The sequence below is a fragment of the Xanthomonas floridensis genome (assembly GCF_001642575.1).
In the GTDB taxonomy this organism is placed as follows: domain Bacteria; phylum Pseudomonadota; class Gammaproteobacteria; order Xanthomonadales; family Xanthomonadaceae; genus Xanthomonas; species Xanthomonas floridensis.
The window spans coordinates 1-57,508 of record NZ_LXNG01000009.1; the positions used below are offsets into that span (position 1 = coordinate 1).

At 66.1% G+C, this 57,508-nt stretch carries 45 protein-coding genes and 7 pseudogenes (1 of these 52 cut by a window edge); 31 read left to right on the forward strand and 21 right to left on the reverse strand.

What is annotated here, in order from left to right:
• The 6 genes and pseudogenes from A7D17_RS05675 to A7D17_RS05700 all read left to right on the forward strand — a co-directional run.
• Positions 1-233, forward strand: a 233-nt coding sequence (locus tag A7D17_RS05675; RefSeq protein ID WP_153041903.1) for an IS3 family transposase, incomplete at its 5' end; no start/stop codon positions are given.
• 209 nt (positions 234-442) lie between these two features.
• Positions 443-619, forward strand: a pseudogene (locus A7D17_RS05680) (SymE family type I addiction module toxin); the annotation flags it as partial.
• Between the two features lie 5 nt (positions 620-624).
• Positions 625-928, forward strand: a pseudogene (locus A7D17_RS05685) (hypothetical protein); the annotation flags it as partial.
• 43 nt (positions 929-971) lie between these two features.
• Positions 972-1,604 (forward strand): imm11 family protein, encoded by a 633-nt coding sequence (locus A7D17_RS05690; protein ID WP_064508301.1) that lies wholly within the window; start codon positions 972-974, stop codon positions 1,602-1,604.
• Between the two features lie 319 nt (positions 1,605-1,923).
• Positions 1,924-5,662: pseudogene (locus tag A7D17_RS05695) on the forward strand (coiled-coil domain-containing protein).
• Positions 5,663-5,704: 42 nt separating this feature from the next.
• On the forward strand, positions 5,705-6,355 hold the full coding sequence (locus tag A7D17_RS05700; protein ID WP_239692146.1) for a hypothetical protein: 651 nt from the start codon (positions 5,705-5,707) through the stop codon (positions 6,353-6,355).
• 66 nt (positions 6,356-6,421) lie between these two features.
• On the opposite strand, the gene mfd is transcribed toward A7D17_RS05700, so the two are convergent.
• The 3 genes from mfd to A7D17_RS05715 form a co-directional block, all read right to left on the reverse strand.
• Positions 6,422-9,889, reverse strand: coding sequence for a transcription-repair coupling factor (mfd, locus tag A7D17_RS05705; RefSeq protein WP_064508215.1), 3,468 nt, complete (start codon positions 9,887-9,889; stop codon positions 6,422-6,424).
• Positions 9,890-10,550: 661 nt separating this feature from the next.
• Positions 10,551-11,093, reverse strand: a complete 543-nt coding sequence (locus A7D17_RS05710) for a GNAT family N-acetyltransferase (protein ID WP_029219309.1) — start codon at positions 11,091-11,093, stop codon at positions 10,551-10,553.
• Between the two features lie 379 nt (positions 11,094-11,472).
• Complete coding sequence (locus tag A7D17_RS05715) at positions 11,473-12,381, reverse strand: 23S rRNA (adenine(2030)-N(6))-methyltransferase RlmJ (RefSeq protein WP_064508216.1); 909 nt, start codon at positions 12,379-12,381, stop codon at positions 11,473-11,475.
• A 164-nt stretch (positions 12,382-12,545) separates the two neighbouring features.
• On the opposite strand from A7D17_RS05715, the gene creB reads away from it, so the two are divergent.
• On the forward strand, positions 12,546-13,259 hold the full coding sequence (creB, locus tag A7D17_RS05720; protein ID WP_193395318.1) for a two-component system response regulator CreB: 714 nt from the start codon (positions 12,546-12,548) through the stop codon (positions 13,257-13,259).
• A gap of 49 nt (positions 13,260-13,308) precedes the next feature.
• Positions 13,309-14,757: a two-component system sensor histidine kinase CreC gene (creC, locus tag A7D17_RS05725; RefSeq protein WP_064508217.1), complete on the forward strand. Its 1,449-nt coding sequence runs from the start codon at positions 13,309-13,311 to the stop codon at positions 14,755-14,757.
• 120 nt (positions 14,758-14,877) lie between these two features.
• Here the strand turns inward: creC and A7D17_RS05730 are convergent, their stop codons facing one another.
• On the reverse strand, positions 14,878-15,690 hold the full coding sequence (locus A7D17_RS05730; protein WP_064508218.1) for a C1 family peptidase: 813 nt from the start codon (positions 15,688-15,690) through the stop codon (positions 14,878-14,880).
• A gap of 437 nt (positions 15,691-16,127) precedes the next feature.
• On the opposite strand from A7D17_RS05730, the gene creD reads away from it, so the two are divergent.
• The 7 genes from creD (at position 16,128) to A7D17_RS05765 (ending at position 22,739) form a co-directional block, all read left to right on the forward strand.
• Positions 16,128-17,447: a cell envelope integrity protein CreD gene (gene creD, locus A7D17_RS05735; protein WP_064508219.1), complete on the forward strand. Its 1,320-nt coding sequence runs from the start codon at positions 16,128-16,130 to the stop codon at positions 17,445-17,447.
• Positions 17,448-17,454: 7 nt separating this feature from the next.
• Positions 17,455-17,874: a hypothetical protein gene (locus A7D17_RS05740; RefSeq protein WP_064508220.1), complete on the forward strand. Its 420-nt coding sequence runs from the start codon at positions 17,455-17,457 to the stop codon at positions 17,872-17,874.
• A 42-nt stretch (positions 17,875-17,916) separates the two neighbouring features.
• Positions 17,917-18,528, forward strand: a complete 612-nt coding sequence (locus tag A7D17_RS05745; protein WP_064508304.1) for a GNAT family N-acetyltransferase — start codon at positions 17,917-17,919, stop codon at positions 18,526-18,528.
• A gap of 83 nt (positions 18,529-18,611) precedes the next feature.
• Complete coding sequence (locus A7D17_RS05750; protein ID WP_064508221.1) at positions 18,612-19,508, forward strand: carbon-nitrogen hydrolase family protein; 897 nt, start codon at positions 18,612-18,614, stop codon at positions 19,506-19,508.
• A gap of 146 nt (positions 19,509-19,654) precedes the next feature.
• On the forward strand, positions 19,655-20,746 hold the full coding sequence (locus tag A7D17_RS05755) for a DUF3616 domain-containing protein (protein WP_064508222.1): 1,092 nt from the start codon (positions 19,655-19,657) through the stop codon (positions 20,744-20,746).
• Between the two features lie 69 nt (positions 20,747-20,815).
• Positions 20,816-22,219, forward strand: a complete 1,404-nt coding sequence (gene gltX, locus A7D17_RS05760) for a glutamate--tRNA ligase (RefSeq protein WP_064508223.1) — start codon at positions 20,816-20,818, stop codon at positions 22,217-22,219.
• 13 nt (positions 22,220-22,232) lie between these two features.
• Entirely contained in the window at positions 22,233-22,739 is a 507-nt protein-coding gene (locus A7D17_RS05765; protein ID WP_064508224.1) for a transcriptional repressor, read from the forward strand.
• A 360-nt stretch (positions 22,740-23,099) separates the two neighbouring features.
• On the opposite strand, the gene A7D17_RS05770 is transcribed toward A7D17_RS05765, so the two are convergent.
• Positions 23,100-23,741: a TetR/AcrR family transcriptional regulator C-terminal domain-containing protein gene (locus A7D17_RS05770; RefSeq protein ID WP_193395319.1), complete on the reverse strand. Its 642-nt coding sequence runs from the start codon at positions 23,739-23,741 to the stop codon at positions 23,100-23,102.
• Positions 23,742-23,846: 105 nt separating this feature from the next.
• On the opposite strand from A7D17_RS05770, the gene A7D17_RS05775 reads away from it, so the two are divergent.
• The 5 genes and pseudogenes from A7D17_RS05775 to A7D17_RS05795 form a co-directional block, all read left to right on the forward strand.
• Positions 23,847-25,070: an efflux RND transporter periplasmic adaptor subunit gene (locus A7D17_RS05775; protein WP_064508225.1), complete on the forward strand. Its 1,224-nt coding sequence runs from the start codon at positions 23,847-23,849 to the stop codon at positions 25,068-25,070.
• 16 nt (positions 25,071-25,086) lie between these two features.
• Complete coding sequence (locus A7D17_RS05780) at positions 25,087-28,230, forward strand: efflux RND transporter permease subunit (protein WP_064508226.1); 3,144 nt, start codon at positions 25,087-25,089, stop codon at positions 28,228-28,230.
• 1 nt (position 28,231) lies between these two features.
• A complete protein-coding gene (locus A7D17_RS05785; protein ID WP_064508227.1) occupies positions 28,232-29,719 on the forward strand; it encodes an efflux transporter outer membrane subunit in 1,488 nt (495 codons plus the stop codon).
• Positions 29,712-30,398, forward strand: a complete 687-nt coding sequence (locus A7D17_RS05790; RefSeq protein WP_064508228.1) for a TetR/AcrR family transcriptional regulator — start codon at positions 29,712-29,714, stop codon at positions 30,396-30,398. Before A7D17_RS05785 ends, A7D17_RS05790 begins: the two co-directional genes overlap by 8 nt.
• 211 nt (positions 30,399-30,609) lie before the next feature.
• Positions 30,610-30,831 (forward strand): annotated as a pseudogene (locus A7D17_RS05795) (aldo/keto reductase); the annotation flags it as partial.
• A gap of 84 nt (positions 30,832-30,915) precedes the next feature.
• Here A7D17_RS05795 and A7D17_RS05800 read toward each other — a convergent pair.
• A complete protein-coding gene (locus A7D17_RS05800) occupies positions 30,916-31,815 on the reverse strand; it encodes a LysR family transcriptional regulator (RefSeq protein WP_064508306.1) in 900 nt (299 codons plus the stop codon).
• 343 nt (positions 31,816-32,158) lie between these two features.
• On the opposite strand from A7D17_RS05800, the gene A7D17_RS05805 reads away from it, so the two are divergent.
• The gene (locus A7D17_RS05805) at positions 32,159-32,647 is read left to right on the forward strand and encodes a (R)-mandelonitrile lyase (RefSeq protein WP_064508230.1); all 489 of its coding nucleotides are present in this window, start codon (positions 32,159-32,161) and stop codon (positions 32,645-32,647) included.
• A gap of 151 nt (positions 32,648-32,798) precedes the next feature.
• On the opposite strand, the gene A7D17_RS05810 is transcribed toward A7D17_RS05805, so the two are convergent.
• Entirely contained in the window at positions 32,799-33,707 is a 909-nt protein-coding gene (locus tag A7D17_RS05810) for an AraC family transcriptional regulator (RefSeq protein WP_064508231.1), read from the reverse strand.
• Between the two features lie 213 nt (positions 33,708-33,920).
• Here A7D17_RS05810 and A7D17_RS05815 point away from each other — a divergent pair, with 213 nt between their 5' ends.
• Positions 33,921-34,124 (forward strand): hypothetical protein, encoded by a 204-nt coding sequence (locus A7D17_RS05815; RefSeq protein WP_064508232.1) that lies wholly within the window; start codon positions 33,921-33,923, stop codon positions 34,122-34,124.
• Positions 34,125-34,414: 290 nt separating this feature from the next.
• On the opposite strand, the pseudogene A7D17_RS25215 reads toward A7D17_RS05815, so the two are convergent.
• A pseudogene (locus tag A7D17_RS25215) lies at positions 34,415-34,516 on the reverse strand (LysR family transcriptional regulator); the annotation flags it as partial.
• On the opposite strand from A7D17_RS25215, the pseudogene A7D17_RS05820 reads away from it, so the two are divergent.
• Positions 34,506-35,028, forward strand: a pseudogene (locus A7D17_RS05820) (MFS transporter); the annotation flags it as partial. The pseudogenes A7D17_RS25215 and A7D17_RS05820 sit on opposite strands and share 11 nt — an antisense overlap.
• 370 nt (positions 35,029-35,398) lie before the next feature.
• Here A7D17_RS05820 and A7D17_RS24800 read toward each other — a convergent pair.
• The 6 genes and pseudogenes from A7D17_RS24800 to A7D17_RS05845 all read right to left on the reverse strand — a co-directional run bounded on the left by A7D17_RS24800 (position 35,399) and on the right by A7D17_RS05845 (position 44,764).
• Positions 35,399-35,593 (reverse strand): proprotein convertase P-domain-containing protein, encoded by a 195-nt coding sequence (locus tag A7D17_RS24800; protein WP_239692147.1) that lies wholly within the window; start codon positions 35,591-35,593, stop codon positions 35,399-35,401.
• A gap of 70 nt (positions 35,594-35,663) precedes the next feature.
• Positions 35,664-36,367, reverse strand: a pseudogene (locus A7D17_RS25220) (S8 family serine peptidase); the annotation flags it as partial.
• A gap of 184 nt (positions 36,368-36,551) precedes the next feature.
• Complete coding sequence (locus A7D17_RS05830) at positions 36,552-37,181, reverse strand: hypothetical protein (protein WP_064508234.1); 630 nt, start codon at positions 37,179-37,181, stop codon at positions 36,552-36,554.
• 1 nt (position 37,182) lies between these two features.
• The gene (locus A7D17_RS05835) at positions 37,183-38,997 is read right to left on the reverse strand and encodes a S8 family peptidase (protein ID WP_064508235.1); all 1,815 of its coding nucleotides are present in this window, start codon (positions 38,995-38,997) and stop codon (positions 37,183-37,185) included.
• Between the two features lie 843 nt (positions 38,998-39,840).
• Positions 39,841-42,222 (reverse strand): TonB-dependent receptor, encoded by a 2,382-nt coding sequence (locus A7D17_RS05840; RefSeq protein WP_064508236.1) that lies wholly within the window; start codon positions 42,220-42,222, stop codon positions 39,841-39,843.
• A gap of 475 nt (positions 42,223-42,697) precedes the next feature.
• Positions 42,698-44,764 (reverse strand): TonB-dependent receptor, encoded by a 2,067-nt coding sequence (locus A7D17_RS05845; RefSeq protein WP_064508237.1) that lies wholly within the window; start codon positions 44,762-44,764, stop codon positions 42,698-42,700.
• Positions 44,765-44,924: 160 nt separating this feature from the next.
• On the opposite strand from A7D17_RS05845, the gene A7D17_RS05850 reads away from it, so the two are divergent.
• Positions 44,925-45,341: a MerC domain-containing protein gene (locus A7D17_RS05850; RefSeq protein WP_064508238.1), complete on the forward strand. Its 417-nt coding sequence runs from the start codon at positions 44,925-44,927 to the stop codon at positions 45,339-45,341.
• Positions 45,342-45,619: 278 nt separating this feature from the next.
• Entirely contained in the window at positions 45,620-45,802 is a 183-nt protein-coding gene (locus tag A7D17_RS05855) for a 30S ribosomal protein THX (protein ID WP_003487537.1), read from the forward strand.
• A 263-nt stretch (positions 45,803-46,065) separates the two neighbouring features.
• Here A7D17_RS05855 and A7D17_RS05860 read toward each other — a convergent pair whose 3' ends face one another.
• From A7D17_RS05860 to A7D17_RS05875, 4 genes are read right to left on the reverse strand one after another with little or no spacing between them, the layout of a single operon-like run.
• Positions 46,066-47,403: a chloride channel protein gene (locus A7D17_RS05860; protein ID WP_064508239.1), complete on the reverse strand. Its 1,338-nt coding sequence runs from the start codon at positions 47,401-47,403 to the stop codon at positions 46,066-46,068.
• A 45-nt stretch (positions 47,404-47,448) separates the two neighbouring features.
• Positions 47,449-48,756, reverse strand: a complete 1,308-nt coding sequence (locus A7D17_RS05865) for an alkaline phosphatase family protein (RefSeq protein WP_064508240.1) — start codon at positions 48,754-48,756, stop codon at positions 47,449-47,451.
• Positions 48,757-48,793: 37 nt separating this feature from the next.
• Entirely contained in the window at positions 48,794-49,339 is a 546-nt protein-coding gene (locus tag A7D17_RS05870; protein WP_064508241.1) for a methylated-DNA--[protein]-cysteine S-methyltransferase, read from the reverse strand.
• Positions 49,336-50,799 (reverse strand): AlkA N-terminal domain-containing protein, encoded by a 1,464-nt coding sequence (locus tag A7D17_RS05875; RefSeq protein WP_064508242.1) that lies wholly within the window; start codon positions 50,797-50,799, stop codon positions 49,336-49,338. The genes A7D17_RS05870 and A7D17_RS05875 overlap by 4 nt, the downstream gene beginning before the upstream one ends.
• Positions 50,800-50,925: 126 nt before the next feature.
• On the opposite strand from A7D17_RS05875, the gene A7D17_RS05880 reads away from it, so the two are divergent.
• The 6 genes from A7D17_RS05880 (at position 50,926) to ubiM (ending at position 56,199) form a co-directional block, all read left to right on the forward strand.
• Positions 50,926-51,903, forward strand: a complete 978-nt coding sequence (locus tag A7D17_RS05880) for a hypothetical protein (RefSeq protein WP_064508307.1) — start codon at positions 50,926-50,928, stop codon at positions 51,901-51,903.
• A gap of 90 nt (positions 51,904-51,993) precedes the next feature.
• The gene (locus A7D17_RS05885; protein ID WP_064508243.1) at positions 51,994-53,178 is read left to right on the forward strand and encodes a COG3904 family protein; all 1,185 of its coding nucleotides are present in this window, start codon (positions 51,994-51,996) and stop codon (positions 53,176-53,178) included.
• Positions 53,179-53,253: 75 nt separating this feature from the next.
• Positions 53,254-53,508 (forward strand): hypothetical protein, encoded by a 255-nt coding sequence (locus A7D17_RS05890; protein WP_029219334.1) that lies wholly within the window; start codon positions 53,254-53,256, stop codon positions 53,506-53,508.
• A gap of 350 nt (positions 53,509-53,858) precedes the next feature.
• Positions 53,859-54,434 (forward strand): DUF4019 domain-containing protein, encoded by a 576-nt coding sequence (locus A7D17_RS05895; protein WP_064508244.1) that lies wholly within the window; start codon positions 53,859-53,861, stop codon positions 54,432-54,434.
• A gap of 25 nt (positions 54,435-54,459) precedes the next feature.
• The gene (locus A7D17_RS05900; RefSeq protein WP_064508245.1) at positions 54,460-54,861 is read left to right on the forward strand and encodes an MAPEG family protein; all 402 of its coding nucleotides are present in this window, start codon (positions 54,460-54,462) and stop codon (positions 54,859-54,861) included.
• Between the two features lie 159 nt (positions 54,862-55,020).
• Complete coding sequence (gene ubiM / locus A7D17_RS05905; protein WP_064508246.1) at positions 55,021-56,199, forward strand: 5-demethoxyubiquinol-8 5-hydroxylase UbiM; 1,179 nt, start codon at positions 55,021-55,023, stop codon at positions 56,197-56,199.
• Positions 56,200-56,352: 153 nt separating this feature from the next.
• Here the strand turns inward: ubiM and A7D17_RS05910 are convergent, their stop codons facing one another.
• The 3 genes from A7D17_RS05910 to A7D17_RS05920 form a co-directional block, all read right to left on the reverse strand.
• Complete coding sequence (locus tag A7D17_RS05910) at positions 56,353-56,673, reverse strand: hypothetical protein (protein ID WP_064508247.1); 321 nt, start codon at positions 56,671-56,673, stop codon at positions 56,353-56,355.
• A complete protein-coding gene (locus A7D17_RS05915) occupies positions 56,670-56,912 on the reverse strand; it encodes an RNA-binding S4 domain-containing protein (RefSeq protein WP_064508248.1) in 243 nt (80 codons plus the stop codon). The genes A7D17_RS05910 and A7D17_RS05915 overlap by 4 nt, the downstream gene beginning before the upstream one ends.
• 151 nt (positions 56,913-57,063) lie before the next feature.
• Positions 57,064-57,508, reverse strand: partial view of a hypothetical protein gene (locus A7D17_RS05920; RefSeq protein ID WP_064508249.1) — the 3' portion only. Its footprint extends 203 nt past the window's final position; the window shows 445 of its 648 coding nt (coding positions 204-648); the start codon falls outside the window, past its right edge; it ends in the stop codon at positions 57,064-57,066.

The window sequence follows — 57,508 nt, forward strand, 5'->3', positions numbered from 1 at the left end:
TGTGCAGCATGAGTCGGCGTGGCAACTGCCACGACAACGCACCCGTGGAGAGCTTCTTCGGCCTGCTCAAACGCGAGCGGATCAGGCGGCGGATCTACCCGACCAGGGACGCCGCACGCGCCGAGGTATTCGACTACATCGAGATGTTCTACAACCCAAAACGCCGCCACGGTTCAACTGGCGACCTGTCGCCTGTAGAGTTCGAACGGCGCTACGCGCAACGAGGGTCTTGAGTGTCTACGGAACCCTGGGCGTATCAACCGGTGGGTTTTTTGTGCCTGCTTTTTTGCAGGTGCATCCGACGCTATGCCTGCGTCGGGAGGGCGGCTAATACAACACCCTTCGGGGAAATACGCCCGCCGACTGTTCGCGGTTTCTAACCTCCCGACATCCCGTCGCCACCCGGCGGCGGGACGATGTCCGTGAAGGAGGCTTTGTCATGCGTCCGCCACAACAGTGCACCGTTGGCTATGGCTACTATGCCGCCAGCGAGCAACTTGTGCCGACGTTGCACCTGCGCGGCCGCTGGCTGGAGCAACTGGGGTTTGTCGTTGGCAGCAAGCTGGATCTCCGCTTGCGCGACGGCGAGTTGGTGGTGAGCTTGGCCCGTAAGGACTGAGCAGCGTGTTGCACCACATCACCATCCACATGATTCTGCCGCCTGCGTTGGCCGAGCAGGCGCAAACGATTGCCGCCATCCGCCATCCGCCAGTCGCCGTTGTCAGCGCAGGATCTGCAGCGCGAGGAAACGCAGTACCGCTATCGCATCGTCGGCACCGAGCTGCAGCCGCAGTGGCGTGAGGCGATCAACCTTGCAACCCAAAGCATGCGCGATGAGTACGGCCTTATCGGCGCTGGATCGTTAAAACTGCAACGCGGCGCCGGTGGCATGTTTGGCGCCAATAGCCAGCCGGGCCATCTCAAGCAAACAGTTTGCTACGCTTGATCGAAAGAGTGCCTTGGAGAAAAAAGTGTCTACTCAGAATGCACCCAGGAAAGGCGAGTTCTACATCCTCAGGTCCGATATCGGGGGAGGCGGTCGTGGGCATGGCGTGGAGTTCGAGAATGAAAAGGCTGTGCCGTTCTCCATTGCCTACAGCCGGCCAGGCGAGGACGCGGGCCTGGCTGCATTGAAGGAAATCCCGCGCCTGCGCTACGACAGCCGCATCGGCGATATGCCCGATGACCTTGATAGTGGATTCAAGGACTACTGGCTGGTCTCCGAGCCGCTGAAGCAGGTTCTTGAAGCTGCCGACCCGGAGGGCTTTGCCTTCGCGCTATGCGACTTCCGATTGGAAGACGGTACGCCCGGGGCACCGCACTATCTTTGCGAGGTAGTGCGGATTATCGACGCCATAGACGAGGAGACATCCACCGTCAAGGTGTTGACCGGGTATCCAAATGGCAAGTACTACAGCCTTTTGGGGGGGGCAAAGTTGGCATTCAGAAAAGACGTAGTCGGGGTCGCGCATGTCTTCAGAACACCTTATACGGCAGATGCATTTTGCGATCGGTTCTTGCGAGACACCTTGCTTTCCCAGGGGTTCGGCAAATCACCCAGGAAGCGTGGCGTTCGGCTAATCGACGCCGCAGATTATGGTTAAAAATTTCTCCGCATGGATTTTGGGGTAAAGACAGATGCCGGCCAGTAACGTCATCCTTGAAAGTCATCATGTCATTGAAAACACCATCTTTCGCAAGCATGACTTGCTCAAAAAGTTGGCCGAGCATCACTTGATCGAAAAGGATATATCGACCAATCGTCTCTATCTTCCGGTAGAGGGTGAGCTGGCTGACGAAATCGAAACTTCTCCCCACCGAGGACGCACGCGAAGGTCTTATACGGATGCAATTGTGGATTATCTTAACAATCTCCGTAGCTCCTCCGATGGCCGTGCCGCCATGGGTGATGACGTTGCCGCATTGAAGCGCGTCGCCGCCCAAGTCCACGACCTGCAGGACACCCTCAAAGTCGCGCTGATCAATCGCGATATGTTCGCAACCACTCCGGATCACTTGACCAAGGCCGAGACGAACGCACAAAACTACCGCACTATTTCCGAGTACGAGCAATACCGCACTGCCCACGCCGACCAGTTGAAGACGCTGCGCTCCATGAGCAACGTTGAAGCCGAGTGGGCCGCGATCACCCATTCCGAGCAGCGGATCGCAAAGGTGATCGATGACGCACGCACGACCGGCAAAAATCTGGTCGCGGTCCCGAAAGAACGCGATGCCGTTATCCGCGAGATCGCCGGCCGAGAAGAATTGCGCATGGCGATTGCGCACGCCGAAGATGCCGGCCGAATAAGGCTATCCGAGTCCAATGCGGCAGTGGTCCAGCAGGTACTGGATGACACGCCGTCAACCATCGGCGGTGCTTCCCCCAGTATTCGCAACGTAGCAGGCGCCGCACCGCATCCATACACGCCGCTCTCGCAGCGCGGTTTCGTCACTCCCGAGTTGCTGGCAGGCGATCTATCTGCAGGCCAAGTAATGCGCACTGCCGGTCTGCTAGCCACCGCCGCCGACACGGTGATGACCGGCCAACGCGCTACACGTTTCCTCGGCCAGGACAACCCGCTCGCCGCGCAATCGGAGCTTGCCCACTTTGCCGGCCGCAACGTCGGCGGCTGGGCCGGCGGCACGGCGGCTGCCTACGCGCTGGGCAGCTCGGGCGCCGGGCCGATGGTGCTGATCGCGGCCGATGCGTATTTCTTGAGTACCGCCGGCGAGAAGGTTGCCGCGTTGCTCGACAACCGTGCCATCTACACCCAGACCGATCGCGAGGGTATCCAGTGGTCGTTCAACGGCGTCGCCTGGGCACGCGAGGGCAAGGCCGACACCACCAACGACGGCATCGACAACCCGATATCCACACCGATCACCGCCAGCTACCAGAAGGCACGCGAACTCAATTACCAGGCCACCAACGCCGCTGCAGCGCTCGCCCTCAAGGATGCCCCCGCTCCGCAGGATCCGTATCGCCAGCCGGCCAATGCCACTGACCGCCCCAGCCTGAGCAGCGCCGACTGGCGACGCGATGCAGCGGACGGTCAGTGGCATCGGCTGGTCAAGGCCGAGATCGCTGGCGCCAATGATCGCGGCAGCTACGTGCAGGAAACCGCCTTGCCGCACCGCAAAGCCGAACTGGACGCGCAGGCGCAGGACACCATCGCCCGCAACATCGCCAACAGTCCCGGCGCCATTGCCGCGCGCTACGAACTGGCGCACCACCGCAGCGGCTGGGCGGCCGATGGCCTGCCAATGTCGCCAGCGGTGCAGCAGGCGCTGCCGGATCCAGATGCCTTGACCGCCTCGAACGGCCAGCGCTACTACCGCGATATCGAAGGCCAGTGGACCAGCAACGGCGCCCCACCCGATGGCAACCGCGTGCTGGAACTGGAGACCATGCGCGCGATGCTGCTGCCGGCACTGGCCGAGCAGGCGCAAGCGATTGCCGCCATCCGCCAATCGCCACCGTCAGCGCAGGATCTGCAGCACGAGGAAACACAGTACCGCTACCGCATCGTCGGCACCGAGTTGCAGCCGCAGTGGCGCGAGGCGATCGAGCTTGCGACCCAGCGCACGCGCGAAGAGCACGGCCTGACCGGCGCTGGATCGGTAAAACTGCAGCGCGGCCCTGGTGGAAGCTTCGGCGCCGATAGTCCGATTGCGCATCTGCAACGCGGCCCCGATGGCGTAGAGCGTATTGCAGCAGTCACCAGCACCGAGGACATTCGCCAGGCGCTGCAGGAGGTACAGGCGCGGCAGAACCCGGCCCCGCCGATACAGCAGCTGGCCTCTGCGCCTCGCTCATCGGACGGATCCGCAGATGCGGACACGTCGTCTTCCGCCCCCTCCAACCAGCATGCGCTCGACGTGCAGGCGCGGGGCCAGGCGGCCAGCGCCGCGCAGGAGCGTCAGGAACGGCAGCAGGAGGACCGGCAAGTGCAAGACCAGCAGCTAGCGCAGGCACGCGCGCACAGGCTGCAGGAGCAAACCGCGCACGAAGACCGGGTGCAGGACGCTCAGGCGCTGCAGGCGCATGCATTGCAGGAGCTTCGCCAGCAAGAGCCGCAACGGCTGGAGCAGCATGAACGTCAGACGCAGGACACCCAACAGCGCGAGCAGGCAAAGCAACAGGCGCAAGAGAGCCAACAGCGCGAGCAGGCGCAGCGGCAGGCTCACGACACCCTGCAGCGCGAACAGGAAACACGTCAGGACCAGCAAGTACAACTGCGCGATCAGGCGCAGCAGGCACAAGATGCTCATCGTCCTGAGCAACAGTCGCTCCATGCAGGGGACGCCGGACAGCCCGAGCAGGAGCTGCGCGCGCGCCAAGCCGCGGCGCAGGCGCATCACTCCACCCAAGACATGCCGCTACCCGTTTCGCCGCTGCTTCAAGCACAGGACGCGCAAGCGCAAGAAAGGCAAGCGCATCAGGGCCAGGACGTTATTGCCCAGCACACGCAAGCACAGCAGCGAGCGCACGGGCAATCCCGCGCAGACGAGATGGCGCCGCCCCCACATGCTCGGACAACACTCGCAGCAGCGCACCGAAGAAACGCCGCTGCACCTAACGCAGACCGTTGAAATCGCGCATGCAGTGCCAGCAGGTCCGCAACGTGGCGCAGCGGTGCGCGAGCAACAGCCGCCGATTGCGGACCAGGGAGTGTCGACGCAACCGTCCGAGCAACCGGCACACACGCAGCTCGCTCAAATGCGGAACGCGCCACCAGCGCTATCGCGCGCTACACCGTTGGGCGCCGAGCAAGATGACGCTCCACAGGCGCAGACGCCGCAACCCACCGTGCTGGAAATGCAGGACGACCTTGCGTCGTTGTCATCGTCCACGGACCTTGCCCACGCGTCGGGGCTCTCGATGGACGCGCCCACCGCAGAACGCTCGGTCGGCGAGCCTGCGAGCGTCTCGGCAGCGCGCCAGCCGGCGTTGCCCGCGCAGAGTGTGGCGCAAGACGCGCCCGCTGCCCCAACGCCTGGAAGCCCCGAAGCGTGGCTCGCAACGTTACAGAAAATGCGTGCCTTGCGCGTCCAGATCGAACAGGATCTTGAGATGGACACCCGTGTCTTCCAAGCGCGTCAGGCGCGCATGGTGCGCGGCGAACAACCGTATACGGAACTGGAACTGCGCGATGGCTACGACCCGGATAGCCCCTCGGCGCTGAGGAAAATCGCCTCCGGCCCCCAGGACGCCGTCTCCCGCAGGGATGCACCGAGCGCCGTTGCGCACACAGGCAACGCGCAGGCCGATGACCAGCAACCCAGGCGGAGGAATGTCAGCAAGAACCAGGATGTCAACGATCTCATCTACGCTATAGACTCCAAAAACGACGTGGCGATCGATGAAGCCTTGATGCGGATCGCCAATAGCGCCAGCACCCATGCGTTGATCCAACGCGGGCGCGAACATCTGGAAGCCAAGGCCATGCAGGAAGCACAGGAACAGGTCGGCGCACGCCAGGCGTTGGCAATGGAGACGCCAGCAGAAGTGCAGACCAGTCGTGGCCCGGTGATGGTGATGACGTTGCCGCAGTTCGCCCACGGACCCATGATGCAGAGCGGACCGCAGGGTGACGGTGGTGGGGGCGACGGTGGTGGCGGAGGAGGTGGTGGTGGTGGCGCCGGAGGTGGTGGGTGATTCAGAGCGCGTGCAGCGCATCGACTTTTTGACAGGAGCAGCATGATGGAGATGCAGGACAGATCTGTATTGGCCGACGCCGACGCCGCGTTGCATGCGTCCAGCCAGACATTGCAGGACGCGATCGATGTCATGGCAACCTTGATTGCGGTGCAAAAGCAGGGAGCGCGGGGCCTGGAAGATCTGCTGCGACAACAGCTGCAGCTACTCCAGAGCGCAGTCAACAGCGCCGATCAGCGGGTCACTCGGGTGGTCGAAAGCGCGCTGCCACGCTTGACGCAATTGAGCCAGCAGGCGTTGACGCAGACTCTGGAACCTGCGGCAGCGCACTTCACCAAGCAGATGGCCGATGCGGACCAGACGCTGCAGCAGGCCACCCAACGCTATGCGAAAGCGCAGCACACCCTGGAAACGACAACCACGCGACGCATGTGGATCGCTTCGATCGCCTTGTTGGTGTCGGGTGTCCTGAGTGTTGTCGTCGCAGGCTACGCGGCCGACAACACGAAAGCGGCGATCGCGGAAGCAGCGCAGCGCAAGTCGGAAATCGCCTATCTGGATCGGGTCGTGCGCGCCAATCTGGTGCCCTGCGGCACAGACAGACTCTGCGCCGAGGTCGAGAAGAAGGGGCCGCGCTACGGCGATCGAGGCCAGTATTGGGAAGTCGTGCTTCGCAACTCCGCTTCGCAATAAAAGCTGGCCGGTAGTGCCGGCTTACGCGACATGCGCCCTCGATATGTGCAGACTTGGGTGTTGTTCTTAACCCGGTGCCAAGGCCGCCAATAATCCGCGCGCGGCGTTGAAGCGGTCCGCGCCCTCGGGCAGCGGCAACTTGATGCGCAGCTTGTCCGGGCCATCCATGGTGTAGATCTTCGGTTGCTTCTGGATCATCTGGATGATGGTCATCGGATCGATGGCCGGCTTGGCTTCGAACAACAGCCGCCCGCCGTTTTCGCCCAGATCCAGTTTGCGCACGCCCAGCGCATTGGCCTGCAGCTTGAGCTCGGCAATGGCGAACAGGTGCTTGACCGGGTCCGGCAGCAGGCCGAAGCGGTCGATCATTTCCACCTGCAATTCGCGTAAAGCCTCGGCATCGCGCGCGCTGGAAATGCGCTTGTACAAGGTCAGGCGCGTATGTACGTCGGGCAGGTAATCCTCGGGAATCAGCGAGGCCACGTGCAGCTCCACCTCGGCGCCGCGCACTTCCTCACCGGCATCCAGGTCGGGCAGCTTGCCCTGGCGGATGCTGCGCACCGCGCGTTCCAGCAGTTCGGTATAGAGGCTGAAGCCGACCTCGGCCATCTGCCCGCTCTGGTCTTCGCCGAGCAACTCACCGGCGCCGCGGATTTCCAGATCGTGCGTGGCCAGCGTAAAGCCGGCACCGAGCTCGTCCATGGAAGCGATCGCTTCCAGGCGTTTCTCGGCATCGGAGGTCATCGAGCGCCGGTCCGGCACCACCAGATAGGCGTAGGCGCGATGGTGCGAACGGCCCACGCGGCCACGCAGCTGATGCAACTGCGCGAGGCCGAAACGGTCGGCGCGATTGATGATGATGGTGTTGGCGTTGGGGATGTCGATGCCCGATTCGATGATCGTGGTCGACAGCAACACGTTGAAGCGCTGCTTCTGGAAATCCAGCATCACCCGTTCCAGCTCGCGTTCGGGCATCTGCCCGTGTGCGATACCGATGCGCGCTTCCGGCACCAGTTCGGACAACTCGCGCTGCATGCGCACGATGCTTTCCACATCGTTGTGCAGGAAGTACAGCTGCCCGCCGCGGCTCAACTCGCGCTGGAATGCTTCGCGCAGCAGCGTGTTGTCCCAGGCGGTGATGAAGGTCTGCACCGCCAGCCGGTTCGGCGGCGGGGTGGCGATGATGGACAGGTCGCGCAGGCCGGCCATGGCCATATTGAGCGTGCGCGGGATCGGCGTGGCGGTGAGGGTGAGCAGGTGCACGTTGGCACGCATCGCCTTGAGCGCTTCCTTCTGGCGCACGCCGAAGCGCTGTTCTTCGTCGACCACGACCAGGCCGAGATCCTTGAACTTCACATCCGGCTGCAACAGGCGGTGCGTGCCGATGATGACGTCGATATCACCGCTGGCGACCTTCTCCAGTTCGGCCTTGATTTCCTTGGTACTCTTGAAGCGCGACAGCACTTCCACCTTCATCGGGTAATCGGCGAAGCGGTCGCGGAAATTGCGGTAGTGCTGTTCGGCCAGCAATGTGGTCGGCACCAGCACGGCGACCTGTTTGCCGGCACTGGCGGCGGCAAACGCCGCACGCACCGCAACTTCGGTCTTGCCGAAGCCCACGTCGCCGCAAACCACGCGGTCCATCGGTTGGCTGCTGCCCAGATCGCGCAGCGTCGCATCGATGGCGGCCAACTGGTCGCCGGTTTCCTCGAACGGAAATCCAGCCGCGAACGGCTCGTACATCGCGCGGTCCACCTGCAACGCCAGGCCGGCGCGTGCACGGCGACGTGCCTGGATCTCCAGCAGTTCCGCGGCCACGTCGCGGACCTTTTCCGCAGCCTTGCGTTTGGCCTTGGTCCATTGCTCGCCGCCCAGCGAATGCAGCGGCGCGGTCTCGGCCGAGGCACCGGAGTAGCGGCTGATCAGGTGCAGCTGCGCCACCGGCACATACAGCCGGTCGCCCTTGGCGTATTCGATTTCCAGGAACTCGCCGGGCATGCCGCCGGCATCGAGCACGATCAGGCCGCGGTAGCGGCCCACGCCGTGATCCTCGTGCACGATCGGCGCGCCTTCGGACAGCTCGCCCAGGTCGCGAATGATCGCTTCCGGCTCGCGCCCCACCCGGCGCGTGCGGCGCGGCTGGTTAGCCCGCTCCGGAAACAGCTGGCGCTCGGTGAGCACGGCGATCTGCGGGTCATCCAGTGCAAAGCCATCTTCCAGCGGTGCTACGGTAATGCCGAAACGCAGCGTGGCCGCGGCCAGGAATGCAGGCAGGTCGGCGACCACGTCCGGCTTGAGCTGTGCGGCGGCCAAGACTTCCATCAAGGCCTCGCGACGGCCGGCCGAATCGGCGGCCACCAGCACGCGGCCCGGGTAATGGCCCAGGAAGGACGCCAGCGCCTGCCCGGCGGGTGCGTCCTTTGCGGCCACCGGCAGCGGCGGCAACGGTTGGTCGCCGAGCGCGGCGGCGTCCTCGATGCGCGGGTGATCGGCTGGCCACACTTCGATGCGGGCCAGCTTGTTGAGCCGCTCGCGCAGCGCATCGGGCGACTGGTACAGCTCGTCCGGCGGCAGCAGCGGCCGCTCCACATCGTGGCGGCGCTGTTCGTAGCGGTGTTGCGCCTGGGTCCAGAACGCATCGGCGGCATTGGAAACGCCGGTGGCGATCAGTGGCAGCACGCGCTTGTCCAGATAATCGAACAGCGTGGCTGTCTTGCTGAAGAACATCGGCAGGTAATACTCGACGCCAGAGGGCGCGATGCCGGACTTCAGGTCCTGGTACAACGCGCTGCGGCGGGTATCCACGTCAAAACGTTCGCGCAGGCAGGCCAGCACGCGTTCGATGCTGGCATCGTCCATCGGCACTTCGCGGCCGGGCAGCATCTTCACTGCGTCCACCTTGTCCAGCGAGCGCTGCGACTCGGGATCGAAGGCACGGATGGAATCGATATCCTCGTCCAGCAGCTCTATCCGCAGTGGCGTGTCCGCACCCATCGGGAACACATCCAGCAAGCCGCCGCGCACCGCAAAATCGCCCGGGTCCATCACCTGCGGGACGTTGCGGTAACCGGCGCTTTCCAGGCGGCGTTTTTCCGCCTCCAGATCCAGCCGCTGGCCAACGGTGAGATCGAAGCTGCCGCCGACGATATAGCTCAGTGGCGCCAACTGCTGCAGCAACGTCTGCACCGGCACGATCACCACACCCTTGCTCAGGCCGGGCAGGCGATGCAGCGCAGCCAGCCGCTGGCTGATGATCTCCGGGTGCGGGCTGAACTGGTCGTAGGGCAGGGTTTCCCAGTCGGGAAACGGCACCACCGGCAGCGACGAGGATTCGCCCAACAGGGCCTGCAGATCGGACTCGATCTGGTGTGCACTCTGGTTGTCGCGTGCGATCACCAGCAGCGGCCCGGCACGCGCCTCGGCAGCCCGCGCAATCGACCAGGCCAATGCGGTGGGCGACGACGGTGCGCGCCAATAGGCGCGGAGCTGGCCAGACTTGGGCAGCGGCGGAGAGGGGTAGGTAGGCGACGGCATCAGCCCGCGATTTTATCAGAGCCCCCGCAGTGCCCGGTCCATCTGGCGTGAAAGCTGGGTCGTACGGTGCACGGAGAAGGGCGCTGCAGGGCGACAGCCCTGGCGAACTCGTGCATCTGTCTTGTTGGCGGCTCTCTGTGGGGCCTGGAAAGTCCAAAGCCACGCTGGTCGAGTGCGCGGTGCCCTCACCGCTTGCGGGACACGCCGTGAATCCGTCCCTGCAGGCTCGGTGGCGGCATCCATGCCATCACACGGTCCCGCAAGCGGCGAGGACACCGCGCCAGACGGTTTCACTTGGCGCCTTGGTATGAGCCAAACACAGCGCTCCCGTCAGCACGGCGGCACTCTCGACGGTGGTGGCAGCTCTCAGTGGCCAAACGTCGGGCTGTCTACCTCCGGGGAGCGGCGGCGCGGATGCGGCGTGGCATCCATGCCAACCCAGGATCCCGCAAGCGGCGAGGGGAAGGACCGGCAGGCAGCCTTAGGTGTCAGCCAGAATGCCGATCGTCTCGGCAGGTTTCGCAGCTCACCGTCGAGGAACGTCAGGTCGCCGCGGAACGGGGGCTTTCCCGTGATGAAGCAAGACCCAGGCCGCGATCGCCCCAAGTAACCGCAATCCGCTCTTACGAATCCCAAATCCCGATTCCCGAATCCCAGCCCCTCAAGCATCCAACTCCAGCACCATCCGCACCAACTCCGGCGACTCCGGATGCGCCTGCGGCTTGAAGCCCAGCGATTCGGCCAGCTGCAGCATCGGTACATTGCTCTGCAGCACGTCGCCGAACAGGCAGTCGAGGTATTTGCGGCGCGCCCACTTGACCAGCTTGCGCATCAGCTGCCGGCCCAGCCCCTGGCCGGCGACGAAACTGCTGACCAGAATGGTGTACTCGGCCTGGCGGGTGCCCGGCACCAACGCTGCGCGCGCCACCGCGCCGACCAGGGCTTCGCCCGGCGGCAGCTGCTCGGCGGCAACCAGCACGATCTCGCTCTTGGGGTTGGGATGGGTCAGGCGCTGCACCATCTCCGGGGTGATTTCGGCGGAGGAACGCACGAAGCGCGCGCGGATTTCCTCCGGTCCCAACAGGCTGAATGCCCCTTGCAGCGGCGGGCCGTCCTCGGGACGGATCGGGCGGAGCAGCAGGGTGCGGCCATTGGGCAGGCTGAAGTTTTCATGCCAGGGAGGCATGCGATTGCGAATGGCCATGACCGGTATTCCTTGAAGATCGGAAGATTCTGGCACCAGCCCGGCGCGCAACCGTGAATGAATCCGGTGCGTTGCCAAGGACCAACAGGGGGTGGCAGTGCTTCCCACGCAACTGTAACGAGCCGAGCCGTGAGCCAGTCGTGAGAGTGTCGGGACAGGCGCTGGCCGGGCGCAGTCAATCCAGCCTCCGGGAGGCGACGTGGCAACCGGGCGGCTGAGTGCGCGATCCCGGCGGCCGGGCAGTCAATCCGGGACCAGCCCGTTGCTGGCATGCAGCGAGTCCGCGCCAAGGGCCCGGCGCGGTGACAGCCAGCGGCTTGCCGCTGCCTATCGTCCCGCTCCCTGGACGCCACCGGCCAGGGTGACGGCCGGCGGCGGATCAGGCGTCCTGCCGCAGCCACTCCAGCCGGGTCGAAGCGCCGGGTTCGCCCAGGTGCTTCTTCAGCACCGGCAAGGCCGGCGCCAGCACCTGGTCGAACTGCCAGGGTGCGTTGACGATCAACAGCCCGCTGCCGGTCAGGCGCAGCGGCGAGTCGTCCGGGCGAACCTGCAGCTCGGCGACCAGCACCGATTTGGCCGGCAGGGTGGCGGCCTTGCGCATGAACGGCTGCAGGCTGCGGCGCAGCTTGATCGGGTACCACACCATGCAGATGGCCTGCGGCCAGCGCGCCAGGGCCTCGCGCACGCTATGGATGATCTGCGGGTACTCGGCATCCTGCGCTTCGTAGGGCGGGTCGATCAGCACCAGCCCGCGACCGATCTTGGTGTCGCCCGCGCGCGGCGGCAGGAAGGCGCGGATCGCCGCATAGCCGTCGCCGGCGTGTACGCGCACGCGGCTGTCCTTGTCGAACAGCTGCTTCAGTGCCTGGGCTTCGTCCGGCTGCAGTTCGCAGAACGCCATGCGGTCCTGCTCGCGCAGCGCTTGGGCGGCCAGCAGCGGCGAGCCGGGGTAGTGGTTGAGCTGGATGCCGGCGGTGGGGCGCGCCGGCTTTTGCCCGGGGGCGGCGGTGCGCGCGGGGGGGTGGTTGTCGGCCTGCACCGCGCGCAGGTAGCGCTCGACCACCTCCGGCAGGGTGGATTCGGCCATCAACCGCATCACCCCCGCATCGGCTTCGCTGGTCTTGCGGCTTTCCTCGCCACCGAGCTGGTAGCGGCCGCGCCCGGCGTGGGTGTCGAGCACGAAGAACGGGGTGTCCTTGCGCTTGAGCGAGTCGATCAGCGCCAGCAAGGCGATGTGCTTGAGCACGTCGGCATGGTTGCCGGCATGGAAGGCGTGGCGATAGTTCATCGCGGCAGTGTAAGCGGGCGCGGGGGTTTGCGCTGGGGTGCGCGGTCGCTTGCGGTCTGCTGCTGCCGGTGCGGGCGGCGCCAGCGATCAGGCCTGCGCTGTCGGGAAGTCTTGCGCGCGCTGCCGTGGCGCTACAGCGCTATAGATCGTGCACGCCTGCGGCTATGCTGCGCGCCATGTCCGACACTCCTGTCCGCGTGCTCGTCGTCGAAGACGAAGCCGCTATCGCCGATACCGTGCTGTACGCGCTGCGCAGCGAAGGCTATGCGCCCGAACACTGCCTGTTGGGCCGCGAGGCGCTGGCGCGGCTGCGTGCCGAGCCGGCCGATCTGGTGGTGCTGGATGTCGGCCTGCCGGACATCAATGGTTTCGAGGTCTGTCGCAGCCTGCGCAGTTTCAGCGAGGTGCCGGTGATCTTCCTCACTGCGCGCAACGACGAGATCGATCGCGTGCTCGGGCTGGAACTGGGTGCCGACGATTACATGGCCAAGCCGTTCTCCCCGCGCGAGCTGGTGGCACGGGTGCGCGCCCGCCTGCGTCGCCGCAGCGTGGCCGCGGTGGCACCGGTGGCCGAACCAGGCTGGCAACCGCATGGCGGCTTTGCGATCGACCGCGAAGGCAGCCGCATCCGCTACGGCGAGGCCCTGCTGCCGCTGACCCGCTACGAATACGCATTGCTGGCCGCACTGCTGCAGCGTCCCGGCGCCATCCTCAGCCGCGCGCAGTTGATGGATCGTGGCTGGGATGCCAGCGCCGACAGCGCCGACCGCACCGTCGATACCCATATCAAGACCCTGCGCGGAAAGCTGCGCCAGGCCGGCGTGCCGGCCGACCCGATCCGCACCCACCGTGGCCTTGGCTACGCGCTGGAGCTGTAGGCGATGACCTCGCGCAGGTGTGCGTGCATCACCCGGGCGGCGCGCTGAAATGCGGCTCGGGCTCAAGCTGTTCCTGGGATTTTTCCTGATCGTCGGGCTGGCCGCGTTCTTCGTGATGCGGGTGTTCGTCAACGAGGTCAAGCCCGGCGTGCGCCAGGCGATGGAATCGACCCTGGTGGATGCGGCCAATGTGCTGGCGGAGATGGCCAGCCCCGAGCTTGCGCAGGGGACGATTGCCAGCGGCAGCTTCGCCCGCCATCTGGCGCAGGCGCAGCATCGCGATCCCAAGGCCTGGGTGTGGCGCTTCCGCAAGAACAACGTGGACTACCGCGTCACCGTGACCGATGCGCGCGGCGTGGTGGTGTTCGATTCGCTGGGCCGCGATGTGGGTCGCGACAATTCGCGCTGGAACGATGTCTATCGCACCTTGCGCGGTGAGTATGGTGCGCGTTCCAGCCCCGAGATCGATGGCGACCCCACCGCGACGGTGATGCATGTCGCCGCACCGATCTATGCGCCGGACGATCCGAAGAAACTGATCGGCGTGCTGACCCTGGCCCAGCCCAATCGCAGCATCGATCCCTTCATCGAAGCCAGCCAACGCAACATCCTGCAGCGCGGCGCCTGGTTAATCGGTATTTCCGCATTGATCGGCATCGCGATGACGTGGTGGTTGATGCGCGGTATCGGCCGGCTCAACCGTTATGCGCAGGCCGTGAGCGCCGGCATGCCGGTGCCGCCACCCGAGCCGCGCGGCGATGAAATCGGCGACCTCGGCCAGGCGCTGGAAACCATGCGTCGCAAGCTGGAAGGCAAGGCCTATGTCGAGCAGTATGTGCAGTCGCTGACGCACGAGATGAAAAGCCCGCTGGCCGCGATCCGTGGCGCCTCGGAGCTGCTCACCGAGCCGTTGCCGGACGCCGACCGCCAGCACTTCGTCGCCAGCATCCGTGCGCAGGAGCAACGCCTGACCGAAACCATCGACAAGCTGCTGGCGCTCGCCGAAGTGGAACAGCACGGCTGGCTGCAGACGCGCGAGCGCATCGCCGTGTCCGGCTTGCTGCAGGCGGCGGTGGATGCCGTGGCGCAACGCGCTGCCAGCGCCGGGGTGCAGGTCGCGATCGATGCCGCAGGCCCGACGGCCGGCGGTCAGGCCGTGCATGGCGATGCGTTCTTGCTGCGGCAGGCGCTGATCAACCTGCTGGAAAATGCCATTGCATTCTCACCCGCGGGCAGCCACGTGCAATTGCGGACGCAGGTGCAGGGTGCGCAGCTGCAACTGCTGGTCGAAGATCGCGGCAGCGGCGTGCCGGACTACGCGATCGAACGCGTGTTCGAGCGGTTCTACTCGTTGGCACGCCCGCAGACCGGGCAACGCAGTTCCGGTCTGGGCCTGCCGTTCGTGCGTGAAGTGGCGCGCCTGCACGGCGGCGAGGTGGCCTTGCGCAATCGCGAAGGCGGTGGAGCGGTGGCAGCACTGCGCCTGCGCATCGGCTGACGCGCCTGGCGTGCGGTGCACGACAGGCCGGCAGCCGAATGCCGCCGCAGGGCAGATGCGGCATGCGCCGAGGCACATGCCGCATCTGGATCAATGGCGGACCAGACCGCGTGGCGCGCGTCAGTGCACCACGTCGGCCCCGATGACGTCCTTGGCCACCACCGACCACGCCAGCTTGCCGAAGCCCTTGTTGCCCCACTCGGTGCCCCAGCTGTTTTCGATCAACAGCCCCTCGCTGTCGTAGCCCAGCGCGATCACTGCATGCCCGCCCAGGAGCGGCGTGGTGATGTCGTAATCGACCTGGTTCTTTGGCGAGAGGTCCTCGAAGCCTTGCCGGACATTGAAGCCGATCACCACCGGCGTGGACGCAGCCAACGCAAGCTTGATCTGCTCGATCAGGGCACGCCCACCGTTGCCGTTGCCCGAATACAGCACCGTGTACTTGCGGTACGGCGTCGGGTTCCTGGCCGCGTTGGCGCGGTCGGCAGCGGTGGGCGGGTTCTTCCAGTTGTAGTTGCCCCACGAATAATGCTGCTCGGTGTCGATGCCCTGCGCCAGCGCCACCTCCAACGGCGCTTCCAGGCTGGAACCGTCATCGACGCCGCCATTGACCTGGCTGTAGAGATACATCGGGGCAAAGCGGGTTTGCGCCTGTTTGTTGGCGTTGGCATACCAGCCGGTGAGGGTGTGGGCAGTCGCCCACGATACGCAGGAATTCACCTGCCCCTGGTCGCCCGGCGGGATCGCCCAGACGGTCAGGTCCACCGTCGCAGGCAGCGATTTGGCGGCGCTCGCAGTGCCGAACGGCGGGGTGACCGGCTGCATCAGCGACGATGGTTTCAAGCCCATGCCGTGCGTTGCGGCCTGCACGACAGCGGATGACAGGCTCAGGCAAGCGAGCAGGCAGAGCACGAGCGAACGTTGGGTGTTCATGGCAGGAAAACTCCAGGCTAAGAGAGGAACGCAGTCGATGCAGGGGTGGAGCCACGGGCGGCCAGCGGGCATGCGGATGCAATGGCGCCGATGTGGCGCGCGCGAAGTGACGAACGTCTGAAAAAAGACGGGACTGGAAAGCCGTGCTCAGAACAACACGAAAGTCGACGGTACGAACCTGCAGTACGCAACTGCAGGCGCATCGTTGCGCCTGCCGCTGCCGCGCGCAGTGGTGATGCGAAGTGTTGTCGAGGAAACGGAAGCAGGTTGTGGGCCTGGGTTGCATCTGCGCCAATGGATCTTCGTATTCCCCCAGTGCGTCACAGTGCCGGCGCGCAGGTCAGCGCGGCGGCTACTTCACATTCGCTTCAAATTCGCCTCAAACCCTCACCACCGACACCGCGCAGCCTGAGCACCTCCCAGACTGAGGACGGTCGATGAAATCCCTGAAACTGTTGTTGCGCTTCGCCACCATCGGCGGGCTGATCCTGTTGTTGCTGATTCCCTTGTTGCTGATCCGGGGCGCGGTGCAGGACCGTGCCCGCTACCGTGACGAGGCGGTGGAGCGGGTGGCGCAGAGCAAGGCCGGCGAGCAGCAGTTCATCGCGCCGGTGCGCGTGCTGCCGTATACCGAAGACGTGCAGGTGACCGAGCCGGACGAGCAGGGCAACCAGCGCAAGGTGTGGCGCAAGCGCGAGGGTGCGCTGTTGCAGACCCCGCGCAGCCTGAAACTCGGCGGTGAAATGGTGCCGTCGGTGCGCGAAGTGGGCCTGTACCGCGTGCAGGTGTATTCCTGGAAAGCGACGCTGCACGCGGAATACGAACCGCTGGACTACGCCGCCGTGCCCACCCGCGTGTATGGCCAGCCGCATCTGGCGGTAGGCATTTCCGATGTGCGCGGGCTGGTCGGCACGCCGCGGCTGCAGGTGGATGGGCGTGCAGTGGCACTGGAAAGTGGAGCCGGCGCGCTGGCGGATCGGTCGGCGGGCGTGCATGCCGAACTGAGCCCGCTGGCCGATCCGGTGGCCGGGCGGCTGCAGGCGGGCAATGTGGTGGACATGCAGTTCGTGCTGGACGGTACCCGCCGGCTGGCCATCGCGCCGATCGCCGACAACAACGAGATCGCCTTGCGTTCTGCCTGGCAGCACCCGTCCTTCGGCGGCCGTTTCCTGCCCAACGCGCCCAGCATCGGCCCGAAAGGCTTCGATGCCAGCTGGTCGCTGTCGTCGCTGGCCACCGGCGCACAGACGCAGTTGCAGTCCAGCCAGTCTGCGCTGGACATGCTGGAGGTGCGCCTGGTGGACCCGGTGGACGTGTATACCCAGGCCGACCGCGCCAGCAAGTACGGCATCCTGTTCGTGGTGCTGACCTTCGTGGCCTTCGTGCTGTTCGAGCTGATCAAGCGCCTGCCGATCCATCCGTTGCAGTACCTGCTGGTGGGTCTGGCGCTGGCGATCTTCTTCCTGTTGCTGCTCAGCCTGTCCGAGCACATCGCGTTCTGGCAGGCCTACCTGCTGTCGGCGGCGGCCTGTATCGGCCTGCAGTTCTTCTACCTGTCCGGGGTGTTGCGCAGCTGGGGCCGCGCGGCGGGATTCTCGGTGATGCTCACCGCGCTGTATGGCGTGCTGTACAGCCTGTTGATCTCCGAAGACAACGCGCTGCTGATGGGGTCGTTGCTGCTGTTCGGCATCCTGGCCAGCATCATGTGGGTGACCCGCAAGCTCGATTGGTACGAGCTTGGCAACAGCCTGCGCTGAGGTCGGCATGAGGACGCAGGGGCAGGTGGTCCGGCGGGCGCAGCGGCTACTGCCCGCCGGGATCGAGACAGTGGCGCTGCTTCCCGCAGCGCCACCGCACGATTGGGAATGTTCGGCACTGTCGGCCTTGTCGTTGGCCGGGCAGGGGCGCCGCGGCGTGATCGGCCTGCGCTTGCATGAGGGGACGGCGCAGGCGCTACGTAGCGGCGGTTGCGCATTCTTGCAGGCGTCGCGGCAACAGCTGCAGGCCGGAGCCGTGGCACTGCGTCGTTACGGACCATGGCAGCGGCTGAGCAATGGCAGCTACTGGGCCCGCAGCAGCGATGCGCTGCTCGGGGTGCTGGTGGTCGCAGAAGACGCCGCGGTGTGGTTGATGTGGCAACAGCCGGTTGCCACGGAGCGGCGCCACCGCAGCTGGTTGCGCTGAGGTGCGGTGGCACAGCAGCGCAATGCAGCCGGCTCGCTTACCATGGCCGGCATGACCGGTGCTTCCCTCAGTGTTGAAGCGGTGAGCGGCAACGCGGTGTTGCCGCATCTGGACGCGGTGGCGCAGCTGCGCATCGCGGTGTTCCGAGCATGGCCGTATCTGTACGACGGCGATGCCGATTACGAACGCAGCTATCTGGCGGCATATGCGGCGTCGCCGCAAAGCGTCTTCGTGCTGGCACGCGATGGCGATGCGGTGATCGGTGCCTCCACCGGCCTGCCGCTGCTCGATGACAGCGACGCCTTCCATGCGCCCTTCCGCGCAGCCGGCATCGACCCGGCCCGCGTGTTCTACTTCGGCGAGTCGGTGCTGCTGCCCGCGTATCGCGGGCGAGGCATTGGCCACGCGTTCTTCGACCGCCGCGAGGCGCATGCGCGCGCGTTGGGCGGCTACGCGCTGACCGCTTTCTGCTCCGTGGACCGTGCGCCCGAGGACCCACGCAAGCCGGCCGACGATCGCCCCAACGATGCGTTCTGGCGCAAGCGCGGCTATGCGCCGCAGTCGCACATGCAGGTGCGGCTGGCCTGGGCAGAGTTGCAACACGGCGAGATCGACCACAGTTTGAGCGTCTGGACACGCACGTTGGCAGACTAGTCGCGCTTGCACCGTCTGCGTTGTCGCTGGCTGCGACCATGGCCCGCCCGCGTGTCTCCATTTGCCGCCCCAGGACCCAGCCCATGAATGCGCCGCTCACCATTGCCGTTGCCAAGTACCCGATCGGCCGCCCGGCGGATTTCGATGCGTTTGCCGCACGCGTGTCGGCCCTGGTCGGCGAGGCTGCGCTGGCCGGCGCCCGCGTGGCGGTGTTGCCGGAATACCTGTCGCTGGAGCTGGGCGCGACCTTCGGCACGCAGGTGTCTGCCGGCCTGCCGGAATCCTTGGCCGCCATCCAGGCCTTGCGCGCGCCATGGCTTGAACTCTTTGCCGGCCTGGCGCGTCAGCACCGGCTGCACCTGGTACCCGGCAGTTTCCTGCTGGATCTGGGCCAGGGCCGCTACCGCAATCGCAGCGACTGGTTCACCCCCGATGGCCGCCACGGTTGGCAGGACAAGCTACAGCTCACCGGCTTCGAAAAGGCCACCGGGCTGATCGAGCCGGGCGATGCGCTCAAGGTGTTCGACGTCGATGGTGTGCGCGCGGCGATCGCAATCTGCTACGACAGCGAATTCCCGCTGCCGGTGCGGGCGCAGTACGAGGCCGGTGCACGCCTGCTGATCGTGCCCAGCTGCACCGACACCGCCGCCGGCGCCACCCGCGTACGCATCGGCTGCCTGGCGCGCGCGCTGGAAAACCGCATGTTCGTCGCGCAATCGGTCACCGCCGGGCAGGCGCCCTGGAGCCCGGCGCTGGACATCAATACCGGCGAGGCAGCGGTGTTCGCGCCGATGGATGTGGGCTTCCCGGATGACGGCGTGGTGGCGCAGACCCGGGGCGAGGCGGTGTGGGCGTATGCGGCACTGGATATCGCTGCCTTCGAGGCCAGCCGCGCGCAGGCGCAGGTGGCCAACGACCGCGATTGGCCCGGGCAGTGGGCGGCCGGTCTGGCGCGTGCCCGGCTGGCGGCGTGGGAGTGAGCCTGCGTTGATCGCGGCCAGGGAGCAGGCCAGGGAGTCGCTTCAGTACCGCCGCGCTGCTGTCCGTTCTGTCACCACAGCGTCCATCGGCACTGTGGTCGTGGTGTACTGGCGGTCTTCTTCCGTACGGTTGCCCACCCGCTCACATGGCCAAGAAAACCCTGATCCCGCATAGCGTCCGGCTTGAGTTCACCCCGGGCGCCCTGGTGCACAGCAATCTTTCCGGCGCGGCGTTCACCGACGACTGGCTGTGGGTCGCCGGCGACGAAGCCTGTGCGGTGGACCGGTTGCGCAAGCTGCCGCCCGGCCAGCGCGAGGTCTTGCGCTTCGGCGAGGGGCAGAGTTTTCCGTTGGCCGAGTTGCTGGACCTGCCCGGCGAAGACGCCGAGGAAGCCGACCTGGAAGGCATGGGGCTGTCAAACGGGTACCTGTGGGTGGTCGGATCGCATGGGCTGAAGCGCAAGAATGCCAAGCCCGATCGCGACGATGCCGATAACGCCAAGCGCCTGACCAAGCTCAAGCTCGACGCCAACCGTCGCCTGCTGGCCTGCCTGCCGATCGAGCGCGACGACGACGGGGCGCCGCGGTTGGTACGCGAAACCGCCGACGGCCGCCGCGCATTGCGGCTCAAGGGCGATGCCAAGCACAACCAGCTCACCGAGCTGCTGGCCGACGACCCGCATTTCGGCCCGTTCCTGAAGATTCCCGGCAAGGACAACGGCTTCGATATCGAAGGCATCGTGGTGGATGGCCAGCGCCTGTTGCTGGGCCTGCGCGGGCCGGTGCTGCGTGGCTGGTCGGCGCTGCTGGAAATCCAGGTGGAGGCGCATGGCGACCATCTGCGCCTGGCGCCGCTGGATGACGACGGCACGCTGTTGCGCAAACACTTCCTGCAATTGGGCGGGCTGGGCATCCGCGACCTGCATTATTCCGGGGACGACCTGTACCTGCTGGCCGGGCCGACCATGGTGTTGAACGGCGAAATCCGCCTGTTCAAATGGCCGGACGCGCGCAAGCAGCTGGCCGCCAATCAAGAGACGGTGCGTTTCCAGCACACGCTGCTGGAGTCGGCGGTGCTGCCGCACGGTACCGACAGCGACCGCGCCGAGGCGATCTGCAACCTGCCACCGCAGCTGGCTGGCAAGACACCCAGCTGGCTGGTGCTGTACGACGCACCCGGCCCGGCGCGCAGCGGTGGCGAGTGCGTGGTGTACGGCGACCTGTTGCGCAACCGCTGAATCGGCGGGCCGGGCAGGGCCACGCTGCGCAAGGTAAAATCGGCTCATCCCCGTTTCGCCGAGCGCTCCATGACCTGCCGCACCCGCTTTGCCCCCAGCCCCACCGGTTACCTGCATATCGGCGGCGCCCGCACTGCCCTGTATTGCTGGCTGGAGGCACGTCGTCGCGGCGGGCAGTTCGTGCTGCGCATCGAAGACACCGACCGCGAACGCAGCACCCAGGCGGCCATCGACGCGATCCTGGAAGCGATGGACTGGCTGGGCCTGGACTACGACGAAGGCCCGATCTACCAGACCCAGCGCATCGCGCGCTACCAGGAGGTGGCCGAGCAGCTGTTGGCGCAGGGCAAGGCGTATTACGCCTACGAAACCCGCGAAGAGCTCGATGCCATGCGCGAGGCCGCAATGGCCAAGCAGGAAAAGCCGCGCTACAACGGCGCCGCACGCGAGCAGCAGCTGCCGTACCGCGACGACCCCAATCGCGTCATCCGCTTCAAGAATCCGGTCGGCGGCAGCGTGGTCTTCGACGACCTGATCAAGGGCCGCATCGAGATCGCCAACAGCGAGCTCGACGACATGGTGATCTTCCGTCCGGACGGCTATCCCACCTACAACTTCGCGGTGGTGGTGGACGACTGGGACATGGGCATCACCGAGGTGATCCGCGGCGACGACCACATCAACAACACCCCGCGCCAGATCAACATCTACGCAGCGCTGGGTGCGCCAGTGCCGCGTTTCGGCCATATGCCGATGATCCTGGACGAGGAGGGCGCCAAGCTCTCCAAGCGCACCGGTGCGGCCGATGTGATGCAGTACAAGGACGCCGGCTACCTGCCGCATGCCTTGATCAACTATCTGGCCCGTCTGGGCTGGTCGCATGGCGACCAGGAGCTGTTCAGCCGCCAGGAGCTGCTGGACCTGTTCGACATCACCGACGTCAATTCCAAGGCCGCGCGGCTGGACATGGCCAAGCTCGGCTGGGTCAACCAGCATTACCTGAAGACCGACGACCCGGCCAGCATCGCGCCGCAGCTGGAATACCAGCTGGGCAAGCTCGGCATCGACCTGACCCAAGGCCCGGCCGCCGCCGATGTGGTGGTGGCGCTGCGTGAGCGTGTGCAGACCCTCAAGGACATGGCCGAAAAAGCCGTGGTCTGGTACCAGCCGCTGGAGGTCTACGACGAAGCGGCGGTGATCAAGCACCTGAAGCTGGGCGCCGAAGTGCCGCTGGGCAAGGCGCGCGAGCTGCTGGCGGCGCAGCGCGAATGGACCGTGGAAAGCGTCTCGGCAGCGCTGCACGATGCCGCTGCGGCACTGGAACTGGGCATGGGCAAGGTGGCCCAGCCGCTGCGCGTGGCCATCACCGGCACCCAGGTCAGCCCGGACATTTCGCAGACGGTGTACCTGGCCGGCCGCGAGGGTGCCTTGAAACGCATCGATGCGGCACTCATCAAGATAGGAGCGGCCTGACGCCGGAGCCTGTATGACCAAGCACACCCACACGCAGGACCATGCCTGCACCGAGCCGCATCACCACGTCGACGATGCCAACAGCTTCGTGCGCGCGGTGGAGCGCGCCTGCAGCGAACGCGGCCTGCGGCTGACGCCGATCCGCGCCAACGTGCTGCGGCTGATCGCCGATGCCGGCAAGCCGGTCAAGGCCTACGAACTGCTGGACTGGGTGCGCGAAGGCAAGGGCGTGGGCGCCGATGCCCCGCCCACTGTCTACCGCGCGCTGGACTTCCTGATGGCCAACGGGTTCGTGCACAAGCTCGAATCGGTCAATGCCTTCGTCGCCTGCCATCACCCCAACAGCGCCCAGCACTCGGTGCCGTTCCTGATTTGCGACCGCTGCCATAGCGCGGTGGAGCTGGAAGATCGCGACGTGGTCTCGCAACTGGAAGCCCGCGCCAAGGCGCTGGGTTTCCAGCCACAGGCACAGACGCTGGAAGTGCATGGGTTGTGCGCCAAGTGCGCGGTGGCCGAGTAAGCATCGCCAGGCGAACGCAGGGCGGTTCACTTGGAGCGGCTAACAAACCGTCGCGGCACCTACGCGGCATGGATACCGCGCAAGAGCTTGCAGGGACGTACCTGCAGCGTGTCCCGCGACGATGGGCGGCAAGGGTCCTGCCGCCAGGCAGCAGATCAGCTGGCGTGACGTGGTGGTGTTAGCCACCCTATAAGTTGCCGGCAGCGCGCAGGCTCAGCCATCTGCTGCAGCCAAAATGCGCTGTTGTGGTCACACCAACCACGCTTCGAACAGTATGCGCGTGCACGAGTGCCCTGCACGCGTATCAGTGGCGTCGCCAGCGACTCGTCGCTTACCCAAGCTATCAGACACCACCGCATATCACGCCGTGGCGCCGGTCTTGCACCCATAGCCCGCCAGAAACAGGGCGACCGCGCGCTGCGTCGCTTCGCGCAGATACTCAGGCGAGGGGTCCTCCAGCGCGCCGAACAGGCAGGGCATCAAGGTCTCCGCTTCCAGCAGCGCGCTCAGCTGCCGCGACGCCAGCGTGGCGTCGGCACGGCGCAGCGCGCCCTTGTCCATCTGCGCCTGCAGGTAATGGGCCACCCGCAGCAGACCCTCGCCGGGGCCGCTGCGGTAGAACAGCGCGCCCACGTCCGAACGCCCGGCCACCCCGATGACGGTGCGCAGCACCGTCACCGACTCGGGCGCACACACGAAGGCCAGAATGTCCTGGCCGAAGCGCAGCAAGGCCTGCTCCGGCGGCGCATCGGTCTGCTCCAGGGTGACCAGCAGCGGCTCGATGTAGCTGTCGGCCATGGCCATGGCGACGGCGACGAACAGTTCTTCCTTGGACGGGAAATACCCGTACAGCGTGCGTTTGGAGCCGCCAACGCGGGCCGCGATCAGTGACATCGAGGCTCCTTCAAAGCCGTGCTCGAGAAACACCTCGCTGGCCGCTTGCACGATGGCGTCGCGTTTTTCCTCGGTTCTGACCCGCATCGCATCCTCCTGTTGGTTCATAAGTATACCGACTGGGCAGGAATGCTTGACGAGCCCAACCGGCGTCATTAGGATACCGAACCGTACCGTTTAGATTAACCATTGCGCGCTTTCGGAGACCTTCTCGTGCGTTCTCAAGCCCTCTATCGCCTGCCGTTGTTTGCTGTTGCCGTCACCGTTTTGCTCAGCGCCTGCGGTAGCCCGCCGGGCGGACCACCTCCAGAGGAGGGCACGCCCGAGATGGCGGTGCTAACCGTCAGGCAGCAGCCGGTGCCGCTGACCACCGCGCTGCCGGGGCGCACCGTGCCGTACCTGATCGCCGAAATCCGCCCACAGGTGGGCGGCATCGTGCAGTCGCGCCAGTTCACCGAGGGCGGCGACGTCAAAGCCGGGCAGACGCTGTACCAGATCGATCCGGCCACCTACCGCGCCAGCTATGCCAGCGCCCAGGCCACCCTGGCCAAGGCGCAGGCCAACCTGCGCACCGCCAGGCTCAAGGCCGAGCGCTACACCGAGTTGGCGCAGATCAAGGCGATCAGCCAGCAGGAAGGCGACGACACCTCCGCCGCCCTGGGCCAGGCCGAGGCCGATGTGGCCGCCGGCAAGGCCAGCGTGGAAACCGCGCGTATCAATCTGGCCTTCGCGCGCCTGGACGCGCCGATCTCCGGCCGCATCGGCCGCTCCAGCGTCACCCCGGGGGCGTTGGTGACCGCCAACCAATCCACCGCACTGACCACCATCCAGCAGCTGGACCCGATCTATGTCGATGTCACCCAGCCCAGCGCGGCAGTGCTGCGGTTGAAGCAGGCGATGGCGCGGGGCGATCTGGAAACGGCCGGCGAGGGTGCCGCCAAGGTGTCGCTGCTGCTGGAAGACGGCAGCGCCTATCCGCTGCAGGGCCAACTGGCGTTCTCCGATGTCACCGTCGACCAGAACACCGGTTCGATCACCTTGCGCGCGGTGTTTCCCAATCCCGCTGCCGATCTGCTGCCGGGCATGTACGTGCGTGCGGTGTTGCAGGAAGGCGTCAAGCAGCAGGGCATGCTGGTGCCGCAACAGGCGGTCTCGCGCAACGCTGCCGGCAATCCGACAGCATTCGTGGTGGGCGCCGACCACAAGTTGCAGTTGCGCGTGCTGGAGACCGACCGTGAAGTCGGCGACCAATGGCTGGTGCGCAGCGGCTTGAAGCCTGGCGAGCAGGTGGTGGTCGAAGGCGCCTCGCGTGCGCGCGACGGCATCGAAGTCAAGACCGTACCGTGGCAGCCCAAGGGCAAGCCCGCCGCTGCTGGTAACGCTGCCGGTGCTGCTGGCACCCCTTCCGCCCCGACCGCACCGCGTGCGGCCAACTGAGGCGGGATCACACGTCATGGCACGCTTTTTTATCGACCGTCCGATCTTCGCGTGGGTGTTGGCCATCATCGTGATGCTGGCCGGCATCCTGTCCATCGCCACCTTGCCGATCGCGCAATACCCCAGCATCGCGCCGCCCGCCGTCGCCATCACCGCCAATTATCCGGGCGCCTCGGCGCAGACGCTGGAAGACACCGTCACCCAGGTCATCGAGCAGAAGATGAAGGGGCTGGACCACCTCAGCTACATGGCCTCCACCAGCGAATCCAGCGGTGCGGTGACCATTACCCTGACCTTCGACAACGGCACCGACCCGGACACCGCGCAGGTGCAGGTGCAGAACAAGTTGTCGCTGGCCACACCGTTGTTGCCGCAGGAAGTGCAGCAGCAGGGCGTGACGGTGACCAAGTCGGCCACCAATTTCGTCAACGTGCTGGCCTTTACCTCCGAAGACGGCAGTATGAGCGATTCGGATCTGTCCGATTACGTGGCTGCCAACGTGCAGGAAACCATCAGCCGCGTCGAAGGCGTCGGCGACACCACACTGTTCGGTTCGCAATACGCCATGCGCATCTGGCTGGATCCGAACAGGCTGAGCAATTTCAGCCTGACCCCGGTGGATGTGCGCACCGCAATCCAGGCGCAGAACGCGCAGGTGTCGGCCGGCCAGCTCGGTGCGTTGCCGGCGGTGGCCAACCAGCAACTCAATGCCACCATCACCGCGCAGACCCGGCTCAAGACCGCCGAGCAATTCGAAAACATCCTGCTGCGCACGCAGTCCGATGGCTCGCAGGTGCGCCTGCGCGATGTGGCGCGCATCGAGCTGGGCAGCGAAAGCTACAACACGGTGGGCCGCTACAACGGCAAGCCGGCCGCCGGCCTGGCGATCAAGCTGGCCACCGGTGCGAATGCGTTGGACACGGTACGCGCCATCGACAAGAGCCTGGAGGAGCAGGAGAAATTCTTCCCGCCGGGCATGAAGGTGCAAAAGCCCTACGACACCACGCCGTTCGTGCGCATCTCCATCGAGCAGGTGGTGCACACCCTGCTCGAGGCGGTGGTGCTGGTGTTCCTGGTGATGTACCTGTTCCTGCAGAACTTCCGCGCCACCTTGATCCCGACCATCGCGGTGCCGGTGGTGTTGCTGGGCACGTTCGGCGTGCTGGCCGCGTTTGGCTTCACCATCAACACGCTGACCATGTTCGCGATGGTGCTGGCAATCGGCCTGTTGGTGGACGATGCCATCGTGGTGGTGGAAAACGTCGAGCGCGTGATGGGCGAGGAGCAGTTGTCGCCCAAGGACGCCACGCGCAAATCGATGGACCAGATTTCCGGCGCGCTGGTGGGCGTGGCGTTGGTGCTGGCAGCGGTGTTCGTGCCGATGGCCTTCTTCGGCGGCTCCACCGGTGTGATCTACCGGCAGTTCTCCATCACGATTGTGTCGGCGATGACCTTGTCGGTGCTGGTGGCGATGATCTTGACTCCGGCCCTGTGCGCCACCTTGCTCAAGCCGGTGCACAAGGGCCATGGCATGGCCACCACCGGCTTCTTCGGCTGGTTCAACCGCCTGTTCGACCGCGGTACTACCCGCTACCAGGGTGTGGTGCGGCACATGCTGGGCAAGGGCTGGCGCTACATGCTCGCCTATGCGGTGTTGCTTGCGCTGGTGGTGGTCGGCTTCATGAAGTTGCCGGTGGGCTTCCTGCCGGATGAAGACCAGGGCACCTTGTTCGTGCTGGTGCAGTTGCCGCCAGGTGCCAGCGATGCGCGCACCGGTGAAGTGCTCAAGCAGGTGGAGCATCACTTCCTGGTCGATCAGAAGGACTCGGTGTCCGGCGTGTTTGCGGTCTCCGGTTTCAGCTTCGCCGGCACCGGGCAGAACGTGGGGCTTGCCTTCGTCAAGCTGCGGCCGTGGGACGAGCGCACCGGCAAGGGCCAGAGCGTCACCGACGTGGCCGGCAAGGCCGGTGCGTTCTTCAGCACCATTCGCGATGCCAAGGTGTTTGCGTTCGCACCGCCGGCGGTGTCGGAGCTGGGTAACGCCACCGGCTTCGATCTGATGCTGCAGGACCGCGCAAACCTGGGTCACGACGCCTTGATGCAGGCCCGCAATCAATTGCTGGCCGAGCTGTCGCAGGACAAGCGGCTGGTGGCGGTGCGCCCGAACGGGCAGGAGGACACGCCCGAATTCAAGCTGGAGATCGACCCGCACCGGGCGCAGGCGATGGGGGTGTCGATCTCCGACATCAACAACACCTTTTCCAGTGCGTGGGGCAGCGTGTACGTCAACGATTTCATCGACAAGGGACGTGTCAAGAAGGTGCTGCTGCAGGCCGACGCGCCATACCGCATGAACCCGCAGGACATCGATCGCTGGTTCGTGCGCAACAGCGCGGGCAGCATGGTGCCGTTCAACGCCTTCGCGACCGCCAGCTGGCAATCGGGCTCGCCGCGGCTGGAACGCTACAACAGCGTGCCGTCGGTGGAGATCCTGGGCATGGCCTTGCCGGGTGCGGCCTCCAGTGGCGAAGCGATGCAGATCGTGGAAGCGGCGGCAGCAAAACTGCCGCCGGGCATCGGCTACGAATGGACCGGATTGTCGCGGCAGGAAAAGGCCTCCACCGGACAGACCGGCCTGTTGTATGGGCTGTCGATCCTGATCGTGTTCCTGTGTCTGGCCGCGCTGTACGAGAGCTGGGCGATTCCGTTCTCGGTGATCCTGGTGGTGCCGCTGGGCGTGTTCGGCACGCTGCTGGGCGCGATTTTGACCTGGAAAATGAATGACGTGTACTTCCAGGTGGGATTGTTGACCACCATTGGTCTTGCATCGAAAAACGCGATCCTGATCGTGGAGTTCGCCAAGGAGCTGCATGAGAGCGGCAAGAGCCTGATCGCGTCGGCACTGGAAGCGGCGCGCATGCGCCTGCGGCCGATCCTGATGACATCGCTGGCCTTCATCCTGGGTGTGGTGCCGTTGGTGCTCGGCAGCGGTGCCGGTGCCGGCGCGCAGCATGCGCTGGGCACCGCGGTGATCGGCGGCATGCTGTCCGGCACGGTGCTGGCGATCTTCTTCGTGCCGCTGTTCTTCGTGCTGGTCAGCGGCCTGTTCCAGCGTCGCGCGCAGCCCGCCATGCCCGCTCCGCAACCGACAGGACACTGACATGACTTCGATTCGCATGACATTGACCGCGATCGCGGTGGCTGGCGTGTTGTCCGGCTGCACGCTGGCGCCGCGCTATACCCGGCCCGATGCACCGGTCCCGGCCAGCTTTGCCGGCACCGACGCATCCACTGCTACCGGAGACAGCGCCAGCGATCCGGCGCGCGCGGTGGCCGATATCGGCTGGCGCGAGGTATTCACCGACCCGGCGTTGCAGCAGGTGATCGCGCTGGCGCTGCAGAACAACCGCGACCTGCGCGTGGCGGCGCTCAATATCGAGGTGGCACGGGCGCAATACCGCGTGGATCGCACATCGCTGCTGCCGGCCATCGACGGCACCGGCACCGCCAACAACTCGCGCACGCCTGCCGAACTGGCCGTGCCCGGCCAGCCGCAGCCGTTGCGTAGCTACAGCGCCAGCGTGGGCATCAGTTCCTACGAACTGGATCTGTTCGGGCGCGTGCGCAGCCTCAAGGAGCAGGCCCTGCAGCAATTCCTGTCCACCGCCGAGGCGCGCCGCAGCGCCCACATCAGCCTGGTGGCGGAGGTGGCCACTGCGTACCTGACCCTGGCCGCCGATCAGGCATCGCTGCAGCTGGCGCAGTCCACCCTCAGCAGCCAGAGCGACAGTTACCGCCTGCAGCAACGCAGCTTCGAGCTGGGCGTGGCTTCGCAGCTCACCCTGCGCCAGGCGCAAACCACGGTGGAGAGTGCGCGCGTGGATGTGGAGCGCTATACCGCGCAAGTGGCGCAGGATCGCAATGCGCTGGTGCTGCTGGTCGGCACGCAGCTGCCGGACGCGTTGTTGCCGCACGCCTTGCCCGACAGCGCCAGCGTGGAAGGCAGTGTGCTGGCCAGCGTTCCGGCCGGCGTGTCCTCGCAGCTGCTGCAGCGTCGCCCGGACATCCTGGAGGCCGAACGCAACCTGCGCGCGGCCAATGCCAATATCGGCGCGGCACGCGCGGCGTTCTTCCCCAGCATCAGCCTGACCGGGTCGCTGGGCTCGTCCAGTAACAGCCTGTCGAACCTGTTCGACGCGGGCACGCGCGCGTGGAGTTTCGTGCCCACGTTGACCTTGCCGATCTTCAATGCCGGGCGTCATCGCGCCAACCTGGACATGGCCAAGGCCAATCGCGAGATCGAGGTGGCCCGCTACGAGAAATCCATCCAGAGCGCGTTCCGCGAAGTGTCCGATGCGCTCGCGCAGCGCGACACGCTGGGCCGGCAGCTGCAGGCGCAACAGGCCCTGGTCGATGCCACCGCCGACAGCTACCGCCTGTCGCAGGCACGCTTCGAACGCGGCATCGACAGCTATCTGCAGGCGCTGGATGCGCAGCGCTCGCTATACAGCGCGCAGCAGACATTGATTGCGACGCAGTTGTCGCGCGTCACCAACCTGGTGACGTTCTACAAGGCGATGGGCGGTGGATGGCTACAGACCGGCGCGACGGACGTGGCCAGCACCGCCACGGGGCAGCCCCGTGGATGAGCCCGAGCCGGCCCCTGGGCCGCCACCGGCACCCACGCCAGGCGGCAAACGCGCTGCGATCCTGGCTGCCGCGCAGCGGCTGTTTCAGCGCGAAGGCGTCGAGCGGATCAGCATGGACACCATTGCCGAGCAGGCGCGCGTCTCCAAGGCGACGGTCTATGCGTACTTCGCATCCAAGGAGCTGCTGTTTCGCACCACGCTGGAGGCTGCGGCGCATGCGGCTTGCAGCCAGTGGACCGCGCTGCTGGTCATGGACGGCGCACTGGAGCCACGCCTGATCGCCGTTGCAGACGCAGTGCAGCGTATGGCGAGCCGCCGCGCGCTGGACGATACCGCCTACGCACTGGTGCGCCCACCACTGCTGCCCGCGCAGATGCGCGAGGAAACGTGGGTGCTGTGCTTCGAGCGCTATGACGACATGATGCGCGCGCTGCTGGCGCGCGAGGTGGCCCGGGGCGTGCTGGCCATCGACAACCTGGCCGATGCCTCGGTGCATTTCTTCGGCCTGGCGACCGGCATGCCGCCCAGCGCGGCCGCACGCGCCGGCCAGTTACAGACAGGCGCCGGATCTGCAGCGGCATATCTCAGGGGCGCGGTGGCGGTGTTCATGCGTGCCTACCGCCCAGGCACGCTGACACTGGCGGCCAAGCCATCGCGGGAGGTGCCTGGAGGCTTCTAGGCAACTGCAGGCGCGGCGGCCGCGGGCATGCTTGGGTGCCGATGGCGCGCCACCATCGCCCGCCAGGTTGAATGCCAGGCGCTCATAACCATTAGCGCCGTCCGCGATGCAATCGGCACGATGCCCGGGACTATCGTGCCCGTCGCCGCTGCAGCGCCGTACCGGCTGCAGCCCATCCATCCACTGCGGCCTGATGCCGCGGGAGCGAACGATGCAGACACGACAGTTGGGAACCAGCGGGCGACAGGTCTCGGCGCTGGGCCTGGGCTGCATGGGCCTGGGCTATGGCGACGGCCCGGCCACCGAGCGCAGGGACGCCATTGCACTGCTGCACGCGGCGGTGGAGCAGGGCGTGACCTTCTTCGACACCGCCGAAGCCGACGGCCCCTTCGCCAACGAGGAATTACTTGGCCAGGCCCTGGCTGCGCATCGCCCCTGCGGTGACGCAGCACGCTGGCGGCCGACCGGGCGCATGCGCACTGCCGCATCGCGCGCCGCTGGGCGGGTGTGACGCGCTTCAGCGTGGCAGATCGTGGCGCAGCGCATCGATCACCACCTTGAGTGCCGATGAGGACTGCCGGCGGCTCGGGTAGTAAGCGTAATAGCCGTCGAACGGGTCGCACCAGTCGTCCAGCACGCGGCGCAGCTGGCCGCTGGCGATGTGCTCCCGCACCATGGTTTCCGGTAGATAGGCCAGCCCTGCGCCTGCCAGCGCGGCGCGCAGGATCGCGCTGCTGCCATTGAAGGTCCATTGCCCGTGCACGCGCACCTTGAGCGCGCGCCCATCCTTTTCGAAGTCCCAGGCCAGCAGGCCGCCGTGGGTGGGCAGGCGCAGGCCGATGCAGTTGTGCTGGGCCAGATCGGCCGGCACCGCGGGGATGGTGTGATGCACGAAATAGCCCGGGACCGCCACCACGGCCATGCGCTGGCGTGGGCTGATCGGCACCGCGATCATGTCCTTGGCGACCTGGTCGCCCAGGCGGATCCCGATGTCGTAGCGCTCGGCGACGATATCGGCCAGTCCGTAGTCCACGGTCAGTTCGACATTGAGGTCGGGGTACTTCGGCAGCAGTGTGCACAGCGCCGGCCACACGTAAGCGTCGGCGGCATGGCCGGCGGTGGTGATGCGGATGGTGCCGGCCGGCGTGTCGCGGAAATCGGTGAGCGCGGACAGTTCGTCGTCGATTTCCTGCAGGCGTGGCGCCACCGTGTCGAACAGGCGCTCACCGGCTTCGGTCATCGACACGCTGCGCGTGGTGCGGGTCAGCAGGCGGATGCCCAGCCGCGTTTCCAGGGCGCGCACGGTATGGCTCAGTGCCGATTGCGAGACGCCCAGCTGCGCCGCTGCGCGGGTGAAGCTGCCTTCGCGCGCCACCGTGACGAAGACCTGCAGGTCGTTGAGGTTTTCCCGAGCCATTGCTGCCAGTGCCCGCTTCAGGCATGCCATTCATGCGGCAGGCATCATGCGCGATGGTGCGTGATGGCTTCAACGCCGCTGCGGATGCAGCGCGGCGTGGCTGCATTGATGCATGGGGTTTCTAGCAGCATGCGCGATTGGCGGGTAAGTGTGGCGGTGCAGGCACGCTACAGTGCGTGCAACTGGAGTCGGCACCGGTCGCGTACACCCAGTCGTTGCCCGCACGGCGGGCGTGCCGCGGTGGTGGGCTACCGGCCGCCACCAGCCGCGCCGTCTCTGGCGTTGGCTGTCATCCCCGGACGCGTTGGCCTGGCCGCGCGCACTGCACCCAAGGAGCACCGCAATGCATCTGTTCGCAACTGCAATATCGTTATCGATGATGGCCGCCACCGCGACAGGCGGTGAGGGGCAGGGGAGCGCCACAGGCACGCCGATCCGCGTGAGCAAGGCCGGTGGCGCCGCATCGGCGGTGGGTCCGGCCGATTACTTCACCGGCAAGGTGCGCATCGATGCACCGTTTCAGGCCGATGCACCGGCGCGGGTGGGCGGCGCCACCGTCACGTTCGAGCCGGGTGCGCGCACCGCATGGCACACGCATCCGCTGGGGCAGACGCTGATCGTCACTGCCGGCGCGGGGCGCGTGCAGGAATGGGGCAAGCCGGCGCAGGACATTCGCCCCGGCGACATCGTATGGATCCCGCCGGGGGTCAAGCATTGGCATGGCGCCAACGCGACCGTGGCGATGTCGCATATCGCCATCGCCGAGGCAGTGGACGGCTCGCCGGTGACCTGGCTGGAGCAGGTCACCGACGCGCAGTACGCCGCCGACTGAGGTGAGCCGCCCGCCGATGCTGCCGTGCCGCAATGTGGAGGGTGGTTGCCGCGCGGGCAGGCTGTGCGCTGGCAGCTGGCAGCCGGTCGCGGTGACAGCCGTGGCGTACAGGTGATCGGCGTGCCGTGACCGCGCCAGGCAGCCGGCGTGCCTATGCCAGTTCGGCAGCATCCGGTGTGTTCGCGCGCAGCCGCTGCGCATCGCGTGCCGGCGGCTCGCCCAGGATGCGCGCGTAGTCGCGGCTGAATTGCGAGGCGCTTTCGTAGCCGACGCGGAAGCCCGCGTCGGCAGCGGTCAGCGCCTCGGCCACCATCAACCGGCGTGCCTCGTGCACGCGCAGATGCGAGCGGTATTCCAGCGGCGTCATCGAGGTCACCGCCTTGAAATGCGCATGGAAGGTGGAACGGCTCATCGCCGACAGATCGGCTATCTGCTCGATACTGAAGCGCTGCGCATAGTGTTCGCGCAACCACACGATGGCCTTGGAGATCTGGTTGAGCCGGCTGTCGGCGATCGCCATCTGGCGCACGACTGCATTGGCGGGGTCGGCCATCAGGCGATAGAGCAATTCGCGCGTGACCAGCGGGGCGAGTGCGGCGATCTCCTGCGGTCGGTCGAGCAGGCCTGCCAGCCGCACCGCGGTATCGTACAGCTGCGGTGTGCTGCGGTTGAGCAACAGGCCGGCGCCAGCGGTGTCGCGCTGCGGCTCGGCAAGTTCCGGATGGTGGATCGCCAGTTCGCTGAGCACCGCCGTGTCCAGGTCCAGGCAGAAGCACAGATACGGTTGCTCGGCGCTGGCCTCGACCACCGAGCCGACGATGGGCAGATCCACCGAGGCCACCAGATACATCTCGGGGTGATAGTGAAATGCCTGCGCGCCCAGCATCGCCCGTTTGCGCCCTTGCGCCACCAGGCACAGCATCGGCGTATAGACGGTGGGAATGGATACCGTCCGGGTGGAGCTGCGCATGATCTGCAGCCCGGTAATCGGGGTGGCATGCATCCCGTCGGCAGGTGCGTGGCGCAGCAGCAGGGTGCTCAACTCGGTCAGCGAAGACATGCAGAACTCGTCAATGGCGCAGGGCGGCCTGGCCGCGATGGGCCCATCGTACAAGAGCGCCGGTCACGCAGCCGCCACGAGACCAAGCTGCAAGGCGAGCACGCGGCCGGTGTCAGTGACGGGCGCGGCCAGTGCAGTGGCCCGCCGCGGCGGTGATAGGGCGCTCACGTGCGGGCCGTATCATGGGCCTCCAGCCAGTGCCTGTAGCGCCCAATGCCCGCCAAACCTTCGATCCTGCCGACGCCGACCAGCCCCGCCGAGTGGAAGAAGCTGGAAGCCGCCGCCACCGCAGAGCTCGCCCGTCGCACCGAGCAGGCACATCTGCAAATCCTTGGCTTGTTGACCACCCACGGCCACCTGCTCAGCGATGCGCAGCGCCGCAGTCTGCACACGCGGCTGCGGCGCGCCGGGCGCTGACGGTTCAAGGCGAGCAGGAAGGGCGCGCGCCCGCGATCCTGTCCCCGATGCGAACCCTCGCCTTGGTTCAAAGCCGATGCACTACGCGATGTCATCGCCATGGGTGTCGGCAAGGCGTATCGCTGCCATACCGCGCCGGAGCACCCGCTGCGCATCAGAGATCCATTGCAGGTGCCTGCATCGCCGGCTTGCGATTTCAGCAGCGACGCTGCAATCGCGTATCAAGCCCGGCGCCCTGATCACAGCGCGGTACGCTAACGGCCGCGCATGCGGGAACAGTGCAATCGGCGCTAGGTCGCTGCCTCCCACAGCGGTCGCTTGCCCAGACGCTGCAGCAGGAATTCCACGAAGGCGCGCACGCGATGTGGCTGCAACTGGCGTGCGGTGTTCACCTACATCCAGCCATTGCTGGTGCAGGTGAGCGGGTTTGCACAAGCGGCGGTGTCGCCGGTGCTGCTGGTGTTTGGCGGGGGCATGATCGTCGGCAACCTGCTGGGCGGGCGGCTGGCCGACCGCCGCCTTGCTGGGAGCCTGGCGGCCCTGGTGCTGGTCCTGGGCGCGATGGGGTTGGTGCTGCACAACCGGACCGCGATGGTGGTGTTCGTCGGGCTGCTGGGAGTGGCCGCCTTCGCCACCGTCGCGCCCTTGCAGCTGCGCGTGCTGGAACGCGCGCGCGGCACCGGGCAGAACCTGGCATCCAGCCGGAACATCGCGGCATTCAACCTGGGCAATGCGCTGGGGGGCGTGGCTGGGCGGGATGGTGATCGCCACCCGGGCTGGCTTGGTCGCGACCCTGTGGGTGGCAGCACTGCCGACCGCGGTTGGCCTGGGTATCGCGTTGTGGAGCGTGCACCTGCAACGTCGTCGCGCCCACTGCCCGGGGGCGTGTCTGCCGGCGCAGTGAGCGAACGCTGCACACCCGCCCCCGCCGCTGGACAACGCGCCTGGCGCTGGCTTCTACGCACCCACATCGCGCCTCGCGCAGCACGTGCTGCCAGCACCGGCAGCACGTGCGCACGCACATTCTTCACTCTCAGTAGCACTGCAATGGAAACACGTTTGCAATCAACTGGCTGCTGCAGCGGCCAACCGTGAGTACGCTATTGATCGGCGCCCGCAATGACATGCACATTTCGAATTCCTCCTTTTTTTCGCCATTGCTTGCGAGTATGTCGTCGGCCTCGAGCGTCCAGCGCCCGGCAGCGGATTCGTCCAGAAAGGCATTCCATGGCAACGACCGCAGACATCACCGAGCCGGAAGCGTTGCGTTCGCGTCAGTGCCCCACACTGCGTAGCTTGAAGTCCTGCAGCACTGCAGTGACGGTCAACCCGGTCACGTCAGTGACTTCCAGTGTCCAGTTCCCTTTCGACCGTTCGTCCAGAAATGCATTGCTGGAGGTCAGGTCGATATAGAACCCGGTCTTTGGCGTAGGCGGTGGCATCCAGTGCCGAGAACGGCGTAAGGACATGGCTGCGGGTCCCGCTGGGGGGACTCGAGCACCACTTGCTGATCGGTCGGTGTGCGATGTGTCGTGGCAAGCGAAAGTTGCACCGGCCCGCCAATGTGACGTAGATGCCTCCCAGCCCGGCGCGGGTGGAGTGCATCGATGTCTCCCAGGACTGCTGCTCCTGTTGCGGAAAATCCACGTAGAACGCGGCCGGCTAGGCCCAGCTAGTGTTGAAGATGTCGATGGCTTTCGCTTCGAACCCATCGCTCCAGGCATAACGCACGCTGGCCAGGCTCCTGGACGCATCGCGGGCATCGAAATCGAAACCCGCAAGCATCGCTTCGGGCGGCGCTCCGCGGCCACCCCGGCCAGTCCAGCCGACGGCGGCGATGATGCCCGCAGCAGGGGTGCCATGCGGCGTTAACGGATCGGTGGGGGGACGTCAGGCGACCCGGTCTCGAAGTTGTAGGAGCCGTTCGGGATGATGTTGTCGGCCAGGTCTTCATGGCCCAGCTCCAGTCCGTCATCTACCACGCCCACGCCTCTGCCCCGTAAGCCAAGCTCATGCAGAATCTCCACGTCCATGTCCACGCCTGCAACCGGACGGATGTCATCGGTGACCTGCTGGCCCCGGTTCGAGATATGCCGCTGCTACCGCAGCAATGGATCGTCGGCAGCTGCACGCAATGCGGACCCGGGAGCCGCCTTGACGGCCGTCACCGCCAGCAGCAGCGAGGGGGCGATCAGCGGCATATCAATCACGAGCAAGCGCTGGCGTTTGCCAACAAGGTGCATGCCATCTCTCTTCGGTCGATGACGGGGTGATGTCGGGCGAAGCCGGGACCAGTCACCGGTGCGTGCGCAGGCGACACCGCGCTGTCGCTTGCCTGTGCGCTGCAGTGACAGTGAACAATGTGGGTAGATGCGTCTGCGAGCCGCCCGCCGCGTCCTTGAGCGACAGGCGGCCTGCTGCTGTGTGCTACATCGGTTGCATGACCGATTGCTGCACCACCAGCGCCGCCTGGATGCCAGGCTGGCTGGCGCGTAGACGGGTCAGCGCCTGTTGCGTCTTCTCGATCGAGGGATAGGCAATCACTGCGCTGTTGTCGATCCGCGAGGTATACACGATCCGCCCGCCGGAACTGTTCGCCAGCGCGGTGGCACTGTCTGGCGTGGCATTGGTCAGCTTGAGCTGTGGTTGGACCAGTACCACACGCCCATTACGTTCGTTCACTGCCGCGGCGAGCATGCGTTCGGTGGTGGCATTCGATGTGGAAGCGAGGGTGGATGCACTCCGCGCAGCGTTGGTTGACGGAAGCACTACCGCATACGGGCCGATCCGCGCGGCGACCTTGCCAGTGGAAGATGCTGCTGTGCTGCTGAGACGTGCCCTTGCGGCAACCGCGGGAGGAGTGGCAGAGCGTTCGTCCGGCGCGGGGTCGGAGACCACCATGCCAGGCAACATGCGATAGGTGTCGCTTCCGGACTTGAACCGCGCGCCAGTGGCCGCGGCGCTAAGCGCCTGCGCATCCATGTATTGGCCAGCGGAAGCGACACCACCGGTAGCCAATGCTGCGATCAATACCGAACTGAGAAATGTGGTTTTCATGTCAGTGCCCCAGGATGCGGAGTTTGAAGTTTTGCAGTGCCGCGGTGGATGTCGGCGCGGTCATGTCGGTCACTTCCAGGGTCCAGACGCCTTGCGCCCGCTCGTCGAGAAATGCGTTGCTGGAGGTGAGATCGATATAGAACCCGGTCTGCGCATAAGCGGCTGGGTCCAGTACCGAGAACGGAGTGACGACATAGCTACGCGTTCCGCTGGGAGATTCCAGCACCACACGCAAATTGGTCGGAGTGCGATGCGATGTGGCAAGCGACAGCTGCACGCCCTCCACCTTCATGGCCTGGGTGATGCGGATGCGTTGTTTGGCTGGTCGCGCAGGGCCACCGATCTGGTTCGCGGCAGTGGTGGATGCGACCCATTGGGTATCGCGGACCGGAGGCAGCGGCTTGAAGTACCTCGCTTCATAAACGGCTGCGGCGCCATCGACCAGGCCGAATCCGTACCAGTTGCTGAAACGATGTCCGGCCGCATTGGTGATCCAGCCTGGGTCGATCACACTCCCCTGGTAGACCGCAGCAGGCTGCCAGGGATCGACCTGTCGCGCGGTTTTGGCCAGGATGTATTTGACATCGCGCGCGCTCAGGCTCGGGTTTGTGCTCAGTATCAAGGCCGCGACGCCGGAGACGGTAGGCGCAGCAGCCGATGTGCCGTTCATGATGGCGTTGTAGTTGCATGACGCATCGATCTTGGACTTGCTGCCGTCCAACGCATTGTCGACTGAGGAGTCATCAACGTTGTCGCCTGCCGCGCAGCCGCTGAGGTCGGTGGTGACAATGGCAGGGTCATAGGCGTACGGTGCGGTGTCTGGCGCAAAGAGGGATGCTGCATCGGGATAGAACTTGCGTTGCCGGCCAAACTCGCCGCCAAGACCGGAGACCCATAACGCAGAACCTGAAGACGAGTACGACGCGCGTTGACCTGTGGCATCCACGCTGGCGACGACGATCGTGCCGGGAAGACTGCTGCGTGGGTCGATGTTGGCCAGCGCGCATCCCACCTTCAATACACGCGATTCTTCGCTGCAGAGGTTAATGATTTTTCCGTTTTCATCGCGCGTACGCAGCCGCACGAAATTGTTGCCAGCGGACTTGATGTAGATGGCGCCGCGCCCACCGCGGCTAGAGCGCATCAATGCTTCCCAGGACTGTTGTTCTTCTACCGGGAAATCGAAATAAAACGAAGCGATCGAGCCCCAGCTGTTGTTGAAGATATCGATATTGCGTGCCTCCGGGCCGTCGCCCCAGGCATACCGGAGACTGGCCTCGGAGGCGGAGGATGCACGTGCCAGAAAATCAAATCCTGCCATCAGCACCTCGGGCGCCACACCACGTCCGCCGCGGCCGTTCCAGCCAACGGCGCCGATGATGCCGGCCACCGCAGTGCCGTGGCCGTTAGCCGGATCGACGGGCGTAGTGTCGTGGGACCCATCGGCAAAGTTGTACGAACCGTTTGGCAGGATGTTGTCGGCCAGGTCTTCATGGCGTAGCTCCAGCCCGTCATCCACCACACCGACCCGCACGCCGCGCCCGCGGATGTTCAAGCCATGCAGGATATCCACGTCCAAGTCCACGCCGGGCACCGGACGGCTGTCGCCGATCACGGCCTGGCCCTGGTTGGAGAGATGCCACTGGTAGCGATACAAGGGGTCGCTGCGTCGGGATTCGGCGGAGACGGTAATGGCATTGATTGCGTTGCTGGTCACGGCCGTGACCGGTGGTGTGGCTAGTGCCGAAAGTGGGGTACTAGCGATCAGTAGGGTGCCGATCGACAGTGCGAGGGGTTGCCTGCGAAAAGAGTTCATTCCGTTTGATTCCAGTCAAAGGTAGGCGCGGTCGAAGCGACACGGTCCTCCGTTCGGCCAATCGCACGATCGGCCGTTGCAGCTGCGCCATTCGCTCGGGACCCGCCTATGAAGCCCGAGGCGTTGGAGCCGGAAGATGTAGTTGCGGCAGAAAGGCCCGGCGCGATCGCCCGGGTCAAGAGACGCTCGTCAGGCAATCTCGCCTGCAGGCGGGGTACACCATGGACCGGTCTCCGCCATGTGGCGATGACGGGGTGAGAGAAGAAACAGTGCGGCAGCGGCAGCGACAGGAGTCATGTCCGTTTATCCCATGAGAGCTACACAGCGCATCGGTCCGGCGATGGAGTGGATGCGGTCAGGTGGTTCGTCGGCTCCCCTGTGCGTCTGGACGCAGCCGATGTTGGCGATGCATCTGCAGCGTCAACGCCTCGATTAAAGATGGGACACGCATTGCCTGCAAGACACGCGACGTCGTCCATCTGCGTGACACATCGCACAATCTATGGCTGGCATGCAGATTTGCGCGTTGCATGCGAAGTTTTGCGTACAGATGCTTTTGGAAAAATTTGCAGGAGCGAGCGTATCGATCGAAATAATACATCGCGATGCGTCGTTCTGCTTCGCAGCGGGTACCGCTGCGAGCCGGTTGCCATCACGTAGCCGCACCGCGTACGTCATGCAGAAGCTGGACGCCCGCTGCGCGGGGTGTGTCGCAACGACTCAACGACTGTCGCCGACGCTTGGCATAGGACAAGAATGCGTGGCGAAGAGGGCGGCGCAAGGCCTGGTGCCAGGCTCCGCGCAGTCGCATTGCGCTGCTGCGCGGAGCCTGGCACCTATGGCTCACCAGCGATACGCCACCGACATCTGGTATTGCCGTCCGGCAATCGGCCGGCCCATGAACACCCCGCCGGTCGCCGCACCCGGCACGCGGACGTTGCCTTCGGTGAGCCCCAGCGTATCGGTGACATTGCTGCCGCTGGCGGTCACCTCCCAATGCTCGCCGACGTGCAGGTTGGCGCCGATATCCAGCATGTCGTAGGAGGGCAGGCGCTGGCTGTTGGCCAGGTCCGCGAAGCGATCGCCAATGTAGGAATAGGTGGCAAACACTTTCAGGTCGCCGAATGGCAGCATCCAGTAGTAGCTCGGCGTCAGCCGGAACTGGCGCTTGGGCTGGCGCATCACCTGGTTGCCGGTGAACTCGCGATAGTTGCGGTATTTCGCATCCAGCCACACGCCGGTGCCGGCCAGCTCGAAGCCGCCGAACGGGCGGATGGCACCTTCCACCTCCAGGCCGCGCGCGCGCGAATCGCCCACTGCGGTGAAGTTGTCGCCGTTGGACAGGAACGCCTGGAACGGGGAGTTCTTGAAGGTGTTGTAGAACGCGGTCAGATACAGGTCGTAGCTGCTGGCGCCGGATTTGAGGCCCAGCTCGTATTGGTCCACTTCCTGTACGCGGTTCTGTCCGTCGCGCAGATTGTCGAAGCCGGGAAACTTCACCCCGGAGTTGACGCGTGCGAACAGGCTGTTGCTGTCGTTGAGCTTGAAGTTCAGGCCTGCGGTCCACGAAAACGCCTCATCGTCCTGATCGATGCGCCGGGTGGTTGCCAGGGCCAGCGATGTGGCGTTGTCGTAGAGCGTGGCCGGGTTACCGTCCAGATCCACCGTGCTGGTGTCGTGCACATTGCCGGTCACGCTCTGGCGCTCGTAGCGCGCGCCCAGGTCCAGCCTCAGGCGGTCGTTGAGTTCCCATTCGTCGGCGACGAAGGCCGCGATGTTTTCGCCGTCGTAGTTGGCGCGCAGGTTGAGGAACGCGGTGCTGGTGAAGCCCTGGCGCGTCGCCTGGCGTCCATCGTCCAATGCCACGTCGATGCGACGTGCGTTGTTTTGCGCGGTGAGCAACATGGTGTTGCCCAGGTACCAGGTGTCGGCAGAGGAATACTTGGCGTAGTACGCACCCATGGTCAAGGTATTGCCTTCAAATAGCGCACGGCTCAGTCGCAGATCGTTGGTAACCGAATTCAGGCGCTTGTCCACCGACCACCAGCCGGCTTCGAGCACCTGTTGATTCGGGTCGACTGCGCCGCCGCCGTTGGTGTACGTCGCGCTGCCGGTGGTGCCGTAGCCGGCAATGAAGTCGCTCAACCGCAGTGGTGCGTCGCCGGTGAACAGCGCATAGGTCGGCGCGCTGCCGCTCATCACGTTGAAGCGGTCGGCGATGGTCCAGTCGCCCACCTCCCAATTCAATTCGCCACCGAACACATCGATGTTGACGCCGCGCCCATCGGCCAGGTCGCGTTGCAGGCTCTGGCCGTTCGGGCCCACCAACAGCTCCACATTGCGGAAATCGCGGCCGAGCAGGGTGCCGGTTTGCGCATTCAGACCGGGAAAGCTGGACAGGTCGTTGCCGTTGTTGCGCGACAGCAGCGGAATGGCGGTGTAGAACGCGTTGTTGTCGTCGGTGTGGCGCGCATAGAACGACAGCTCGCCATTGTCCCAGCGCTTGCTCAAGGTGGCACTGAACTGGCCGCCCTTGTCAGCGGAGAACTGCGGGTCGCGTACGCCGTCGGTCTCGCGAAAAAATCCGCCTACGCTGTAGTACCAGCCATTGCCCATCGGGCCGCTGTTGAACACATCAATGCGGCGTAGCGCGTTGTTGCCGCCGGTCAGGCGCACGCTGCCCTCCGGTTCGTCCTGGCTCTTCTTCTGGATGAAGTTCACCGTCAACCCGGGCTGGCCGTTGGAGAAGATCGGGCTGGAGCCGCCACGCAGCACTTCCATACGCTCGACGGTGTCATCGACCCGGAACAGCGTGGAATTTTCCAGGAACGACAGCGTGGGCGGCGGAAACAGCGGCGAGCCATCCAGTTGCATGGTCACGAATGGCGCGTCGCCTTCGGAGGGCATGCCGCGCACGAAGATATTGGCACCGGTGCCGCCGCCGCTGGGCTCGGCCCATACGCCCGGCACGATCTTCAACAGGTCGGCGGTACTTTGCGGGACGGCTTGTTGAATCTGCTCCGGACTGGCGGTGGTGATCGAGAAGCTGGCATCGCGCTTGGCCAGGCCCTTGAAGCGTGCCGTACCGCTGACGATCACGGCATCCAGGGTGGTGGCATCCGGCGTGCCGGAGGCAGCGGGCGATGTCTGGGCACGGCCATCGGGCGCCAGCAGTGCGGCGGCAACGGCGAGCGAGAGGGTGTAACGGGGTGCGGGAAAACGCATGCGCAAGGCTCCTGGTCTCACTGCGAGAGGACTGCCGCGACGCGTGTGGTGGCGCATGCAGCGGCAGGCAGTGCACGCGCAAGTGCGCGCCGTATCGGCGCATCATTTGCGCCCCCTGTCAGCGCATTGCACGGAAGTTGTACCGCAGATGCGCCAGCGCACGTTGTGCGACGCAGCAGCTAGCGGCTGCGCCCGCATGCATGTACTGCCTCGCAAGGGCTCGCAGCCGTGCGGGATGGGGCGTGTATCGATGTACACAGCCTTGGCGCAGGCGATGGCTGCGGCGACCCCAGCGCAGCGACCCAGACGACTGTTTAACCACCAGGCGGACGCGGGCACTGCCCGGAATGTGATCTCCCCTCGTGCGCTGCACCGACCAGATGGCGGTTGCGCGCCAGGTGTTGTCGGCCACTCAAAAACAAGAGGCCGCCCGAAGGCGGCCTCGCTTCTACCCGGCGGGGGAGAGAGACCGCCGTCAGAAGAACAACCGCACGCCGAACGAGGCGCTGCGGCCAGGAAGCATCACATCGTCCTTGAGGAAGGAGGTGTGCACGCGTGCGTCCTGGTTGGTGAGGTTGTTGCCGTCCAGGAACACTTCCCATGCCGTGCTGCCGTGGTCCATGTGATAGGCTAGGTGCGCATCGACAAAGGTATAGCCGTCGGTCGGCGTTTCGTTCACCGCGACCTTGTCCTGCTTCATGGTGCGGGTGGCGCCGAGCGAGGCGCGCCATGCATCGGCATTCCAGCGCATCTGCGCACCGACGCGGCCCGGCGCGATGCGCGGCAGATTGCCGCCATCTTTCAGGCGCGCACGCACGGTATCGCCGAACACGCGCAGGTCCCACGCGCCGGTGTCGTTGTTGGCCAGGTGGAAGGTCGCTTCGCCTTCGAAGCCGTGGAAGATCGCATCGGCCTGCGTCCACTGGCGGATCGGCAGGAAGTCGTTGTCTTCTTCGTTGAACCATTGATTGCCGGTGTCGACGATGTAGACGAAGTCGTTGTAGCGGTTGTAGTACGCCGACACCTTGGCATCCACCCATTCGTTCTGGAAGTTGAGTCCCAGCTCGGCCTGGTTGGCTTTTTCGGTCTTCAGATCCGCATCGCCGATCTCATAGGCGAGGGTGGCGATATGCGGGCCGTCGGCGAACAGTTCTTCTTCGGCCGGAGCGCGCTCGGCATGGTCCAGGTTGGCGGTCAGGCGCCACTGCTCGTTGAAGCGGAAACCGCCGCTGGCCGAGAAGCTGGTCGGGGTGAAGTCGCGGTCCACGCCGATGTCGGTCTGGTACTTGACCTTGTCCACGCGCGCACCGACTTCGGCGGTCACCCGCTCCCAGCTGTTGCGCGCCACGGCGAAGGCGCCAAGCGAGCGGGTATCGGTCTTGGGCACGAAGGACTCTTCGCCGATCGCCTGGAAGGTGGTGTCGCTGCCCTGCAGGCCGAATGCGGTCTGCCAGCCGCCGCCAAAGGTGAAGGAGGCTTCCACGCGGCCTTCGTTGGCGCGCTTGGTGAACACGGTGCCCACTTCGGCGCCTTCGAATTCGGTGTGCGCGTAATCGGTGTGGCCGAAGCTGTAGCGCAGCGCGCTGCCTTCGCCCCAGGGATCGGTCAGCCCACCCTTGAGGTCGTAGCGATCCTGCTGCAGCTTCAACGACACCCCGCGCTCGCCGATCGTCGGGTCGCCCGGCTCGCCGGGGTTGCCGTAGTTGTCGCGGAAGCGCGAGGCCGACACGCCGACGAACCCCCAGTCGCCGGACAGCGATGCACCGATCGAGCCCACCTTGGAATCGATCCAGCTATTGAGCTGGCGGCCCTGCGGGGTGTCGTAGTCGTTCTGGTTGCGGTACACGCCATCGGCATGGATCGACAGGCCGCTGCCGTTGCCGGCATCGACGCGGAACATGTCGGTATTGCCGTCCTTGTCGCCGCCGTCAAAACGCACTTCGGCGCGCCCGCTGAAGCCGTCTACCGGCGTTTCGGCAATGCGGCCATCGACCACGTTGACTACGCCGCCGATCGCGCCGGAGCCGTACAGCAGCGTGGACGGACCCTTCAACACTTCGATCTGGTTTGCCAAAAACGGCTCGATGGCTGGCGAATGGTCCTGGCTGACGGTAGACACGTCCTGGGTGGACAGGCCATCGCGCAGCACCGCCACGCGCGGGCCATCCAGACCTCGGATGATCGGCCGGCCCACGCCGGGGCCGAAGTTGGAGCTCTGCACGCCCGGCAGGCTGGCCACGGTTTCGCCCAGGCTCGAACTGCGCACCTCGTCCAGACGCTCGCCGGCCAGCACCTCGACCGGTCGGCTCAATTCGCCGGCCGCATCGCGCAGCGGGCTGGCGGTGACCACCACCTTGTCCAGGTCCTTGATATGCCGGCCGCTGGAATGGGTGGCGTCATGCCGGGTGTCCGAGGTCGGCGGCGTCTGCGGGTCGGCAACGGCCGGGGCGTCGTCAGCCATGGCCAGGGCAGGCGTCAGCAGACTGGCCAGTGCCAGGGACAGGGTGGAGCGGCGCAAGGAGGTAGCAAGGGAGGGGGGCATGTCGACCGGACTCTCTAAATTGTTACTGTATATCAATAGGGTGGCGCAGCTTGCCTGCTGCGCCGACGGCAAGGCCCGTCCTGCGCGATGCAGTGGTGCGGGCCTGGAACAAGGAAGATGTTATATTATTCCACGTCGCCGCGAGTACCTGCTGGAAGTCATGCCTCTGCCCACACTTCGCCATTTGATGGACCGCTTCGGTGCAACCGGGTCGCTGCTGTGCGCCGTGCACTGCGCGGTGCTGCCGCTGGTGCTGGCCCTGGCCCCGTCGCTGGGGTTGTCGTTCTGGCTGGGCGACGGGGTCGAACTGGCGATCGTCGTTTTCGTGACTCTGCTTGGGCTTTTCAGCCTGGTGTTGGGGTATCGCCGCCACAAGGCGCTACACGCACTCGCGTTGCTGCTGCCGGGCCTGGCGCTGCTGTGGCTGGGCCTGTTGTACGACCCGTTGCACCACTCGGTGGTGCCGCACGCGGTGGTGATGACGCTGGGCGGCGCCCTGGTAGGGATCGCGCACCTGGTCAATCTGCGCCTGAATCACGGGCATGGGCACGTGCACGACGCGAGTTGCGCGCACTGACGATGCGCTGACAGGCAGCTGCGCGATGGTTGCAGTCAGCGATTAGGAAGCCTGTTTCATTCCGGTGCCAGGCCGGCGCCGGTCGCTGACCGCCGGGCACCGCCGATGGTGGATCTGGTCCAGAGATGGCTGGTTCACAGCTTGGCAGGCCCCACGGCTGCGCGGCCCCGGGCCGACGTGGTAGGCTTGCCGGCCTTGCGCGAGGGCGCCGCTCGGTGCAACCCTCGCCAGACCCGTGCCAGCACGGGAATTTGTATTCACATTCAGGAGTCGACGAAATGGGTAAGGGTGACCGTAAGACCGCCAAGGGCAAGCGCTACAACGCCAGCTACGGCAATTCGCGTTCGCACGCGGTGAGCAAGGTTGTCGTGGGTGCAGCTGCCCCGGTTGCCAAGAAGGGCGTGGTCAAGGCGCCGGCCAAGAAGGCCGTTGCCAAGAAGACCGTCGCCAAGGCCAGCTGACCCCAGCCCGCTTTGCGATCTGAAAAACGCGGCGCTTGCGCCGCGTTTTTTTATGTCCGATGTCAGCGCGACAGGCTGGTCGTCTGCCTGCTGGCGTGCCTGGGTCACGCTGGACCACGTGGACCCGGCGGCGCGTCACCGCCATTGGCCCCTGGGGCAAATCGGCGCAAGCCAGTCAACAGTGGCTCGCGCAATGGCATCCAGCGCTGCTGTCCGAGATGCACCGGAGACAGCCTGCGCGCCTCGATGGTGCAACAACGTCTCTAGTGCGCTGTGTCCGCAGCCGGTGCGGTGGTCTTCGCCGCCGGGGCCAGCAACTGCTCGGCCAGCCCACGATAAATCGGCGTTTTGCACACCAGCCCCGACACCGCGCGTGCAATCAACACGGTGGCCAGGATCGGCAGCAGCATCTGGCTGGTGTCGGTGAGCTCCAGCGAGATCACCGCCGAGGTCAGCGGTGCCTGGGTCACGCCAGTGAGATAGGCGCACATGCCCAGCAGCACGAAGGTGCGCGGGTCCACGCCCGGCATCAGCACCGACAGGTTGTGGCCAATGCCGGCACCCACCGCCAGCGCTGGCGAGAACAGGCCGCCCGGAATACCGGCCAGGTACGAGACCAGGTTGGCGAGGAGCTTCATCAGGCCGAATTCGTGGCCGACCACGGCATGCCCCTGCACCAGGCTGCGCGCCTGCTCGTAGCCGGTACCGAAGGCACCTTGCCCGAACACCACCGCCAGCCCGACCAGGGCGACGCCGCACAACGCGGCCAGCAGCACCGGATGCCGTTGGCGCAGTGCGCCCAACCAGCGCGGTTTGCCGCTGACGCTGGCCAGCACCAGCCGCGCGAAGATACCGCCGAGCAGGCCGGCCACACTGCCGCATAACGCAATCGCCAGCCATGCACGGCCCAACGGCAGCGCCACCGCCACCTTGCCGAAATACGTGTAGCTGCCCAGCAGGCCCAGCGACACCACGCCACCGACGATCACCGCGGTGAGCAAGGTGCCGGAGAAGCGGTGCTCGAAGCGCCCGCTAAGTTCTTCGATCGCAAAGACCACGCCGGCCAGCGGGGTGTTGAATGCCGCCGCGATGCCGGCGGCGCCGCCCGCGAGCAAGAAATGCGAGAGCTCGCGCGGATCATGGAAGCCAAACCAGCGCCCGAACACATGCATCAGGCTGGCACCCACATGCACGGTCGGCCCTTCGCGCCCGACCGATGCGCCGCCGAGCAGCGACAGCGTGGTCAACGCAAGCTTGCCCAGCGACACGCGCAGCGACAGGTTGGTGTCGCGAAATGCCGGGTCCGGATGCTCCAGCGCGGCGATGACCTGCGGAATGCCGCTGCCGCGGGTGGGCCGCAAGGCGCCGGAAGTGAGCCAGGCGAGCAGGGCAAAGATGCCCGGGGTCAGCAGCAATGCCCACCAGATCGAATGCGCGGTGATGCGTTGAAACAACTGGAAGGCAGCATCGCTGGCCTTGGCGAACACGATGGCAACCAGGGCCACCGCGATCGCGCCGCCCCACAGTGCGGCGCGACGACGCCAGCCTTCGCTGGACAACAGCGGCCGCAAGCGACGCGGCGAGGGATCAGAAGCAGACATGGCCCCATTGTCGCATCCGCGCGCTGCAGCGGGTGTGCGCAGTGCTCAGTGCGTAGCGTCCGGTGGCACGCGCAATGCCGGCAGCAGCGTGGCCGGGTTGCCATCGTTAGGCGCGGCCTCGATGCCCAGCAGGCGCGTCATCAAGGCATAGACGTCGACATTGTCGAAGCCCGGCAAGGTCTTGCCCTGCGCCAGATCCGGTCCTTGCGCCACGAACACCGCACGCATCGAGGGCAGGGCGGGATCGAAGCCGTGCGAGCCGCGCATGCCCTGCTGCGGACGCTTGGCCAGTTTGTCCGGGAACAGTGCATCCCAGCCTTCGTGCATCTGGCACACGATGGGTGCAATACGTGGGTGGGTGCCGTAATGCCAGCGTGCCGGTAGCTGTGCCTTGCGCCAGCAGTCGTAGTGCGCATGCGCGCCGAGCAGATGCGCCTCGGCTTTGGCCTGCTGCCCGGGCAGTGGCACGAACCCGATCACCTGGCCGTCGGTGGTGGCCGTGGCAAGCCCGGGCAGCGCCATGGATTCCACGCTGATGGCATGGCCGGACGGCACCTGGGCCATGCCATGGTCGGAGACCACGATGATGTTGGTACGCGCGCGGGTGCCGTCGCGCTGCATGCCGTCCAGCAGCCTGCCGATGGCGGCATCCACCGCGCGCACGGCATCGGCATAGTCGCGCGATTCCGGGCCGTGGTCGTGGCCGGCTTCGTCCACCTGTTCGAAGTACAGCGTGACCAGGCGATTGCGCTGGACGCCGTCGGCCTTGAGCCAGCCGCGCACCGCGTCCACGCGTGCGTCCAGGCACACACCCTCTTCGTAATGGCGCCACTGCGAGGGGCGCACGCCCTGGATCGCCGCTTCGCTGCCCGGCCATGACCAGGTGGCCGCACGCAGGCCGGCACGTTCGGCGCCCACCCACAGCGGTTCGCCGCCCCACCAGCGTGCATCGCCTACTGCCTCGGGCTTGCTCAGCCAGAAACCACCCAGTGCCGGGTCGCGCATGCTGTTGTGCACGATGCCGTGGTGGTCGGGCCGCAGGCCGGTGATCAGCGTGTAGTGGTTGGGAAACGTCAGCGACGGGTACGAGGGCGTCATCCAGCGCGCACGCACGCCATCGCGGGACAGCTGCGACAGCGTCGGGGTGATGCCGCGATCAAGCATGTCTGCACGCAGGCCATCGATGGAGATCAGCAGCAAGGTGTGCGGGCCATCATCCGCTGCTGCCGTGGCGGCCGGCGGGGGGGATGCGCTGGCCGAGTGCGCCTGGGCACTGGGCTGGAGGGGCTGGCTGGTACAGGCGGCGAGCAGGGCCGTGGCTGCCGCGGCAACCACACAACGTCGGTCGATCATGTGGCCCAGTGTACGGGGCAGCGATGACGTCGCGAAGTCATCGCGAGCCTGCGGCGGGGGCATCGGCGAACAGATCGCCGGCGCGTGCGATCGGCTGTGGCGACCAGCCTTCCAGTTGCAACAAGGCCTGTTTGGTCGGCAGCCCGCCGCCGAACCCGGTCAATGCCCCGTTGGCACCGATCACGCGATGGCAGGGCAGCACGATCGGCAGCGGATTGCGTCCGTTGGCCGCGCCTACCGCGCGGCTGGCAGCGGGGCGGCCCACCGCCTGCGCCAGCTGCGCATAGCTCCAGGTCTGGCCGAACGGAATCTGCGCCAGCGTGTGCCAGACCTCGAGCTGGAAGGGTGTGCCCACCGGTGCCAGCGGCAGGTCGAAGCGGCGTCGCCCCCCATACAGATAATCGAGCAATTGCTCGCGCGCCTCGCGCACCAGCGCGGCGTCCGGATCGTGCACCCAGCGTGCGCGTCCGGCGGCGTCGTAGCGGTTCTGCGCGAACAGGATATGCCGGACGCCGGCCTGGTCGGCGGCCACGGTCAGGGTGCCGATCGGCGACGGGAAAAGGTCGTAATGCACGGTGCTCATGGGCGGGATTCCTTGCGGTCGGCGGCGAGATGCCACAGGTGCAGCACGGCGTAGGCGCGCCACGGGCGCCAGGCCTGCGAACGCGCGTCGGTAGCGCGTTCGCTCAGCCGCAGCGGTGCGCCGAGTACCTGCTGCAGGATCAGGTCGCCGGCCGGAAATGCATCCGGATGCGAGAGCGCACGCATGGCGATGTAGTGCGCCGTCCACGGCCCGATACCGGGCAGGGCGACGCACGCGGCGACGAACTCGGACAGGCGCTGGCCGGCGCCGAAGTGCAGCCGGCCCTGTGCGCAGGCGCAGGCCAGTGCGCGCAGGGTGGCGGCGCGTGCGCCCGGCAGCCCGAGCTGTTCCAGCGGCGCCTCGGCCAGCTGTGCGGGCGTGGGGAAACTGCGATCCAGCCCTGGCGGCATCTCGGCATGCCGGCCGCCGTGGCGCTCCACCAGCCGCGCCGCCAGCGTGGCCGCGCCGGCCACGCTGATCTGCTGGCCCAGCACCGCCCGCACCGCCACTTCAAAGCCATCCCATCCCCCCGGCACGCGCAGGCCGGGCCGGCGCGCGATCGCCCCGGCCAACAGCGGTTCACATGCCAGCGTGGCGTGGACGGCTTGCAAGTCGGCATCCAGATCGAACAGCCGACGCACCCGGCGCACGATCTGCGGAATCTGGCGCGGGTCGGTGGCGCCGATGCGCAGCAGCAGCTCGGCCCGCTGCGGCGCGGCGACAACCTCGATCAAGCTGGCGTTTCCTGGCGTACCGATCACGCGCCGGTAGCCGCTGGCATCGACCTGCTCGATCCCCGGAATCGCCCGGCGCTGCAGAAATGCCAGCATCGCCGGCCAGTCCAGAGGAGGGCGATAGCTCAGGCGCAGCGTGAGTTCGCCGCCCGGTACCTCGGCGCGCTGCTTGCGTAACGCCGACGGCGGCATCCCGCACCCTTCCAGGAACGCCGCATTGAAGCGACGCAGGCTGTTGAAGCCGGCGGCGAGCGCGACTTCGGTGACCGGCAAGGCGGTTTCGGTCAGCAACTGCTTGGCCAGCAGCAGCCGGCGCGTGCCATGCACCTGGATCGGCGTGGCGCCGAGCTGCTGCACGAACTGCCGCTGCAACTGCCGCGCACTCACGCCCACCGCATCGGCCAGCGTCTGCACCGGCTGCTCCTGCAGCACGCCTTCGGCAATCATCGCCAGTGCACGTTGCACGCTTTCTTCGCCCAGGTGCTGCTGCGCCTGCGGCGACAGCTCCGGCCGGCAGCGCAGGCACGGCCGATAGCCGGCCGCACTGGCCGCCGCCGCGCTCGGGTAATAGCTGACGTTGCCCGGCTTGGGTGGTGGCGCCGGACACACCGGCCGACAGTAAATGCCGGTGCTGCGGACGGCGGTGAAGAACAGCCCGTCGAAGCGCGCATCGCGCGCCAACCGGGCGCGGTCGCATTGAATTCGATCTGGCGTCATCGTCTGCATGGCGCCAGTCTATGCGCTGGCTCGCGCCACGGCTGGCCGTTTTCGGACAGGGTTGCTGCCTGGATGTCTCCCGCCCGGATATTCTCTGCCGGATTGATCAGCCAAGACGTGAAACAGGACGCAGGGATGATTGTTCCCAGACATTGGGCCGAGGCCCGTATCCAGCATCGGGAAGGCCGGCGCAGCATCACCGTCCGCCGATTCGGATGGTCCGATGAAAGCTACGCTGCGGCTGAACTGCATGCGCGTGGTCGTGCCGGTGAGGCGCTCGACGCGATTCTGAGCGGCACGCCGCTGCCGCGGAGGGAAAGGCTCGCGGCCTATGGAGAAGGCTTGCCGATTCGCGAAGAGATCGTCGTGCAGGAAGGTAGTCTGGTGCTTACCCGCAACAGCTATGGCGCCTTGTGCCTGAACACCCCCAATGTGCTGTTTGCGGATGTGGATTTTGCACATTTGCCGCGTAGGGGCCTGGGGGTTGGTTGGGGTTTGCTGATCTTGGTGAGCGTGATGTTGCTTGGTACTTTCCAATTCCATCTGTTCGGCGGGGTGATACTGGCGACGGCGGTGACTTGGTTATCGAACAGTCTGGCGAGGTCTTGGCGCCGTCATCGGTTTTGTCGCGCAGGCACACCAGAACAGCAGGCCCGGCAGCGTATCGATGATTTCGCAGCCGCACACCCGCAGTGGCACCTGCGGCTGTATCGAACGCCTGCTGGGTTTCGTCTGCTGGCGTTGCACCGCTGTTTTGAGCCGGATGACGCAGAGGCCGCCGCTTGTTTTTCGCAACTCGGCGTTGACGCGGTCTACGCCCGGATGTGTCGTATGCAGCAATGCTTTCGTGCTCGGGTAAGCCCCAAGCCGTGGCGTGTGGGCATTCATCGACGCATCCGTCCCCCCTATGCCGCGTGGCGCGCCGAGCACGCAGCGCTACCGGAGCGCCTGCGGTGGATTGCAGGCTATGAGGGCGCCAGTACCGCCTTCGCAGCATGCAGATACATCGCCTCATTTGGCGAGGAGCGCAGTGTGACCGAGGCTGCTCGACATGTGCAGGAACGCCACGACGCTTGGCGCCGTGCGGATCAGCCGCACCTGCAACTGGCATGACAGGTCGCGTATTAAGGCAGGGTTCGGGGGCTGCGGCGCGTCCGCCCTAGACTGAGAGCCCGCTCACGCTCCTGTCTGGTGCTCATCTCGATGCTCAAGCCGCTTTGTCTGTCATTTGCTTGTGCACTGCTGCTGGTTGCCTGCGACCGCAGCGGCACATCCGCTGATGCTGCCGGAGCACAGCAGGGTGGTGCAGCGCAGGCAGGCGATGGCGACCACATGGTGTCGGTGGATACGCCCGAGCCGGTGGCGCCACCGCCCCGTCCACGCGCGCAGGCGGGCGAGGCGGGCTGGCCGCAGGCGGAACTGGAAGCGGGCCAGGCCTGGATCAGCTGCGCGACCGATTACAGCAAGGAGGCCGGCGATGGCATCTTGCTGCCGGCGCTGGACCGGCCCAGCGTAGAAGCGGCGCTGGCGCCATGCCGCGAGACCGGGCTGGTGCGGGTGCGCTATGCGGGCAAGATCAACGCCGGTTTCGCGGCGCTGGTGTGGCGGCTGGCCGCAGTGGCCGAGCAGTGGAAGTTGCCGCATCGCATCCTGGATCTGGATTCCAGCGGTGGCCAGGTGGAGGCCGCGATCCGCGCCGGCGACACCATCGGCGAATCCAACTGGACCATCTGGGTGCGCGAAGGCTCGATCTGCCATAGCGCCTGCGTCTTCGTGCTGGCGGCCGGCGACAACCGCCTGGTGGCCGGCAAGGTGGGCATCCACCGGATGATGCGGATCAGCTCCAAGGCGACCTCGCGTGCGGAGCTCAATCGCGAATTGCGCGAGGTCTACGGCAACGTCAAGGATTATCTGGAGCGTAACGGTGTGGCGGTGGCGGTGGCCGACCTGATGATGACGGTGCCCAACCGCAGCCTGCGGCTGCTGACGATGGAGGAGCTGCGCGAGTACGGCCTGGATGGCACCAATGCCGTACAGGACGACCTTGAACGCATCCGGCAGATGCGCAAGTGCGGCGATGCGTTCGTGCGGCGCAAGGATGCGTTTTTGGTGGCGTTCGATCAAAAGTGCAAGGGCGAGGGCGCCGACCTGGATGCGGTCAATGCCTGTGGCCTGGCACTGAAGCAGCGCTTCGGTTTTCCGGATGCGGCCTGCCCGGAAGAAAGCCCGCTGGCCGAAACCGATGCGGCGGCCCTGCCGGTCACGCCGGCGCTGGATGCGCAGGATGGGGCGCCGGTCGACGCCACGCAGCCGCTCGCACCGGCTGCCGAACCGGCCCGGGATGCTGCACGGGCCGATTCGTCGGCGCCTGCGCCTGCCGACGGTTGAGGCCGTTGCAGCTTTCACGCGTATCGCACTGAGCGCTGCCTATGGTCGCTGCATAAAACCGGGTCAGGGGGCAGTATGCGAGGCAAGACCAAAGGCGTTCTACTGGCGTACCTGCCATCGGCGTTGCTGGTGCTGGTGGGCTTCGGCGTGGCCGAACTGCTGCGCCTGGCCGCCGAGGCAATGCGCGAGCAATGGCCGGCAACGCTGGCAATGTGGCTGAGCCTGGCGGCACTGATTGCAGCCATTGCGCGGGCGTTCTGGGTGAGCTGGCGGCTGTGGCGGCCGCGCGGGGTGGCTGCGGTGCCACCAGCTCCTGGTGGCGAGGTTTAGGGCGATAGCCACACCGACTGCACAGCCTTAAGGCCGGCGCGGCGGCTGTCTGGATTCCTCACCTACCACCGTGCGCGCGGGTTCCTGTGCGCCGCCCATGCACTGATGACTGCTGGCGATGGTGGATCAGCCATGCCTGAGTCCCTCCAGCAGCAGTTCCACTCGCTGCCCGGCTGCACTGTTCCTGAGGACGCCATCTATTCGATTCGATCAGCGATCTACCCGACATGTCGCCGATTGCAGGTGATCGCACTCGTTGCTTGTTTTGCACAGGTCGCGGCATAGACTGCGCCACTGGCCGCACGGTGTGCGGCTCACCCTTCCATCCGATCCAGTCAAGGTGCCTGTCCATGCGTCATCCTCGTTTGCTTGTTGCGCTGGTGTTTGCTCCAGCGCTGGTGTTCGCGCAACAACCGCAGTCTTCCGACCGCGCAGCCACCGCACCTGCGGCACAACCGGCATCTGTCACGCGCACTGCGGCGACGGCGCAACCGGCGGCTGCGGCGCAGAAGCCGGCCGCGCCGGCGCTGAGCCCCGCTCAACAGGCTCAGGTAGCCAAGCAGGACGTCGAGATGACCCAGGCCGCCTTGCGCGTGGCGCAGATGGTCGACACCAACAAGGCCGCGGCGATCTGGGATGGCGCCTCCCGCGTGGCCAAGACCGCGGTCAAGCGCGATGCCTTCGTGGCGCAGTTGGGCGGCGAGCGCGCGCGCCTGGGTGCGGTCGTCGGTCGCGGCCAGAGCTCGGTGACGCGGGTCAAGTACGGTCCTGGCGCACAGGTGCCTGAAGGGCTGTACGTCAACGTCAGTTTCCCGACCCGGTTCGCCAATGCGCAGCAGCCGGTGCGCGAGCTGGTGTCGTTCCGCCTGGACGAAGACAAGACCTGGCGTGTAGCGGGCTACAGCCTGCGCACGGCGGTGAAGTGATGCCGCAACCGGCCAGGAGACGCGCATGCAACTGACGATCGAGCTGAAGATGCTGGGCTGGGCCATGGTGCTCGGCCTGGTGCAGCTGCTGGCCGCCTCGGCCAGCATGACTGCCCAGCGCGGCACCAAGTGGAACGCAAGCGCACGCGATGGCGATGCCAAGCCGCTGACCGGTGTGGCGGCTCGCCTGGATCGCGCATTCCGTAACTATCTGGAGACCTTTCCGATCTTCGCAGCGGCGGTGCTGGCGGTGAGCGTGGCGGGGCGTACCAGTGCGGACACTGCACTGGCGGTGCAGCTGTACCTGTGGGCGCGCGTGGCCTATGTGCCGGTCTATGCGGCCGGTATTCCGTACCTGCGCAGTGCGATCTGGGTGGTGTCGTTCTGGGGCATCGTCAAGCTGGTGCGTGCACTGCTGGGTCTGTGATCCGACACCGGCCGCGATGAGGACGCTGCCTGGCCAACGTTGGCGGCCCGGGTAGGCAGACCAAAGGCATGCCTAAAAGATGCAGCGCTTGATCTGGATCAAGCGCTGCACAGCGTGCCGGCTCTAGACTCCCTGCATCGGCAATCACGGATACACGGCATGCAGAAGGTGGATATCGCGATCATTGGTGCCGGGCCGGTAGGTCTGAGTCTTGCGCGCGCGCTGGCTGGCACCGGCCTGTCGCTGGTGTTGATCGATCAGCAGCCGCACGCGCAGCTGGCCGACCCCGCCTTCGATGGGCGCGAGATCGCGCTGACCCATGCCTCGCACGCCTTGCTGGAGCAATCGGGCATCTGGCAGCAATTCCCGGCCGAAGCAATTTCGCCTCTGCGCGATGCGCGGGTCATGGACGGACAGTCTTCATTTGCGCTGACCTTCGCCGCCTCTGCACCTGGCGCGGGCGATCTCGGCTGGCTGGTGCCCAATCACCTGATCCGGCGCGCCGCCTGGCAGGCGGTACAGGGGCAGGACGGGGTGGCGTTGCGCTGCGGTTGCAGCGTGCGCGCGATCGAGCACAGCGGCACCGGCGTGCAGCTCCAACTGTCCGATGGCCAGCGGCTGTCGGCGCGTCTGCTGGTGGCTGCCGACAGCCGGTTTTCCAGTACCCGGCGCCTGCTTGGTATTGGTGCGCAGCTGCGTGACTTCGGCAAGACCATGCTGGTGTGTCGCATGCGGCATGCGCTGCCGCATCACCATGCGGCGTGGGAGTGGTTCGGCTATGGCAAGACGCTGGCATTGCTGCCGCTGCATGGCAATCGCGCCGGCGCGGTGCTGACCTTGCCGCCGCGACGGATCGAGGCCTTGCTTGCGCTCGACGCCGTGCGGTTCGGCGCTGCGATGACCGATGCATTCGAGCACCGCCTGGGTCCGATGGATCAGGACGGCAGCCGGCATGCGTATCCATTGATCGCCAGCTATGCACAGCGCTTCGTGAGCGAGCGCGCGGCGTTGATCGGCGATGCGGCGGTGGGCATGCATCCGGTCACCGCCCACGGGTTCAACTTCGGACTGCAGAGCCAGGCACGCCTGGCCGAGCGCGTGCGTCGAGCGGCGGCCAGCGGGCGGGACATTGGCAGCGCCGTGCTGCTGCACGACTACGAGCGCGCGCATCGCGTCGCCACACGCCCCTTGTACGAGGCCACCAATGCCCTGGCGGCGCTCTACACGGACGATCGCCTGCCGGCACGGCTCGCCCGAGCGGGAGCGCTGCGGGCCGCGCATGTGGTGGCGCCATTCAAGCGGGCGATTGCTGCGCATCTGGTCCAGCGGGGTGCCTGAGGCGTTGCGACTGTGGCGCGAAAATCATCACCTGTTGCACCACGCTGCCTCAGCCCGGCGCACTAGCGTTTGAAGCCTGTTTCCATGCCTGATGGAGCCATGTTGCGCACCGGCCACGCATCCTTGCGCATGCCGCAAGCGCGCTGGCTAAGCTCAGCGCAAGGCGTCTACCCGCGCAACGATCGCCTCGATCGCGGCCTGCGCATCGCCGCAGCGCAAGGCCTGTTCCAGTAGCGGAATTACCCAGGCGCAGCCGGCCTTGGTCACGTCCGCGCGCCAGTCGCCACGCCAGCCTTCCAGCTCGTGCAGCGCCAGCATGCTGCAGCCGCCGCGCTCGGCATGGCCGCCGCGGATGGAGTGCTCCAACCAGAACGGCGTTGCCGAACCGATGGCGATCGAAAATACATGGACGTCGTGCTCCGGGTCGTCGGCCGAGGGTGCGATGTTGCGCTGGCCGATCTCCACCACCTTCATTCGGCCGGTGCCGCGTCCGGGTCCATCGCCATCACGCGAATCTCCACATCCTCCAGCTGCACCACCTGACCGGGACGAATCTTGGCGGTCTTGCGCAGCTCCTGCGCACCGTCGACGTTGACCGCACCGCTGGCGACGATCGCCTTGCCCTGGCCGCCGCTGTCGGCGAGGCCAGCCAGCTTGAGCAACTGGTGGAGCTCGATGTACTCGCCGTCGATGTCGAATTCCAGGATCTGCATGCTGCGCTCGTTGACGAAAAGAGAGCGATTATCCGCCTGCGGTAGCCGACAGCACCACCACCGATTGCGCCGCACTGGAGGACGCCGTCGGTGGTCCTGGCCCGGGCACGGTCTGGGTCAGCAGGGGCGCATTCGACGCAACCCGGCACGCTCACTGGCGCCGGAAGTGCGCGATCTCCGCCAGCAGGCGCGTCGCGCGGGTCATGCCGCGCCCGGCATGTGCGTCGTCCAGGCGATCCAGCCAGGGATGGCGCGCGTGCTGCAGGCGCCGGTAGCCATACCAGGTGCCGACGATGCCGATCACGCCGAAGACCGCATTGAGCAGCAGCCACCCGTGAGGCAGGCCGATACCGGTGAGCCAGCGCCAGAGGCTGTCGGCCACCGCCACCCACAGCAGCCAGAACGCCATGCCCAGCCAGGGCGCCACCCGTGTGCGCCAGCGGCGCAGCTGCGCGAGCGCCTGCTGGGTCTGCAACAGCGGCCCGGCAAAGTCCAGTCGCGCCAGCAGCTGCAGTTGCCGTACCGCCGACAGTGCCAGCGCCACACACCACAACTGCAGCAGCACGCCGCCGATGATCGCCGCCATGTCGTCTCCG

What these genes read in the sequence shown, in the direction of transcription:
- A7D17_RS05700 (WP_239692146.1), top strand. Translation starts at nt 5,705, where the DNA reads ATGATGGAGATGCAGGACAGATCTGTATTGGCCGACGCCGACGCCGCG.
- mfd (WP_064508215.1), bottom strand. Translation starts at nt 9,889, where the DNA reads ATGCCGTCGCCTACCTACCCCTCTCCGCCGCTGCCCAAGTCTGGCCAG.
- A7D17_RS05710 (WP_029219309.1), bottom strand. Translation starts at nt 11,093, where the DNA reads ATGGCCATTCGCAATCGCATGCCTCCCTGGCATGAAAACTTCAGCCTG.
- A7D17_RS05715 (WP_064508216.1), bottom strand. Translation starts at nt 12,381, where the DNA reads ATGAACTATCGCCACGCCTTCCATGCCGGCAACCATGCCGACGTGCTC.
- creB (WP_193395318.1), top strand. Translation starts at nt 12,546, where the DNA reads ATGCTGCGCGCCATGTCCGACACTCCTGTCCGCGTGCTCGTCGTCGAA.
- creC (WP_064508217.1), top strand. Translation starts at nt 13,309, where the DNA reads ATGCGGCTCGGGCTCAAGCTGTTCCTGGGATTTTTCCTGATCGTCGGG.
- A7D17_RS05730 (WP_064508218.1), bottom strand. Translation starts at nt 15,690, where the DNA reads ATGAACACCCAACGTTCGCTCGTGCTCTGCCTGCTCGCTTGCCTGAGC.
- creD (WP_064508219.1), top strand. Translation starts at nt 16,128, where the DNA reads ATGAAATCCCTGAAACTGTTGTTGCGCTTCGCCACCATCGGCGGGCTG.
- A7D17_RS05740 (WP_064508220.1), top strand. Translation starts at nt 17,455, where the DNA reads ATGAGGACGCAGGGGCAGGTGGTCCGGCGGGCGCAGCGGCTACTGCCC.
- A7D17_RS05745 (WP_064508304.1), top strand. Translation starts at nt 17,917, where the DNA reads ATGGCCGGCATGACCGGTGCTTCCCTCAGTGTTGAAGCGGTGAGCGGC.
- A7D17_RS05750 (WP_064508221.1), top strand. Translation starts at nt 18,612, where the DNA reads ATGAATGCGCCGCTCACCATTGCCGTTGCCAAGTACCCGATCGGCCGC.
- A7D17_RS05755 (WP_064508222.1), top strand. Translation starts at nt 19,655, where the DNA reads ATGGCCAAGAAAACCCTGATCCCGCATAGCGTCCGGCTTGAGTTCACC.
- gltX (WP_064508223.1), top strand. Translation starts at nt 20,816, where the DNA reads ATGACCTGCCGCACCCGCTTTGCCCCCAGCCCCACCGGTTACCTGCAT.
- A7D17_RS05765 (WP_064508224.1), top strand. Translation starts at nt 22,233, where the DNA reads ATGACCAAGCACACCCACACGCAGGACCATGCCTGCACCGAGCCGCAT.
- A7D17_RS05770 (WP_193395319.1), bottom strand. Translation starts at nt 23,741, where the DNA reads ATGAACCAACAGGAGGATGCGATGCGGGTCAGAACCGAGGAAAAACGC.
- A7D17_RS05780 (WP_064508226.1), top strand. Translation starts at nt 25,087, where the DNA reads ATGGCACGCTTTTTTATCGACCGTCCGATCTTCGCGTGGGTGTTGGCC.
- A7D17_RS05785 (WP_064508227.1), top strand. Translation starts at nt 28,232, where the DNA reads ATGACTTCGATTCGCATGACATTGACCGCGATCGCGGTGGCTGGCGTG.
- A7D17_RS05800 (WP_064508306.1), bottom strand. Translation starts at nt 31,815, where the DNA reads ATGGCTCGGGAAAACCTCAACGACCTGCAGGTCTTCGTCACGGTGGCG.
- A7D17_RS05805 (WP_064508230.1), top strand. Translation starts at nt 32,159, where the DNA reads ATGCATCTGTTCGCAACTGCAATATCGTTATCGATGATGGCCGCCACC.
- A7D17_RS05810 (WP_064508231.1), bottom strand. Translation starts at nt 33,707, where the DNA reads ATGTCTTCGCTGACCGAGTTGAGCACCCTGCTGCTGCGCCACGCACCT.
- A7D17_RS05815 (WP_064508232.1), top strand. Translation starts at nt 33,921, where the DNA reads ATGCCCGCCAAACCTTCGATCCTGCCGACGCCGACCAGCCCCGCCGAG.
- A7D17_RS24800 (WP_239692147.1), bottom strand. Translation starts at nt 35,593, where the DNA reads ATGTCCTTACGCCGTTCTCGGCACTGGATGCCACCGCCTACGCCAAAG.
- A7D17_RS05830 (WP_064508234.1), bottom strand. Translation starts at nt 37,181, where the DNA reads ATGAAAACCACATTTCTCAGTTCGGTATTGATCGCAGCATTGGCTACC.
- A7D17_RS05835 (WP_064508235.1), bottom strand. Translation starts at nt 38,997, where the DNA reads ATGAACTCTTTTCGCAGGCAACCCCTCGCACTGTCGATCGGCACCCTA.
- A7D17_RS05840 (WP_064508236.1), bottom strand. Translation starts at nt 42,222, where the DNA reads ATGCGTTTTCCCGCACCCCGTTACACCCTCTCGCTCGCCGTTGCCGCC.
- A7D17_RS05845 (WP_064508237.1), bottom strand. Translation starts at nt 44,764, where the DNA reads ATGCCCCCCTCCCTTGCTACCTCCTTGCGCCGCTCCACCCTGTCCCTG.
- A7D17_RS05850 (WP_064508238.1), top strand. Translation starts at nt 44,925, where the DNA reads ATGCCTCTGCCCACACTTCGCCATTTGATGGACCGCTTCGGTGCAACC.
- A7D17_RS05855 (WP_003487537.1), top strand. Translation starts at nt 45,620, where the DNA reads ATGGGTAAGGGTGACCGTAAGACCGCCAAGGGCAAGCGCTACAACGCC.
- A7D17_RS05860 (WP_064508239.1), bottom strand. Translation starts at nt 47,403, where the DNA reads ATGTCTGCTTCTGATCCCTCGCCGCGTCGCTTGCGGCCGCTGTTGTCC.
- A7D17_RS05865 (WP_064508240.1), bottom strand. Translation starts at nt 48,756, where the DNA reads ATGATCGACCGACGTTGTGTGGTTGCCGCGGCAGCCACGGCCCTGCTC.
- A7D17_RS05870 (WP_064508241.1), bottom strand. Translation starts at nt 49,339, where the DNA reads ATGAGCACCGTGCATTACGACCTTTTCCCGTCGCCGATCGGCACCCTG.
- A7D17_RS05875 (WP_064508242.1), bottom strand. Translation starts at nt 50,799, where the DNA reads ATGCAGACGATGACGCCAGATCGAATTCAATGCGACCGCGCCCGGTTG.
- A7D17_RS05880 (WP_064508307.1), top strand. Translation starts at nt 50,926, where the DNA reads ATGATTGTTCCCAGACATTGGGCCGAGGCCCGTATCCAGCATCGGGAA.
- A7D17_RS05885 (WP_064508243.1), top strand. Translation starts at nt 51,994, where the DNA reads ATGCTCAAGCCGCTTTGTCTGTCATTTGCTTGTGCACTGCTGCTGGTT.
- A7D17_RS05890 (WP_029219334.1), top strand. Translation starts at nt 53,254, where the DNA reads ATGCGAGGCAAGACCAAAGGCGTTCTACTGGCGTACCTGCCATCGGCG.
- A7D17_RS05895 (WP_064508244.1), top strand. Translation starts at nt 53,859, where the DNA reads ATGCGTCATCCTCGTTTGCTTGTTGCGCTGGTGTTTGCTCCAGCGCTG.
- A7D17_RS05900 (WP_064508245.1), top strand. Translation starts at nt 54,460, where the DNA reads ATGCAACTGACGATCGAGCTGAAGATGCTGGGCTGGGCCATGGTGCTC.
- ubiM (WP_064508246.1), top strand. Translation starts at nt 55,021, where the DNA reads ATGCAGAAGGTGGATATCGCGATCATTGGTGCCGGGCCGGTAGGTCTG.
- A7D17_RS05910 (WP_064508247.1), bottom strand. Translation starts at nt 56,673, where the DNA reads ATGAAGGTGGTGGAGATCGGCCAGCGCAACATCGCACCCTCGGCCGAC.
- A7D17_RS05915 (WP_064508248.1), bottom strand. Translation starts at nt 56,912, where the DNA reads ATGCAGATCCTGGAATTCGACATCGACGGCGAGTACATCGAGCTCCAC.